General features: G+C 67.8%; 46 protein-coding genes (2 of these 46 only partly in view). 18 read left to right on the forward strand and 28 right to left on the reverse strand.

Annotation, left to right across the window (positions count from 1 at the left end; genetic code table 11):
* The 4 genes from GT347_RS05045 to GT347_RS05060 all read right to left on the reverse strand — a co-directional run.
* Positions 1 to 6,944: the 5' portion of a filamentous haemagglutinin family protein gene (locus GT347_RS05045; protein ID WP_160550923.1), read on the reverse strand. 6,700 nt of this gene lie to the left of the window's left edge; the window shows 6,944 of its 13,644 coding nt (coding positions 1-6,944); the start codon lies at positions 6,942 to 6,944; its stop codon lies beyond the left edge, outside the window.
* A 126-nt stretch (positions 6,945 to 7,070) separates the two neighbouring features.
* Positions 7,071 to 8,048 (reverse strand): FecR family protein, encoded by a 978-nt coding sequence (locus GT347_RS05050; RefSeq protein WP_160550924.1) that lies wholly within the window; start codon positions 8,046 to 8,048, stop codon positions 7,071 to 7,073.
* On the reverse strand, positions 8,041 to 8,604 hold the full coding sequence (locus GT347_RS05055) for an RNA polymerase sigma factor (RefSeq protein WP_160550925.1): 564 nt from the start codon (positions 8,602 to 8,604) through the stop codon (positions 8,041 to 8,043). Before GT347_RS05055 ends, GT347_RS05050 begins: the two co-directional genes overlap by 8 nt.
* Positions 8,605 to 8,609: 5 nt before the next feature.
* Positions 8,610 to 9,374, reverse strand: a complete 765-nt coding sequence (locus GT347_RS05060; protein WP_160550926.1) for an STN domain-containing protein — start codon at positions 9,372 to 9,374, stop codon at positions 8,610 to 8,612.
* A gap of 136 nt (positions 9,375 to 9,510) precedes the next feature.
* On the opposite strand from GT347_RS05060, the gene GT347_RS05065 reads away from it, so the two are divergent.
* A complete protein-coding gene (locus GT347_RS05065) occupies positions 9,511 to 9,852 on the forward strand; it encodes a hypothetical protein (protein WP_160550927.1) in 342 nt (113 codons plus the stop codon).
* On the opposite strand, the gene GT347_RS05070 is transcribed toward GT347_RS05065, so the two are convergent.
* Positions 9,849 to 10,091: a hypothetical protein gene (locus GT347_RS05070; RefSeq protein ID WP_160550928.1), complete on the reverse strand. Its 243-nt coding sequence runs from the start codon at positions 10,089 to 10,091 to the stop codon at positions 9,849 to 9,851. The genes GT347_RS05065 and GT347_RS05070 overlap by 4 nt on opposite strands.
* A 249-nt stretch (positions 10,092 to 10,340) precedes the next feature.
* On the opposite strand from GT347_RS05070, the gene GT347_RS05075 reads away from it, so the two are divergent.
* Complete coding sequence (locus tag GT347_RS05075; protein WP_160550929.1) at positions 10,341 to 19,985, forward strand: hypothetical protein; 9,645 nt, start codon at positions 10,341 to 10,343, stop codon at positions 19,983 to 19,985.
* A gap of 15 nt (positions 19,986 to 20,000) precedes the next feature.
* Here the strand turns inward: GT347_RS05075 and GT347_RS05080 are convergent, their stop codons facing one another.
* Both GT347_RS05080 and GT347_RS05085 read right to left on the reverse strand, forming a co-directional pair.
* Positions 20,001 to 21,938 carry a DNA/RNA non-specific endonuclease gene (locus tag GT347_RS05080; RefSeq protein ID WP_160550930.1) on the reverse strand — a complete coding sequence of 646 codons (1,938 nt, stop codon included), beginning with the start codon at positions 21,936 to 21,938 and terminating at the stop codon, positions 20,001 to 20,003.
* Positions 21,939 to 22,027: 89 nt separating this feature from the next.
* Positions 22,028 to 23,038 (reverse strand): zinc-binding alcohol dehydrogenase family protein, encoded by a 1,011-nt coding sequence (locus GT347_RS05085; protein ID WP_160550931.1) that lies wholly within the window; start codon positions 23,036 to 23,038, stop codon positions 22,028 to 22,030.
* Positions 23,039 to 23,121: 83 nt separating this feature from the next.
* On the opposite strand from GT347_RS05085, the gene GT347_RS05090 reads away from it, so the two are divergent.
* Positions 23,122 to 24,099 (forward strand): LysR family transcriptional regulator, encoded by a 978-nt coding sequence (locus tag GT347_RS05090; protein ID WP_160550932.1) that lies wholly within the window; start codon positions 23,122 to 23,124, stop codon positions 24,097 to 24,099.
* On the opposite strand, the gene GT347_RS05095 is transcribed toward GT347_RS05090, so the two are convergent.
* A complete protein-coding gene (locus tag GT347_RS05095) occupies positions 24,044 to 25,234 on the reverse strand; it encodes an MFS transporter (RefSeq protein WP_229722707.1) in 1,191 nt (396 codons plus the stop codon). The genes GT347_RS05090 and GT347_RS05095 overlap by 56 nt on opposite strands.
* Positions 25,235 to 25,341: 107 nt before the next feature.
* Between GT347_RS05095 and GT347_RS05100 the strand changes: the two genes are divergently transcribed.
* The gene (locus GT347_RS05100) at positions 25,342 to 25,998 is read left to right on the forward strand and encodes a TetR/AcrR family transcriptional regulator (RefSeq protein ID WP_160550934.1); all 657 of its coding nucleotides are present in this window, start codon (positions 25,342 to 25,344) and stop codon (positions 25,996 to 25,998) included.
* The gene (locus GT347_RS05105; protein WP_160550935.1) at positions 25,995 to 26,885 is read left to right on the forward strand and encodes an NAD(P)-dependent oxidoreductase; all 891 of its coding nucleotides are present in this window, start codon (positions 25,995 to 25,997) and stop codon (positions 26,883 to 26,885) included. Before GT347_RS05100 ends, GT347_RS05105 begins: the two co-directional genes overlap by 4 nt.
* On the opposite strand, the gene GT347_RS05110 is transcribed toward GT347_RS05105, so the two are convergent.
* From GT347_RS05110 to GT347_RS05140, 7 genes are all read right to left on the reverse strand, one after another.
* On the reverse strand, positions 26,864 to 27,841 hold the full coding sequence (locus GT347_RS05110; protein WP_160550936.1) for an NAD-dependent epimerase/dehydratase family protein: 978 nt from the start codon (positions 27,839 to 27,841) through the stop codon (positions 26,864 to 26,866). The genes GT347_RS05105 and GT347_RS05110 overlap by 22 nt on opposite strands.
* On the reverse strand, positions 27,838 to 29,040 hold the full coding sequence (gene kbl, locus GT347_RS05115) for a glycine C-acetyltransferase (RefSeq protein ID WP_160550937.1): 1,203 nt from the start codon (positions 29,038 to 29,040) through the stop codon (positions 27,838 to 27,840). Before kbl ends, GT347_RS05110 begins: the two co-directional genes overlap by 4 nt.
* Before the next feature lie 7 nt (positions 29,041 to 29,047).
* On the reverse strand, positions 29,048 to 30,028 hold the full coding sequence (locus GT347_RS05120) for a Bug family tripartite tricarboxylate transporter substrate binding protein (protein ID WP_160550938.1): 981 nt from the start codon (positions 30,026 to 30,028) through the stop codon (positions 29,048 to 29,050).
* Positions 30,029 to 30,058: 30 nt separating this feature from the next.
* Positions 30,059 to 31,180, reverse strand: a complete 1,122-nt coding sequence (locus GT347_RS05125; protein ID WP_160550939.1) for a mandelate racemase/muconate lactonizing enzyme family protein — start codon at positions 31,178 to 31,180, stop codon at positions 30,059 to 30,061.
* An 85-nt stretch (positions 31,181 to 31,265) separates the two neighbouring features.
* Positions 31,266 to 32,153: a LysR family transcriptional regulator gene (locus tag GT347_RS05130; protein ID WP_229722708.1), complete on the reverse strand. Its 888-nt coding sequence runs from the start codon at positions 32,151 to 32,153 to the stop codon at positions 31,266 to 31,268.
* A gap of 110 nt (positions 32,154 to 32,263) precedes the next feature.
* On the reverse strand, positions 32,264 to 32,968 hold the full coding sequence (locus GT347_RS05135; protein ID WP_160550941.1) for an MgtC/SapB family protein: 705 nt from the start codon (positions 32,966 to 32,968) through the stop codon (positions 32,264 to 32,266).
* Between the two features lie 105 nt (positions 32,969 to 33,073).
* Entirely contained in the window at positions 33,074 to 34,696 is a 1,623-nt protein-coding gene (locus GT347_RS05140; RefSeq protein WP_229722710.1) for a cryptochrome/photolyase family protein, read from the reverse strand.
* Positions 34,697 to 34,806: 110 nt separating this feature from the next.
* Here GT347_RS05140 and GT347_RS05145 point away from each other — a divergent pair, with 110 nt between their 5' ends.
* The 9 genes from GT347_RS05145 to GT347_RS05180 all read left to right on the forward strand — a co-directional run bounded on the left by GT347_RS05145 (position 34,807) and on the right by GT347_RS05180 (position 42,289).
* Positions 34,807 to 35,694 carry a LysR family transcriptional regulator gene (locus tag GT347_RS05145; RefSeq protein WP_229722711.1) on the forward strand — a complete coding sequence of 296 codons (888 nt, stop codon included), beginning with the start codon at positions 34,807 to 34,809 and terminating at the stop codon, positions 35,692 to 35,694.
* Positions 35,695 to 35,773: 79 nt separating this feature from the next.
* Positions 35,774 to 37,756, forward strand: coding sequence for an aconitase family protein (locus tag GT347_RS05150; RefSeq protein ID WP_160550942.1), 1,983 nt, complete (start codon positions 35,774 to 35,776; stop codon positions 37,754 to 37,756).
* 38 nt (positions 37,757 to 37,794) lie between these two features.
* Entirely contained in the window at positions 37,795 to 38,799 is a 1,005-nt protein-coding gene (locus GT347_RS05155; RefSeq protein ID WP_160550943.1) for a tripartite tricarboxylate transporter substrate binding protein, read from the forward strand.
* 3 nt (positions 38,800 to 38,802) lie between these two features.
* Positions 38,803 to 39,099 (forward strand): RraA family protein, encoded by a 297-nt coding sequence (locus GT347_RS27400; protein ID WP_229722713.1) that lies wholly within the window; start codon positions 38,803 to 38,805, stop codon positions 39,097 to 39,099.
* On the forward strand, positions 39,015 to 39,311 hold the full coding sequence (locus GT347_RS27405; RefSeq protein ID WP_229722885.1) for an RraA family protein: 297 nt from the start codon (positions 39,015 to 39,017) through the stop codon (positions 39,309 to 39,311). Before GT347_RS27400 ends, GT347_RS27405 begins: the two co-directional genes overlap by 85 nt.
* Before the next feature lie 84 nt (positions 39,312 to 39,395).
* Positions 39,396 to 39,671, forward strand: a complete 276-nt coding sequence (locus tag GT347_RS05165; RefSeq protein ID WP_160550944.1) for a DnaJ domain-containing protein — start codon at positions 39,396 to 39,398, stop codon at positions 39,669 to 39,671.
* A gap of 6 nt (positions 39,672 to 39,677) precedes the next feature.
* Positions 39,678 to 40,253: a hypothetical protein gene (locus GT347_RS05170; RefSeq protein WP_160550945.1), complete on the forward strand. Its 576-nt coding sequence runs from the start codon at positions 39,678 to 39,680 to the stop codon at positions 40,251 to 40,253.
* Between the two features lie 36 nt (positions 40,254 to 40,289).
* On the forward strand, positions 40,290 to 41,039 hold the full coding sequence (locus GT347_RS05175) for a hypothetical protein (protein ID WP_160550946.1): 750 nt from the start codon (positions 40,290 to 40,292) through the stop codon (positions 41,037 to 41,039).
* Positions 41,040 to 41,047: 8 nt separating this feature from the next.
* Positions 41,048 to 42,289, forward strand: coding sequence for a dehydroquinate synthase/iron-containing alcohol dehydrogenase family protein (locus GT347_RS05180; RefSeq protein WP_160550947.1), 1,242 nt, complete (start codon positions 41,048 to 41,050; stop codon positions 42,287 to 42,289).
* 16 nt (positions 42,290 to 42,305) lie between these two features.
* Here the strand turns inward: GT347_RS05180 and GT347_RS05185 are convergent, their stop codons facing one another.
* Together GT347_RS05185 and GT347_RS05190 are read right to left on the reverse strand one after the other, a co-directional pair.
* A complete protein-coding gene (locus GT347_RS05185; RefSeq protein WP_160550948.1) occupies positions 42,306 to 42,893 on the reverse strand; it encodes a DUF308 domain-containing protein in 588 nt (195 codons plus the stop codon).
* Positions 42,894 to 42,973: 80 nt separating this feature from the next.
* The gene (locus tag GT347_RS05190) at positions 42,974 to 43,453 is read right to left on the reverse strand and encodes a TetR/AcrR family transcriptional regulator (protein ID WP_326830384.1); all 480 of its coding nucleotides are present in this window, start codon (positions 43,451 to 43,453) and stop codon (positions 42,974 to 42,976) included.
* A gap of 519 nt (positions 43,454 to 43,972) precedes the next feature.
* Here GT347_RS05190 and GT347_RS05195 point away from each other — a divergent pair.
* Positions 43,973 to 44,365: a VOC family protein gene (locus GT347_RS05195; protein WP_160550949.1), complete on the forward strand. Its 393-nt coding sequence runs from the start codon at positions 43,973 to 43,975 to the stop codon at positions 44,363 to 44,365.
* Positions 44,366 to 44,371: 6 nt separating this feature from the next.
* On the opposite strand, the gene GT347_RS05200 is transcribed toward GT347_RS05195, so the two are convergent.
* Entirely contained in the window at positions 44,372 to 45,118 is a 747-nt protein-coding gene (locus tag GT347_RS05200) for an SDR family NAD(P)-dependent oxidoreductase (RefSeq protein WP_160550950.1), read from the reverse strand.
* Between the two features lie 131 nt (positions 45,119 to 45,249).
* Here GT347_RS05200 and GT347_RS05205 point away from each other — a divergent pair, with 131 nt between their 5' ends.
* Complete coding sequence (locus GT347_RS05205) at positions 45,250 to 45,912, forward strand: TetR/AcrR family transcriptional regulator (RefSeq protein ID WP_160550951.1); 663 nt, start codon at positions 45,250 to 45,252, stop codon at positions 45,910 to 45,912.
* Here GT347_RS05205 and GT347_RS05210 read toward each other — a convergent pair.
* Both GT347_RS05210 and GT347_RS05215 read right to left on the reverse strand, forming a co-directional pair.
* Positions 45,902 to 46,543 carry a carboxymuconolactone decarboxylase family protein gene (locus GT347_RS05210; protein ID WP_160550952.1) on the reverse strand — a complete coding sequence of 214 codons (642 nt, stop codon included), beginning with the start codon at positions 46,541 to 46,543 and terminating at the stop codon, positions 45,902 to 45,904. The two genes, GT347_RS05205 and GT347_RS05210, sit on opposite strands and share 11 nt — an antisense overlap.
* A gap of 112 nt (positions 46,544 to 46,655) precedes the next feature.
* Positions 46,656 to 47,144, reverse strand: coding sequence for a (R)-mandelonitrile lyase (locus tag GT347_RS05215; RefSeq protein WP_160550953.1), 489 nt, complete (start codon positions 47,142 to 47,144; stop codon positions 46,656 to 46,658).
* Between the two features lie 160 nt (positions 47,145 to 47,304).
* Here GT347_RS05215 and GT347_RS05220 point away from each other — a divergent pair, with 160 nt between their 5' ends.
* Complete coding sequence (locus tag GT347_RS05220; protein ID WP_160550954.1) at positions 47,305 to 48,198, forward strand: LysR family transcriptional regulator; 894 nt, start codon at positions 47,305 to 47,307, stop codon at positions 48,196 to 48,198.
* Positions 48,199 to 48,212: 14 nt separating this feature from the next.
* Here the strand turns inward: GT347_RS05220 and GT347_RS05225 are convergent, their stop codons facing one another.
* Positions 48,213 to 48,971 carry a glucose 1-dehydrogenase gene (locus GT347_RS05225; RefSeq protein WP_160550955.1) on the reverse strand — a complete coding sequence of 253 codons (759 nt, stop codon included), beginning with the start codon at positions 48,969 to 48,971 and terminating at the stop codon, positions 48,213 to 48,215.
* A 226-nt stretch (positions 48,972 to 49,197) separates the two neighbouring features.
* Between GT347_RS05225 and GT347_RS05230 the strand changes: the two genes are divergently transcribed.
* Positions 49,198 to 51,420: a 3-hydroxybutyrate oligomer hydrolase family protein gene (locus GT347_RS05230; protein ID WP_160550956.1), complete on the forward strand. Its 2,223-nt coding sequence runs from the start codon at positions 49,198 to 49,200 to the stop codon at positions 51,418 to 51,420.
* 38 nt (positions 51,421 to 51,458) lie between these two features.
* Here the strand turns inward: GT347_RS05230 and GT347_RS05235 are convergent, their stop codons facing one another.
* The 7 genes from GT347_RS05235 to GT347_RS05265 all read right to left on the reverse strand — a co-directional run.
* On the reverse strand, positions 51,459 to 53,003 hold the full coding sequence (locus GT347_RS05235; RefSeq protein ID WP_160550957.1) for a GMC family oxidoreductase: 1,545 nt from the start codon (positions 53,001 to 53,003) through the stop codon (positions 51,459 to 51,461).
* Positions 53,000 to 54,325 (reverse strand): alpha/beta hydrolase, encoded by a 1,326-nt coding sequence (locus GT347_RS05240; RefSeq protein ID WP_160550958.1) that lies wholly within the window; start codon positions 54,323 to 54,325, stop codon positions 53,000 to 53,002. Before GT347_RS05240 ends, GT347_RS05235 begins: the two co-directional genes overlap by 4 nt.
* A gap of 194 nt (positions 54,326 to 54,519) precedes the next feature.
* Positions 54,520 to 54,888: a response regulator gene (locus tag GT347_RS05245; protein ID WP_160550959.1), complete on the reverse strand. Its 369-nt coding sequence runs from the start codon at positions 54,886 to 54,888 to the stop codon at positions 54,520 to 54,522.
* 25 nt (positions 54,889 to 54,913) lie between these two features.
* A complete protein-coding gene (locus GT347_RS05250) occupies positions 54,914 to 55,894 on the reverse strand; it encodes a chemotaxis protein CheX (protein WP_160550960.1) in 981 nt (326 codons plus the stop codon).
* A 30-nt stretch (positions 55,895 to 55,924) separates the two neighbouring features.
* A complete protein-coding gene (locus GT347_RS05255; RefSeq protein ID WP_160550961.1) occupies positions 55,925 to 56,476 on the reverse strand; it encodes a hypothetical protein in 552 nt (183 codons plus the stop codon).
* Positions 56,473 to 57,207 carry a methyl-accepting chemotaxis protein gene (locus tag GT347_RS05260; protein ID WP_160550962.1) on the reverse strand — a complete coding sequence of 245 codons (735 nt, stop codon included), beginning with the start codon at positions 57,205 to 57,207 and terminating at the stop codon, positions 56,473 to 56,475. Before GT347_RS05260 ends, GT347_RS05255 begins: the two co-directional genes overlap by 4 nt.
* Positions 57,204 to 57,671: the end of an ATP-binding protein gene (locus GT347_RS05265; RefSeq protein ID WP_160550963.1), read on the reverse strand. Its footprint extends 1,884 nt past the window's final position; 468 of the gene's 2,352 nt are visible here — the last part of the coding sequence; its start codon lies beyond the right edge, outside the window; it ends in the stop codon at positions 57,204 to 57,206. Before GT347_RS05265 ends, GT347_RS05260 begins: the two co-directional genes overlap by 4 nt.

The raw sequence follows: 57,671 nt of genomic DNA on the forward strand, positions 1-57,671 counted from the left end.
CTGGTGTCGCCCAGCAGCAGGCGGTCGAGCACCTCCTGGTTAAGTGTCAGGCCCGAAGGCAGGGCGCCGCGCGCGGCGGCGTCGGCCAGCGACTGGGCGCTGCCGACGTTGATGCCGCCCACGGCCAGCACCAGGCTGCGGGTGCCGTAGCGCACCGAGTCGCCGAGCACGAAATCCTTGTCGGTGGCGGCGGTGATCGAGCCTTCGGAATACAGCCGGGTGAGCCGGGTGACGGCCGTGCAGCTGGCGGTGGCGCACTGGCCGATGCGGATGGCACCGGCGCCGCTGCCGTCGTCGTAGGTCGGCACGGTGGGCGCCAGCACGTCGAGCCGGCCGTTGGAGACGGCCAGCAGGCTGTTGTTGCCGGGCGCGTAGATGAAACCCTCGCTGCTGTCGAAGGGCGCGGCGCCGCCGCCCAGGGTGTTCAGGCTGGCGCCCTGCTCCACCACGATCTCGCCGGCCTTGCGGCCGGTGACCAGCACGATCTCGCCGGCCTTGAGCACGGCGCCGGATCGCAGGTAGATGGCGTTGGTGTTGGAGCTGACGGTGATCACCCCGGCGCCCTGGTGGCTGCCGAAGCGGTCGCTGAACGACGATGCCATGGCGCCGCCGATCAGCAGGCGCGAGGCGCCCATGGCGTCGAGTGCGCCGGCCGAGACGGAGACGCCGTCGAAGCCCGCGGTCGGCGCGGCGCCGTCGGCCAGGATCTCGTAGTTGTTGGCCGAGCCCAGCTGCACGGTGCCGGTGCGGCCGGCCTCGGCCGGCTTGTTGAGCAGGCTGGCGGCGAAGGCCAGCGCCGGGGCGCCGCTGTCGGGCCCGCCGGTATTGGGGGCGCCGCGGAACTGCAGGCTGAGGGTGCCCACGTCGCGCTCCAGCACCGGGCGCGGCACGCCGTCGAGCTGCGCCTGGGCGATGGCGAAGTCGGCATACGCCATCTCGTTGTACTGGGCGTAGTGGCGCAGGGTGTCGGCCGAGGTCAGCAGCACCTGGGTGGGTGTGGTCTGGCGCACGCCGGTGTTGGCGGTGCCGAGCCGGGCCGACGCCGACCAGCTGCCGTTGCGCATGGCGGTGGCGGCGCCGGGCGCGGCCGAGGCGGCCAGGCCATTGATCTCCACCCGGAAGGCGCCGGGCAGCAGCGCATAGGTGGACGGCAGCAGCGTGTAGGTGCCGGCGGGCAGGCCGGGCACGCCGGCGCCTATGGTGATCTGGCGGCCCAGGGCCGGGGCACCGGCGCCGTTCTCCGCCGAGATGGGTGCGTAGCCGGCCTGCACGCCGGGCACGATGGCATAGACCGGATTGCTCGCCAGCCCCGGCAGCACGAAACCGCCGCCCTGGGCCGAGCGCTGCATCAGCGGCGCGAGCCGCGCATCCACCGAGCCGCCGCGCCCGCCCAGGAAACCGGCGCCGGTCAGCGTGCCGCCGCCCGACAGGTCCACCGTGGCGCCGGCCTGCAGGTCGATGTGCTGGCCGGTGAGGACGACCGAGGGTTCGTAGCCGACGCCGTAGAGCGTCACGTCGCTGCCGTTGTAGGTGTAGCTCAGCCCGTCGGAGGTGCCGCCGTAGGGCATGACCAGCCCGGCCGCGCTGACCGAGCTGATGCTGCCGGGCAGCAGGTGGACATCGGTGGTGGTGCCGGTGTTCTGGGTGCCCAGCGAGATCGTGCCCAGGGGCGCGCGCAGCACCCCACCCTGGTTGACGGTGGCCGCGGCCAGGGTGAGTTTGCCGAAGGCGGAATACGGCACGGCCGGCAGCGCATCGCCGACGCGGCTGACGGTGATGCTGCGGGCAGGATCGAAACCGAAGGAGGCGTAGCCGTAGAGCGGGTCCGGGTAGTTGAAGAGGCCGGCATAGAGCACGGCGGTGGCGCCGGTGACCGGATAGACCTGGGCGGCGGCCAGGCTGAGGTTGCCCGACAGGTAGACGGCGGTGCCGTCGTTCATGCGCATGTCGCCGCTGCTGCGCAGCACCACCTCGTCGAAGGCGTCGCGCTGGACCACCAGCGGCGTGGCGCCGTTGCGCACCAGTTCGCCGTTGGCGCCGGACTGCCACTCGCCAGCCAGGTCGAGCAGGGCCGCGTCCACCAGCAGTGCCGAGCCGGCCGCCACCGCCGGTGCACCCAGCTTGCCCTGGCCCCTGCCGGTGTTGTAGGAGCCGAACACCGGGTTGGGCATGAAGGTGTTCTGCGCCTGCCGGCCGCTGCTGCCGGCCACACGCACATAAGGGGCCGACAGCCGCACCTGCGAATCGGCCGGCGCGCCGCTGGCCAGGCCGAAGGCGCTGGCGGTGATGCGCAGGCTCTCGGCCAGCTTCAGGTCGACGTTGCCGTCGAAGCTCAGCAGGCCGTTGACCAGCAGCGTCAGGTTGCCGAAGCCGCCGGCGGCGATGCGGTCGGTGCCGATGCGGCCGCTGCCGTAGACCAGGCCGGCATCCGCCTGGCCGGCCTTCAGCCCGGTGGCCAGGGTGCCCGCGCCCTGGGTGGCACTGACGACCAATTCGCGCGGCAGGCGCACCGCGTTGTCGACCTTGGTGCCGGTGAGCACATACAGGTCCAGCGGCTGGTAGTTGGGCGCCTCCAGCGCCAGCGCCAGCGTGCCGGCGGAAGCACCCGCGCCGCCGGCCAGGGCACGCATGCCGCCGTCGAGGAAGAGGCCGCGCTGCGAGGCCAGGGAGATCAGGCCGCCGTCGCCGGCCACCGCCACCGCGCCCTGGCCGGGCAGGTCCAGGGTGGCCGAGGCGCCGGAGGCTTCCAGGCGCGCGCCGGGCCGCAGCACGATGAAGGCGTCGATCGCCGAGGCCGCGGCGCTGGCGTCGGCGCTGTAGCGGTTGCCGATCTCGATGCGGCCGCCCTGGCCCACCGTGCCGTAGCGCTGGCCGGCCACGTCGAGCGCGCTGGCCGACTGGCCGGACACGTCGATCAGCGCCTGCCCGCCGACCCACACCGAGCGGGCATCGGGCATGCCGTCGGCCAGCACGGTGACGCTGCCGTCGCCGGCCGGGCCGGGCAGCACCGAGACGGCGCCGCCATGGGCGACGAGCGAGCCCTCGATGGTGATCTGGCGGTTGCCCTGCAGCGCGATGGTGGCGCCGTTGTCCACGCCGACCAGGGCGCCGGTGCCGATACGCAGCTCGCCCGTGGTGTAGACCGAGCCGGCGTTGAGCGCCACGCTGGCGCCCTTGCGCACCGCCATGCTGCCCTTGACGGCATCCTCCTGGAACTGCGGCGGCAGCCAGACGTCCATGGCGGCGCGGGGGTCGGCGCCGGTGGCGGTCTGGCGGGCGCGGGCGGAGTCCACCTGCAGCAGCGGCATGCTGGCCTGCACCTGGGTGCCGTCGGCGACGTAGAGGCCGTCCTGGCCGGTGACGGTGTATTGCGAGAAGCCGCTGCGGAACAGGGCCGGATCCAGCTGCAGCAGCGGCAGGGTCGCCACCGCCTTCGGCCAGACGGTGCCGGCCGGCAGCAGGTAGCCGGCGGGCACGCGGATGTCGCCGCCGGCCACCGAGCCGGCGGCGTAGCGCCAGGTCACCGCCGGGATCGGCAGGCCGTTGGCGAACAGGCCCCTGGGCAGCACATAGCCGGCCGAGAGGCTGTCGATCAGCACCAGCACCGTGCCGGCGGGTATGCGCTGGCCGGGCGAGATGTAGACATTGGCCTGGGTCACCACGGTGCTGGGCGCGATCCAGTCGATCAGGGTGGTCACCGGCGCGGCGGCGCTGAGCGCCGGCCGCACGGTGGCCGCCAGCGTCTGCCCGCCTTCCAGCACGGTGGCGGTGATGGCGATGTCGATCGGCACGGTCTGGCCGCCGGCGATGGTGTAGTCGGCCGCCAGGCGCAGGGGGATCTGGCTGGCGGTGCCGGCCGTCAGGCTGCCGAAACCGGCGGCCGCCTGGCCGATGACGACCGCGGTGCCGGCTTCCACCTTCAGGGTACCGCCGCCGGTGACGCCTTCGCCGCGCAGCTCGCCATCCAGCGTGAGTGCGCCGGCGCCGCCGATCTGGGCGGATGCCAGGCTGACATCGCCGCCCTTGCCGCCGCGCAGCCGGCCGTTGGCCAGCAACGCCGCGCCCGAGGACACGTTGATGCCGCTGCCGGCCGCCAGACTCACGCCGCCGGTGCTGGCCAGCGAGACCTTGCCGCCGTCGACGAAAGGCAGGCCGGAGATGTCGGTCGGATCCAGCGACAGGTTGCTCCACAGGCCGCGCGCATCCAGCAGCGCACCGGATGCCAGCGTGACGCCGGCGGTGTAGCCGGACGGCGTCACCGCGAGCAGCGGCGCATCCGCCCAGGACAGGCCGCTTGGCAGCGGCCGCGACACGATATTGCCCAGCGAGATGCTGCCGCCGCGTGCGCTCAGCGTGGCGTGCACATCGACCTGGGTGGCATGCAGCGAGATCTCGCCGCCGTTGGCCACCGAGACGGCGCCGTCCACCAGGATGGAACCGTTGGCATAGGCCTGCAGGCCGCCGAGCTGCTGCTCGCGCAGCCAGCCGGCATCGATGCCGATGCCGCCGGTCACCGGGCTGGGCAGGACGTCGTCGCTGCTCAGCGCGTCGGCGACAGCGGCGAAGCTGCCGATGACGATCCTGCCGACCGTGGGCAGCACGGTCTCGCGCAGGGCCAGGCTGTCCTTGTCGTAGATCGGCGTGACCCGGCCGATGACCAGCTGGCCGCGGCTGGCCACGGCGTTCTGCGACTGCTGGTAGCTGTCCAGGCCCGCGTCGCGGGCGGACTGCTGGCGCTCGCCCTGGAAGGCCACCGTCTCGATGCCGCCTTCGAGCACCGCCCGGCCGGTCGAGACGATCAGCCGGCCGGCGTCGCGGCCCACGGTATAGCCGCTCTCCAGCCGGCGCTGCGGCGCGATCAGCGGGTTGTAGAAGGATTCGGTGGCGCTGGCGCCCCAGCGGGCGTGGGCCGCCTCGTAGCCCTTGTAGATGCCGGTGTAGAGCAGGTCGCCGGGCGCACTGGAGGCTTCGTAGAGCCGGCCGTCGCTGCCCTTCAAAAAGGTCTGCTGAAGGTAGCCGGTGGCCACGTCCAGCGTGCCGCCCGAGAGGTTGATGCTGGAGCCGCGCTGGGTGAGCAGCTCGCCGCCGCCGAACTGCACCGTGCCGCCCTGCGCCGCCCATTCGCCGATGCCGTGGCCGCTGGTGCCCAGGTAGCCGCCCACCTCCAGCAGGCCGCCGGCGGTGTACCAGCGGTCGGCGTCGTAGCCGCCGGTGCCCTTGGCCACCTTCACCAGGCGGCGCCGGTCGATCCAGATGTTGCCGTTGTTGAGCAGCGCGCTGTCGCGGTTGCCCGGCGCGTCGCGCTGCTCGTTGCCCTGCACGTTGACCAGCACGTTGTTGGCCGCCATGGCCAGCTGCACGCCGACCGCGCCGGAGACGTCGATGGAGGCGCCCGCGCCCACCGTGCTGCGGCGGGCCGCGTCCACGAAGACCTGGCCGCCGGTGGCCAGGGTGAGGGAGCGGTCCTGGAAGTCGACCTCGCCGTCGCTGGCGATGCGCACCAGGGAGAGGTCGCGCCGGTCGGCGATGCCGTCGGCCAGCTTGTCGCTGAGTGCGATCAGGGCGGCGCGCTGGGCATCGAGCGCGGTGTCGGCGCTGCTGTCCAGGCCGATGGCGGTGATGCTGCCGGGCGCCAGCGTGACCGTGCCGCTGCCGTTGCCGGACTGCGCCATCAGGTGCACCGTGCCGCGGGTGGTGACCGAGCTGGTGGACTGGATCACGCCGGCCTGCAGCACTTCGCGGCCGGTGAGGGTGATGTCGCCGGTCGTCGCCTGAATAAGGCCGGTGTTGGCTACCCGGCCGGCATCGCTGCCGGCGGCCAGCAGCGGCGTGACCACGTTGCCCCGGGTGCTGCTGTTGGTGTTGCCGCTGGAATCCAGCCCGCGCGAGATGGCGAAGGCATCGCCCGCCGCCAGCACCGTCTGGCCGCCGGGGGTGGAGATCTGGCCGCCGTTGCGGGTCTCGCGGCCGGCCAGCAGCACATAGCCGCCGCCCTGGGTGACGGTGGTGGCCGGGCGCGTCTGGATGCTGGCGCCGGGCTCGACGATGACGTCGCCGCTGGCCTTGCCGTGGCTGAAGCCGGTGGCCGAGCTGACCAGCTCATTGGCGAAGCTGGGCAGCACCTTGCCGCCCACGGTGTCGCCGTAGAGGCCCTTGCGGAACTGGCTGTCGCTCATGCCGGCGGCGGCGGCCACCAGGTTGCGGCTATCGACCTGGCTGGAGCCGGAGAAGACGATGCCGTTGCGGTTGACCACCATCACCGTGCCGTCGGCCTTGATCTGCCCCTGGATCTGGCTGGGCCGCGCCTGCGGGTCGTTGACCCGGTTGAGCACCGCCCAGGCCGCGTCCTGCTGGAACTGCACGGTGGTGTTCCTGCCGACGTTGAAGGTCTCCCAGTTGAGGATGGCCTTGTCGGCGGTCTGCTGGATGGCCACGGTGGTGCGGCCGTTGGCCACCGACTGCACCGGCGCGTTGGCGTTGGCCCAGCCGGCGGTGAGGCTGTTGCCGTCGACCTTCAGGCCGCCCTCCCCCAGCCCGTCCGGCACGCCGGAAGCCGCGCCCAGCGCGGCCTGCCGGGCGGCGGCCTGCGCCGCCTGCTGGGCGGCGATGCCGCGCGCGGCCAGATTGAGGTTGTCGAGCGAGCGCTGCAGCTCGGCCTGGGCCTTCTGCTGCTGCGCGACCGGATTGCCCAGGCTGGAGGCCGGCATGCCGTTGGGCAGCCGCCCGGTGGCCGCGGCCACGCCCTGCGCCGCGCCCTTGCCGGCGAACCAGGCCCTGCTGAAGGCCTGCTGCGCCTGCGCGTTGCCCAGCACCGCGCCGGTGGCCAGCATCACGCCGATGGCCTGCACCAGCGGCCGGAGCCTGGGAACGCGGCGGTGCGGCGTGCGGTGCGGAAAACCGCGGAGGACGGGCTGCGGATGCGGGGTGCTGCTGCTGCGTGACATGGGCGCTTCTCTATCTGGATTCGATGGCATGGCCGGGTCGCTGCTTTTGCAGCGTCCGGCAGCTATGACCAGCGGAGAAGGCGGGCACCGAAGAATGTCACGAAAGATTCATACAAGCCGCCGGGCTCAGGTGCCTGCCTCGCCCAGCAAGACGATGCCGCCGGGCAGGCGGGTGACGGCCACGCCGTAGGCATCGCGCATCAGCACGATGGCGTCGTCCAGCCGGTCGATCGAGAAGCTGGCCTGCACCTGGCGCCGGCCCAGGCCGCGGCTGGTGAGGATGAGTTTGCCGGGCCGGTAGCGGTTGATCTCGGCCACCACGTCCTCCAGCGCCACGCCGTCGAAGACCAGCAGGCGCTTGCGCCAGGCGCTGACGGCGCCTTCGTCGGCCGCCGTCGCCGGGCCGAAGGGCGCCGCGCCGAATGTCAGCTGCCGGCCGGCGGCCAGGGTGACGCGGTCCGTGCCGCGGCTCAGTTCCACTTCGCCGGCCAGGCAGCTGACGCAGGCCATGCCGTCGATCAGGCGCACGTTGTAGCGGGCATCCTTCGCCGCCAGGCTGGCGCTGTTCACCCGCAGCACGGGCGCCAGAGCCGCGCCGCGCCGGATGTCCATCTCGATCTCGCCCTCGATCAGCCGGAGCCTGGCCGCGCTGTCCTGCACATCCAGCCGGGTGCGGGTGTTCATGCGCAGCACCGTGCCCTGGGCCAGTTGCAGCTCGCGCTGCTCGCCGGGGCCGGTGCGGTAGTCGGCGGCCAGCTCCAGCATGGAGGGCCACAGCGCCAACGGCGGGCGCAGCGCGAGATAGCCCGCCGATGCGGCCACCGCACCGCCCAGCACCAGACGCCGGCCAGGGCTGAAGCCCCGCGCCGGGCGGGCCGCCGCGCGGGCCTCGGCGCCGGCCACGCGGCGCGCCGCGCCCTGCATCTCGGCCCACACGGCGCGCGACTGGGCGAAGGCGCTGGCGTGGGCCGGGCCCAGGGCGCACCAGGCCCGGAAGGCGCGGGCATCGTCCTCGGTGGCCTGGCCGGAAGACAGGCGCACGACCCAGGCCTGCGCCTCGCGGCGCACGGCTTGCGGCAGGGGGGCCTCGGTCGGTTTATGCATCGTCATGTTGCTTAGACGTTTTTCCGGCCCCGGGACCGAAGCGCTGGACGAATTCCACGCCCAGGCGTTCGCAGCAATGCTCCAGCCCGGCGCGCAATTCCTTCTCCACCGTGCGCACCGAAACACCGAAACGCAGGGCGATCTCCTGGTGCGGCACCTCGTCCACCCGCGAAGCGATCACGATGGCGCGGCGGCGGCGCGGCAGCTCGGCCAGGGCGCGGTCGAGCGCGCCGATCTCGCCGCGCGCCTCGGCGGTGCGGGCCGGGTCGGCCATCTCGTCGGCCATGTCGTAGAGCTCTTCCACCTCGGAGGTGCTGAGCAGACGGGCGCGGGTCTTGCGCTGGTCCTCGGCGATGTTCAACGCGATGCGGAACAGGTAGGCCGAGGGGAAACGCGCGGCCGGCCGCTCGGCCATGGCCTCCACCCGCAGATAGGTTTCCTGCAGCGCGTCGTGGGCCAGGTCCTCCGAGCCCAGGCGCAGGCGCAAATGCCGGCGCAGCTGCGCGTAACGCGACAGGAACAGGGCTTGCAGCGCCGCCTTGAAGGATTCGGACATGGCGGCTAATGCCCTTCGGCGGACATATCCGCGCCGGGGCGCATCGCCGGCCGGCACTCGGCGCCCGGGTCGGGGCGCGGGGTGATCAGCAGGGTCAGCGGCTGCGGATAGGCCTGCTGCACCGGCCCGAGCGCGATCTTCTGCAGGGCGGCCACCACCGCCCGGTCGCGCGCGGCCTGGCCGCTGGATTCGAGCAGGCGCACCTTCTGCACCAGGCCCTGTTCGTCGATCCACAGCTGCACGCCCAGCCGGTAGCGGCCGAAGGCATCCGGCTGCGCGGCACACAGCGCGCGGGTCACGGCCGACTGCAGCGTGGCGCCGAAACCGCTCTGGCGCAGGCTGCGCGGCGCGGTTTCGGGCTCGTCGTACGGGGCGGGCGGGAACGGCGGCGCCTCGTGCTGGGGATCGTCGGGGATCAGCGTGAAGGCCCGCGGACCGGCATAACGCGGACGCAGGCCGCTGCCGGCCAGCAGCCGGCCCAGCGCCTCGCGTGCTTCGAATTCGCCGTGCACCGCCGAGGCGGCGCGCCCGGCGGAGACCTCGCTGGAGACCAGCACCGAATAGCCGCTCAAGGCGCCGAAAGCCACCAGGGCCGAGCCCAGCGGCTGCGCGGCCAGATCGAACACCAGGCGCGGCGCGGCGCTGTCGTCGTTGCCGGCCGCCGCCCCGCAGGCGCCCAGGCACACCAGCGTCAGCACGAGCTGGCGCAGCACCGCGCCGGGGCGCGTGTGGGCAAGAGGGGTGGAGACGAAATGTGGGCGGACAGGCATGGATCGGACGGCTGCGATCCATCCCCGGAAGACGGAAGTACGCCGCCGCATCCTAGGCAGGCTTGTTTACCGGGCGGTGACGCTGTCATGCATCTGCCACATGCAGGCCCTAGCGTGCAGCGATTTGCCGGCCACCATGTCCCATCGCCTGAAGACCCTGTCCGCCGCGGCACTGCTTGCCCTCTGCCACGCGGCGCATGCCCAGGCGCCCGCGCGGCAGGCGCCGTCCGGGGCGCAGGGCTGTGTCGAAGTGGAGGCCAACGGGCAGACGGTGCGCTCCCTGGGCTGCCTGTCGGAAAAACTCGCGCCCCCGGCCCAGGCCGCGCCCAGGCCAGGCGCGGCGACCGGCGCCGAGGCCCTGGTGCAGCAGCCCGGCAATGCGCTCGGTGTGTTCAACCGGGCGGCCACCGCCAACCGCATGGGGTCGAATTTCGGCGTGTCGGTGTATCCGCAGCGGCCGCCAGCCCCCGCCCGTTAGACGGGCGCCGAAAAACCCGCCCGGGGCGCCTGGCCCACGCCTTCGCCATGGGCCGCGAGTTTCAGGAGCGCGCCCAGGCCGGCCTGGAAAGCTTCCGGGTAGCTGCTGAAGGACTGATCGCCCTCCAGCAGCCGAACGTATTCGTGAGGCTCGAGCGACCCGTCCAGCAATATCCAGTGATAACCGCCAGGTTGCTGCCGTTCGACCGCGAGAGCCAGGTGCGTGGGATCAGAAGTCATGCGGGCAGTCTTGCAGAGGAATGTGACCATTGCCTGCGCATGCCCTGCCTGGCCGGCCTGCAATTCGTGCGCGGTACCACCCATCCCGGCAACTCCACCGGCGCACAAAGACAATTTCCCCAGCGGAACCTTTCCTTCTAATAGCGAGAATTTTGTGCTTCGTAATGCACGGGGGATATTCGCGTAGGCATATCGAATTTCAGCCATTGCTCGCAAAGTTAAGCCTCTTCATTCACCAGGCTTACTTCCATGACCGCGGAATTCAACCCTTCCTCGTCTGCAAACAACAGTGCGGCACATTCGAGCATTTCAGCCTTGACGCTTTTGACCCAAAGTCTGCTCAGGCGAAATCAGAAGCAGCCGCAGGACACGCTGCAAACCGATTCGATCATCAAGGAACCCAATCTGCCGCCGCGCGAAATCAGCGAGGAAATGAATAAGCTGCTGAACCTGAAATCGACCGAAGCAAGCCATGAAAGCCTGCACCCGCCGGCCGAAGTTCCCGCGAACAGCGAATCGGATAAACCCCGCCACGGCAGATCGAGACGGGAACTGCGCGCCATGCAGGATCGCAACGGCCGGCACCATTACGTCACGGCCCAGGTAGAGGCTCAGCACGGCGGGCAGTTCGTGGAGTGGGCCACAGGCCTCTACCACTATTATCACAACGGTGTCCTGCAGGGGCAGACAAGCTATATCGTGGGCCTGGACGGTAGCATTTACCAGATTTTTGAACCGCAGCATGCCGGCCCGGCACCCGCCAGTGCTTATTCGCAAGGTCAAACCGGAATTCGAACAACGCAGGCTCCACCGCAAATCACCACCAGCCGAAATCCAAAGCTGCCATATTGGGGCCCGAATCAAAGCGACTTGCCAGGCGTCAGCACTCGAAAGCCAGGCCAGGCCGGCAATAACAATTTCGATGGGAACGCCGCCACGCGCGCCGGTGTATTCCAGAAATCAAGCCTGGCCGCACGCCATTTTTCTACCAAGCGGCCTGCACCACTTTATCATTCGAAGTATGACGAAAACGGTCGACCCGTCGATGCGTCCCAGGAATACACCGGCGTCACCGACTATTACGGCAGAACCGTCAAGACGCATGTTGTCGGTTACGACATGAATGGAAAAGAAATATTCGCCCACCTCGGACGCAGAAAACTCATCGGCATGCTGCCGAATAAAACCGCCGTCTACGGCGATTACGAGCGTGTGCTGATCGGCTGGGATGAAAACAGGCGTCCGATGTACATGGGCGACAATCGTCCGCAAGGCACCATCGATCCCCAATATCTCGGCAGAACCGCCAGCACCCCGGCATATGGCAAGGGGTTTGAGTTCGCAGACACCAATTGGTGGGAACACAACTACACGACCACCACCCGCGGACCACGCATCAATATCCCCACGTCCAGACCCAGCTACCTGAACCAATACGACAAGTACGGCCACGTCACTCGAGACCCGGAAACAGAGAAAACAAGAGGGAGAGGCAGAAGCCGAGCCGGCCAGCACCAGCCAGCCGGCCCAGGCAATCCGGCCCCGATTCAAGGCCAGCAGCCGGGGCACAGACCGCCGGACAACCGCGCGCCCCACTACGGCGAAAACAGCGACCCCGGCCATAAATATCGAAATCCGGCGGGTGGACACCTGCCGCAGCGCCACGGCAGCTCGAATCAGCTGGCCCGCTGGCAAGTGGCCAGACCCAAATATCCGCAATATTTTGTCTTCGAAGACATCATCTACAAGGGTGTCGATCAGATGTTTGCATCCGTCAGGAGCAAACGGCAAATCGGCGTGCGTTTCACGGAACTCGCAGCCCCACCGATCCCGACCGGAAACCAGAGCATCGACATTCAGGCCTGGACCGATTACGCGGCGCAGAACAACATCTATCAGATGCAACAAAGGCAATTCAGCAGCACGATCGAGAGCGAAAAGCCGCTGATGGACACCATCAAGACACTGGAAAGGGAAATGTTCGAAGCCGAACAGGCGCGGATGGAAAATGCGCAGCAAAAACGCGAAAGCGTGGATGAAACCGCGGTAGCCAAATTACCCGTCGCGTATTTCACATCCGAGACCATGGATGCGCTGCTGGAGGAAGTCCTGCCGAGATACCGGGACGCATATGGCAATGCATTGACCGAGGTGCAGGCCGAAGAAAGTTTTCACAACAAGATCGCGGAAGATATAAAAACCAGGATCTTTCAATACTTCAGAAACCCCGAATCGGAACTCGAAAAGAAAATCATCCGCTTCATCAAGGCCTGCGCCGGATTCAAGACCATCTTCGGAAAAAACGCATCTTTCGTATTCACCCCGACCTTGCAGAAGGGTTTGGTCGGCGAGTACCCACGCAACATCAGCCTGGAACTGCGTTATGCGCTCGCAGACAAGCTGCTCAATATCCAGTACAACCCCATCTACATCGCCGCCGGCCCTCCCGATCATCCTTATATCCATCTCTCCAACGCGTTCGTCCAGAAAATCGAAACGGAGCTGTACGATACCCAGACGATCGTCAATATTTATTACGACCCCGCCCATGCGGACGCGCTGACACGCGCATCCGAAGGCCTGGAGAAAACTGCCAAAACACGCATTGCCGATGAAATGATCGCGCGGCGAACTCCCGGTTTTCCCCTGGTACGTACCAGCAAGGCGTTTTTCACTCCGGAATCCGGCAAATACTCCCCGGTGTCCATCAACACACTCGAAGAATATGAGCAGGTGGTGATCGCCTACGATCTGGAGCCCGGCGTATCGATTCGCGACGAAAGAGCGCCGCTGGAAGTATTGGCAAGAATGCCCTTCCAGCAGGCAGGGCAGGAATTGCGGAAAATATTCCTGCCGCTCAAATCCCGGCTGGACCGGGTATTCGTCAGGTTCGCTGGAAAGGACTCCGCCGGCAATGCCACCGGCAAAATAGTCAGATGGAAGCCCGAGAGATCGGTCGGAGAGGAAGTGGCAAACTACTATATCGACCCCTTGTACGGCTTCAATAAAATCGTCACCGCGATCATGGGGAAAGACAGAGGCGACCTTCACATGCTGATGCAATTCGCCGAACGCGAGTTCAACAGCATATCGGGCATCCATGCGCTTTGCGAGGCGTTGGAAGACTGTGAAACAAGGATGCTCGAAACCATTTACCACTCCAAAATAGCCTGGCATGTGGTGGGCGTCGCTGCGGAATCGGAAGAGGAATTCAGGCGCATGCCCGCCTACCGCATATGGGTGTTGTGCAAATATGCCATCTCGGCCCTGGACGACGGCAAAGGCGGCGTCACCCTGGCCATGGCGCGTTTCCTCACCGACATCGCCGAAGGAAACGAACGGGGCGATCTCGTCAGGATAGCCCTCAAGGAAATCAACCGCTTTTGCCTGGCCCAGGATCCCGAACAATGGCGAATCGCCGAGCAGGCCGATGAAAAGCTGGTGGAACTGCGCAACAGCGTCAGGGAAATAAAACTGCAGGATCACATCGAAACCAGGCCGCAGATCGCCGAGCTGCTGAGCCGGATCGGGCAGTTGAATTTTGAAAGCCTGGTGGAAACCGACGATATTGTGAAAGCACGCCAGATCAGCCAGGAGGTGGGGTCGGCGCTGATCGACTTGATCATCACGGTGGTCTCCAGGGGCTCGCTGTTCCAGAGTTCCGCGCAGAACGCTGTCGAAATCATCGACAACCACACCCTGGGTGTGATGAATTACGTGATTGCAGGATGCGTCGAGCATTTCGACAAGGTCCTCGGCGCGATTCCGGGCGCGGACAAATACATCACGACCGACGCCATCGAAAAAGTGATGGCGGAAATAGAAGCGAATTTCGACGCCAACGACAATCTGCTGGGGAAAACGGCCAGGATTTTCCGAGGCCATTTTGTCCAAAATATCAAGCAGATGTTCTGCATCCCCGGATCCTTCTCGCCCGCGGGGTTGATCTCGCTATTACCGCAGACCATCTTCAGCACGCTGAACGACCTGGTTTACCTGGACATGATCACCCACAACATAAAAGGCTACCGAAACATTTCCAGGGAACACGTCAACGCTCTGCAGCGCAAGTATTTCAACAGCCTCGCTGACAAAGGCCGGGAAGAATTGAAGGCCAATTTCAAGTGGGTTTATTATTCCCTGTGCAAGATCGGCGCGATCGAGGATTCTGAATTCCTGACGAAATCCCAGCCCTTGTTCTTCGGTGAAAACTTCTTTTCGCTCCTGCAGGAGTACGTGGCAAGCACGACCGGCGAGGCGCCTCTGCCGGAACATCATCCGCTGGAGGCCATCACTGCGATGGCCGAATCAGGTGCCGGTGCCGAACCGCCTGCGGCCGATGCAGACCCAAACGCCGTCGACGACAAAAAACGCACCTTGGTCGATCCGGCGGACATCGTTCCCATACAGTCCTCCAACGTCATGTTGCAGGGCCAGGAGGCGTACGAGAAGAAGCATTTTCTTGTCGCGCAAATCTATATCAGGCAAATAGCCGAGATCAAGCATCTGCGACCGACCGGCATGGAGTTTCCCGACGCCGATTACATCAACATGCTCGGCCCGCTGGATCCAGAGGTGGCGCAACTCAAAGCGACTTTCAACATGAGGGGCGGCACCGGCGGTTATCCGGCCTACGATGAATATATTCGAAAATTCACCATCACGACGACCAATGCCGCGGGTCAGCCGAGAGAAGTTAGTTTTGAAGTGACCTTGAAGTCCAACAATGTCGAATCGGCGCAGGAAGTCATTGCCGAGCAAATGCAGAAAAACCAGGAATTCATGGATTTTCTCGCCGACAAGAATAGAAAGGCGGCGGAATTCTGTGTGATTGCGGACGTCCGCAAATCCGGCGGCGGGCGCACACAGACCGTCGCAAGACAAACGGTGAACCATGGAATCAGGTTCTTCGACGTTCAGGTGGATTACCAGGCTGTGCACAAGGTCAAGCAAGACGGATACCGTGCCGTGATCGGCGTCCTGCCTCGCTACAGCCCGGTCAACCCGACCAACCCGGAAGCGCTGGATTATTGCCGCCTGATGAACGATGGCCAGGTATTGCAGGAAGACAGATTCAAGGTGATAACTGAAGTACCGGACCGGGTGGTTTACATCAAGGGCAGAATGAAAGGCAGGCAGCGGGAATTATTCTATGACGAAAAGAACAATCTCATCACCACCCGCGAGGGGGGCACCCAACAATTCTCGAGCGTTGACAGCGATTTCACCCGGGAAGCCAGAATAGACCACGCAAGGAAACGCGGGTTCTTCACCGTCGACACCGAGACTCACGTCGTACCCGTGGCCACCGAATTCGGCAAATTCAAGGTTTTTTCCAAGACACCTTTTATTTTCCGGGCGCTTGCGCCGATCGTGTCTCCCTTGATGACGCATACAGACGTGGAAACACTGAAAAGGGCTATTTGGGCCGGTCAATGGGTCGCCGATCGCGCAAGGACGGCACCTTTCATGGGCTTGGGAGTCGTCCATGTGGATATGACCAAGACCGCCTCCATGGGGCTTGGGTGGCCCTATGTTGAAGCGGGGGTGGTTGGCAGCGCGGTGGGCCAGACGACGCTGTACGTCGATTTCGAAACCATATCCCTCATGCGGACCTCCATGGACGAGGCGGCCGCGGCCAGCGCGGCGTCGCGCGCCTTGCGAAACCGGGTGGCCGCCAACCCTTTTTCGGAAAGGCCCACGGCGATCATGCAGTTTTTCTGGGATCACCTGCATGCACAGTTCAATATCCTGGCGACCTCGCTGACCGACGCCGTCAGATTCGCCACTCCGGACATACGCTTCAACGAAATCATCAAGGCGGTATTTGCACCGCTGACGCCCTATGCAGACGTAGGTCAGTTGAAATCCCTGCTGCTGCCGTCCACTCAACAGCAGCTCCGGGCTGCAGCACAAGCTGCTTCAGCGCAGCCCAACAACGCCGCGGCTCAGGCTGCCGCCGTCAGCGCAACGCGTACCGTGCTGCGGCAAAATCTTTATGCAGCAGCCCTCAACAGTCCCGTCGCCGTGATGGATGCCATCGCGCGATTCGACGAAATGGTGTCGGGAATTTCCGCTGCCTTCGCACACGACACGCTTGATTTGGCGGTCAAACATGAAGCGGATCACGCGTCGAATAATCATGCCTTTACCATGAGCGCCTCAGACAAGGAATCGTTCTACCAGGAGAAAATATTCTATTCGTTCGTCAAGAGTTTGCAGATCGCTGCCTATGGCATTGAAATGAGTACGGCCGTGGGGCTGAATCAGCAGGACGCCGTCGCCACGTTTTACGGCCACTTCGACAGCGCGCAGCACACAGCCCAGCGGTGGGGCTACGACGAATTCAACGAGGTGACAGCAGAACAGACGTCCATGGTTGGCGAAGTATGGGACAAGCTGAAGGTTCTGAGCCGGGCGAATCCGCAAGACTATGAAAGAAGGATCGACCAGATCACCAGGTCATTGATTAAAAATCCAACACCACAGACCTTGAAGGAGTTGGGCGGTATTTTTGCCGTGGCCAATCGCCATCTGACCACCGGGGATCGGCATCAGCTCGCGGACACGGCATATGATTTTCTTTCGCAGAAAACACAGCGCGCCCTGCAGAATCTTCAGGACTTTACCCATGCCGTATATACACAAATCAAGATGTATGGCCAGGATCAAAATCGATACATCCAGCTATTAAGAAGCAACAACATCATCAAACAAGATTACGATGTGGAATGGCGCAGCGTCACCACATTCATCAAGGAGTTCGATTCGAGCCTGACCGCCATCAGAAACCTCGACCTGACAAGATGCTTCAGGGATATCAGGATGGTTTTCGACCCCGAGGATCTGCAGGTGAAAAAGCAACTGACCCGGATCGGAGGCAGGGCTTTTGCCACCATTTACAGCCGCGAGACCCAACAGCCTCTCTATACCGTTGCGCACCAGCTCGCCATCAGCATGGACAGGCAGTCGGGCAAGAAGACGCTGCTGTTTGTATCGCCACTTCCGATCGCCCCGGCAGACCTGCTGCAAATGGTTGAAAGCACGCAGAGGGCGATGGCAAATCCGGGCTTTCCCGCATTGATAGGATCGACCAAGGACTTCATGAAGAACGCGGATATATTGGTGAACCATGAGCCGAAGGTGTCCGGCAAGATACTTGACGCGAAGGCTTTCAAGCGCCTGTTCGAGACCAGCGCGACGGAAGTCGAATTGCGGCGATCCTTGAGTCACCACGATATTTCCTCCGCGCTGACGCCTCGCACCAGCGCCAGGATGTTCTGGGATTTCACCTTGGTAGAGCCGGCACGGAGCGCCGGCGGCACGGCGACGGCCGTGAAATATCAGTATTCCTCATATAAAGGCCGCACTTACAAGATACACGCGAAACGCCAGCTCGTGAACAGCGCGAGCGCCCAAAACACGGCTTTACCGACAAGCAGGCCCGTGGAGCTTCCCATCACCCCGGTGCTGGTGAAGGTTGAATATCTGAAACCCAACTCCACCGAAATCGGCAGATTCACTGTCGTTGGTGCCGATGCCAATGGCGAACCCGCCTTCTACGGCAAAAATCTCAGCACCGACAAGACAAAAATACGGGTGCTGCAACTGCTCTCAACAGTCAGCCGCGGGAAAGTCGACGATATCGTCAGCATGAAAAAACTGAACGCGGGCGAAAGCGACTACCAGGATTTCATGAATAAATGGAACGCACGCAATGCACAATTCAAACTGAAACTGTCCAAAATCACAAGACTTGGCATGTTCGCGACTTTCATAGAACGCCTGATGGAGGATTGCGACGTCTATTTTTCGCTCGGCGATGTCTCGTGGCGCCAGTTCATGAGCAGGACCGATCACAATATCGACAAGGTCATCGCGATCATGCGGGCACTGGAGTTCAGGAAAGGGGCGGTCGAACGGCCGGATGGCCTGCCCTATATTCCACTCACCGACATCTACAATGTCATCGACGTGAATTTTCATCGATTCCAGACCCGCGCTTCCGCGCTCGACATGCTTTACGAACTCAGCATGCTGGAACTCGGCAATAACAAATGCGCCACCATTGCCGCGCCGACCGAGGAGGATTTGCTCAATAAGATAGCGAATTATTGCCGCTCAGTGCAGTGCGAAGATGTCGACGATGAGACTTACCAACAATCAGCCGACGCCGGGAAAACCTACAATAAAAACGCAGTGCGCATGCTGCGCCGATCCTACGGCCACTTCATCGGCCACGCCGCCCGGTTCAGCAGCAAATTGAATCCGGCATTCCATACGGCCGTGGTGAAGCAGACCATGCAAAAAATGGAGGCCCAGGAGGCTCGTGCTGTTTCGCAGAACGACGAAATTCTGGAAAACCTGCTCGAGGTCTTGTTTCCCATTTACAACAGCGATGCGGACGAACGCAAGGCATACCTCTACGCCGGCATCAAGCTGTATTTGGAAAATCAGCGTTTGCCCTTGCTGGCAAGGTTCTTGAATGAAAAAGTGTTTTACGCGCTGGACCTGATGAGCCTGGCAGCCGACGAGTGGAAAGTGACCATTTCCTGGAGCGACGAGAAGATTCGCTTTGAACATGGCCCCCAGGGGTCGGTCGCGAGAACCATCTCTTTCATAGGGCTGATGACGACGTTTTCGCCAACTGACAGAAGGCAGTTCATGCGTGCATTCGAAGAGTGCCATGCATTACGCGGCCAGAAATTATTCCCGGAAGACAAAGGCGACAGTGAGGTGACCTATACACTCATTCCGGCCGTTTCCGGGCAGTTCAACGAGCGTTTCAAAATCAGTTCGACCTTGAAGACGACGCTCGACAGCCTCGCACTGAAGGATAGCGGCCTGGGGTATGTGCTGCCGGAGCTGGATGGCAGCGAGTCGACGGCGAGGAATGATCTCGATTACAAGGACCTGCGCAGAAAGTTCAACCTGGATAAATTGAGCACCTATGGGATAAATCGGCACCTGCAGACCAGGAAATTCAATGCGAAAGATACGCAGGCCATGGCGAAAACGTTCAGCCTGTGGCTGCCCAGCAGCGAGATCGCACGACATTTCTATCACACGGGCTCTGAACAGGCGCCGTCGCAGGCGGCCCCCTTCACCTATCTGCCTGCCGATATGCAAAGGGATATCGGCCGGATGCAGGCAGCAGTGCGCAGTTTGCCGCAGGCTCTGCAAGGGGCGGAGCATGCCGCGCGCGCCGGCATGCGCTACCTCATGGAGACATATTTCACGGCGAACACGGATGCGCAACGGTTCAGCATCATCAAGCACCTGGTGCAGGAAAGGCAGAAAAACCCGCTGCGTTATATGCTGGAGCGGACGGTGGCAGCCAGATTCAATGTGGCGGAAGCGGTTGCGGCGCGTGTGGGCAGCGCCAGATTTCCTTTCGACACGTCCGCCGCCGGTCTGGCGGATGGCTGGAGCTATATATTCCTATACCTGCGCGCTTTGGGGCATTTGCCTGAAGAGCGTGCCTTTCTGTGGAATACCTTGCAGGAGGCATTCAGGCTCCATCATATGGAGCTGAAAACCGAGATCGATTATCAGCAAGGCTCGGTCAGCGTGACGTACGACAATAAAGCCTATCCCGATTTTGCCGATTTCAAGATCGCCGATCTCGAGGAGTTCGTCGATGGCCTGCCACCGGGCACGAATTTCGGCATCGAATATGCGCTGCAGCCGGTCGACCCCGATGAGTTGCCGCGCAGTGTATTCATCGTGCACGGATCGCGCGGCCCCGGAGATCCGCACCGCAAGGCGAACGACATCCTGCTGTACCTGAATCACATATTGCCCGGCCCGCACATCGAAATCCTCGCGCACGCCTTGATCCGTCAGCTGGATCAGAAAAAAGGCCGGCAAGCTCCTGCGCGGGCCGCGACATGAGTCGCGGCAGGTCCGTCAGAGCCGGATGGCCTCGAAGCCGGTGATCAGCAGCCGTGCCTCGCCCACATGGGGCTGCGCCGCATCGCGGATGGTGTCCGCCGAGCGCACGGTTTCACCGAAATCCAGGCCGGTCTGCGCTTCGATTTTCTCGATCGGCACGCGCCAGTGGTTGACCTGGACCGAGGCCAGTGGCTGCGGCGCTCCGAGCGAGTGCCGGGCCTCGGCCAGCAATTTGAGCTGATCCACCACCAGCCCGACGGCGCGCGCGCCCGCCGGGCCCTTCCACACCACGATCTTGAAGAAGGAGGAAGGGATCTGCACGTCGTCGGCCCAGAGGTCGATCCTGTCGTCGAAGACCGGTCCCTGGAAGACGCAGAGCCGGCCCTTGGAGGCCGTGTCCAGCACGCCGTTCTCCAGCACATAACGCTCCAGCCCCTGCCAGTACACGGCGCTTTCGTTGAAGCGGAAGTGCTGGGGCGAGCAGTTGCTGAAGTGGAAGGTGTCGGCGTTGGCGCGGGCCGCCTCCTCGGCCGTGCCCCAGGTGGGGTCGCTGCGGCGCGTGAGGTGGCCGCGGTCGAAGTAGGTGGACCAGGCGGAGTAGAAGGTCTGGTCCAGGAAGAAGCTCGCGCTGACGCGCGGGTCCTTGAACCAGACCTCGCCTTCGGATGCATTCGCCTGGCCGGTCTGCCGGTCGACTTCCAGGTAGGTGCGGCCGTCGATGTTGGTGGCGGTGAACATCGCGATGCGGTGGCCCTTGTCCAGCTTCAGGCTGAAGTGCTCGTACTTCAGCTCGCCCGAAGCGGCGTCGGCCTCGCCGGCGCGCAGCGGTGCGATCCTGCGCGCCAGGGCCTCGCCCGCCTGGGGCAGCGGCAGCGGCAAGCCGTCGATGAATGCCGTGTCGAAGCCCTGGCGGTTGGCATAGTCCTGGTCGACCTGCACCGCCTCGGCGCCCCGCCTGAGGGTGCGGGCGGGCGACAGCACCGGCCGGGGCGGCGACAGGGTCGGCGGGCCGTCCTGCGCCGCCGCCGCGCCGGCTGCCTGCAAGGCCTGCTGCAGCAGCGTCCGGGCCGGTTCCGGCAAGGAATCGAGCCGCGCTGCGAGGTCGCGGTAGATGGCGCTGATGCGTATGCCTTCGTTGACGTTGCGCGGCACCTGGTCGCCGAAGGTGCTGCGGTCGGTGAAAGGCTCGCCCCAGTGGTGCAGCGCCACCAGCTGCCAGTCGTCGTTGAAGACCGGCGAACCGGAGGAGCCCTGCTCGGTGTCGGTTTCGTAGAGCAGGGTGCGGTCGGTGCGCGCCGTCAGGATGTTGTTGCGCACCGAGATCATCTTGGGCCAGCCCGAGGGGTGCTGGACGATGTTGGTGCTCATGCCGATGACGTGTTTGTCGGGCTGGTCGGACAGGGCGCAGAAGCCCAGGTCGGCCGGCTCCGCCAGGCCCGACTGCCGCTGGCCGAGGGCGACCAGGGCGTAGTCGAGCTGGTCCTCGGGCGAGAACAGGGCGAAGGCGTCCGGGTCCAGCAGGTAGGTGGTGGACGGCCGCGGCACGCCGCGCTCATCCAGCTCGCGAAAGAAGGTCAGCTGGGTGCCGCGCGCGGCGGCGGCATCGGCGATCACATGCCGGTTGGTGATGAAGAGGCGCGGACTGACCATGAAGCCGGTGCCGATCTCCGACTTCTGCCCGTCGCTCACCTCCACATAGGCCACGGCACGGCCGACCGTGGCGCCGCGCGAGAGGAAGGCCACACGCAGGAAGTCCTCGGTGTTGCCGGTGATGGACTCCGCTCCGGCGGCGGCCATCAGCGAGCGGTGGCGCACGGCGTAGGAGCGGGCCCGGCCGGTGTCGGGCTCGGCGTCGCGCCAGCGTCCGGCGGCGACCAGCTGGCGGGTCTTGCGGCGCTCGTCCGCGGTTCTCGCGACATCGGCCTGGAAGGCTTTCAAAGCGTCCGCATCCATCAGGTCTCCTTGGTGCGCTGCCCGTGTCCGGCAAGCCGGGCCATTCAACGCACTTTGGGCGACAGATCCGTGACATCCGCCCTGCGGCTTCAGAAACCTTCCAGCACCACCTTGCCGCGCGCCTTGCCGCTTTCGATGAAGGCATGCGCCCGGCTCAGGTTGGCGGCGTCGATGACACCGAAGGACTCGGCCAGCGTGCTGCGCAGCACACCCGCATCGACCAGCCGGGCCACCTCGGCCAGCAGCTCGCCCTGGCGGTGCATGTCGGCGGTCTGGTGCATGGAGCGGGCGAACATGAACTCCCAGTGCAGGGAGAGGCTCTTGCGCTTGAGCGGCATGGCGTCCAGCACCTTCATGTCGTCGATGAGAGCCAGCTTGCCTTGCGGCAGCAGGGCCTCGATCAGCTCCGCATAGTGCTGCTCGGTCTGGGTGAGGCTGGCCACCATGTCCACATGCTGCAGGCCCTGGGCGCGCAGCTCGGCGGACAGCGGCTTGGCGTGGTCTATCACCAGATGGGCGCCCAGGTCCAGGCACCACTGGCGGGTCTCGGGGCGGGAGGCGGTCGCCACGATCTTCAGTTGGGTGAGCCGGCGCGCGAGCTGGATCAGGATGGAGCCGACACCGCCCGCGCCGCCCACGACCAGCAGGCTCTGGCCTTCGCCGCCGCCGTGCGGCACGCCCAGGCGGTCGAACAGCAGCTCGTAGGCGGTGATCGCGGTGAGCGGCAGCGCGGCCGCCTGGGCGTCGGTGAGCGAAGCGGGGGCGCGCGCCACGATGCGTTCATCGACCGCATGCAGTTCGCTGTTGGTGCCGGGCCGGGTGATGTCGCCCGAGTAGTAGACCCGGTCGCCGGGCTGGAAGGCGCTCACCTCGGCGCCCACGGCCTCGACCGTGCCACAGGCGTCCCAGCCGAGCACCCGGTATCGCCCGGCCGGCGGCGTGGCGCTGGCGCGCACCTTCACATCCACCGGGTTGACCGAGACGGCCGCGACCCGCACCAGCAGGTCGCGCGGGCCGATGCCGGGCGTGGGCAGGTCGATGTCCTGCAGCGCGCCGGTTTCGGTGATGGGCAGGGGGCGGTTGAATCCGATGGCTTTCATGCAATGTCCTCGAAGGTCGAAGAGGCGAGTCTAAAAACTCTGTGCGCGTTTGATAATCCCGTCCGCAACCGAATCACCTTCAAATGAAGATTGAAAATCCAGCCGATCTGCGGGTGCTGCTGCAGACCGCGCGCGGCGGCAGCCTGAGTGCGGCGGCCAGGACCCTGGGCATGACGCCGGCCGCCGCCAGCGCCACGCTCAAGCGCCTGGAGGGTCAGCTGGGCGCCCGCCTCTTCGAGCGCTCCACCCGTGCCATGCGGCTGACACCCCAGGGCCAGACCCTGCTGGCATATGCCGAGCGGGCCTTCGAACTGCTGGCCGAAGGCGAGGCTCTGGTGGCGGACGACCGCGCGGCGCTGCAGGGCACGCTGCGGGTGGCCGCGCCCTCGGACCTGGCCCGCACCGTGCTGCTGCCCTGGTTCGACGATTTCCAGCGAACGCATCCCGGCCTGCGCCTGGAGCTGGTGGTGGGCGACCGGCTGCACGACGTGCTGCGCGACGAGGTCGATCTGGCCATCCGCTACGGCCTGCTCGCCGACTCGCGGCTGGTCGCACGCCGGCTGGCGCCGGCGCAGCCGGTGCTCAGCGCGGCGCCGGCCTATCTGGCACGGCACGGCAGGCCGAACACGCCGCAGGATCTGCTGCGCCACAACTGCATCACCTTCCAGCGCGGCGGGCGCCGCCACAAGCTGTGGCGCTTCGCGCAGCACGGCGTCTGGCAGGAGGTGCGGGTGGACGGGGACCGCAGCGTGGACGATGCCTCGCTCGCCCGCGAATGGGCGGTGGCCGGCGCCGGCATCATCCTGAAATCGTCGATCGACGTGGGGCCGGACCTCGCCAGCGGCGCCCTGGTGCGCCTGCTGGCGGACTGGGAGACCGAGGCCTACCCGCTGCACGCCCTGCTGCCCAGCAGGCGTTTCGTGCCCAGGCGGGTGAGCGCGCTGGTCGACTATCTGGCGCTGAGGTTTTCGACCATGCCGGCGGCTGCTCCCGCGGACCGGCCCTTCAGTGCGCCAGCCGTGGACGCGGAGGAAAACCATGGCCACGCGCCGAAAGCGTGATGGCCAGCGCCAGCAGCAGCAGTGCGATCAGTGCCCCGGGAAAGGACTGCGGCCCCCAGTTGTCCAGCAGCAGGCCGCCCAGCACGCCGCCGCCGGCGATGGCGCTGTTCCATGCCACCACGTTCATCGACAGCGCCACGTCGGCGCCATCGCCCGCCGCATCGGCCAGGGCGGTCTGCAGCAAGGTGGCGGCGCCGCCGAAACTCAGGCCCCAGACGGCGACACCCGCATAGAGGGCGGCCGGAACCCGGGCCCACAGCGCGAACCACAGGGCGACCGCCGCGAAGGCGAAAAGGCTGGCCAGCACCGCCGCGCGCAGGTGGCGGTCCACCAGCCGGCCGGTGATGGCGATGCCGCCCAGCGCGGCCACGCCGAACACCAGCAGGACCAGGTCCACCCGGTCCCGCAGCCCCGCCTGGGCGACGAAGGGCGCCACATAGGTGTAGAGAACGTTGTGGGCCAGCATCCAGGCGATGACCACGCCCAGCACCGGCCGCACGCCCGGCGTGCCCAGCACCTTGCGCAGCGCTGGCCGGCTGGAAGCGGCCTGGCCCGGGTAGTCCGGCACCTGGGCCAGCACCCAGACGATGAGCAGCAGCGTCAGCCCCGACATGATCCAGAAGGCCGAGCGCCAGCCCACCAGGCCGCCCATCAGCGTGCCTAGCGGCACCCCCAGCGACAGGGCGATCGGCGTGCCGATCATGGCCAGCGCCAGCGCCCTGCCCTGCTGGTGCGGCAGCACCATGCGGCGCGCATAGGAAGCCAGCAGGCTCCAGGCCAGGCCCGCCGAGGCACCCGCCAGGAAACGCGCCGCCAGGGTCAGGATGAAGTTCGACGAGACGGCGGTGACGGAGTTGAAGACCAGGAAACCCACGATGGTCAGCAGCAGGGCATTACGGCGCCGCCAGCCCTGGGTCGCCATGGTCAGCGGGATGGCCGCGATCACCGAGCCCAGCGCATAGGCGGTCACCATCTGGCCCGCCATCGCCTGCGACACCCCGAGCCCGGCGCCGACCTGCGGCAACAGGCCGGCCGGAAGTGTCTCGGTGACGATGCAGATGAAGCCCGTCATGGCGAGCGCCAGCAGTGCGGAGACGGGCAGGCGTTCGGCCTGTGCCGTGGTTCTGGTGGTCATGTTCGAATCCATTTATATATCGATCGGTATGAATGTAATGAGCCGACCAAACGCTTGTCAACGACTTTTGTACCGATTAGTATTTATCTCCACGAAAGGAGACCGCCATGGCCACCATGGGACGCCCCCGCAGCTTCGACCGAGACGCCGCCCTCACCCAAGCCCTGCATCTGTTCTGGGAGCATGGCTTCGATGCCACATCGCTGGCGCAGCTCAAGGAGAGCCTGGGCGGCGGCATCTCCGCGCCCAGCTTCTATGCGGCCTTCGGCTCCAAGGAGGCGCTGTTCCAGGAGGCCGTGGCCCTGTACCTGGCCACCCACGGCCAGGTCACGGCCAGCCTGCATGACCCGGCGCTGGCACCGCGCCAGGCCATCGAGACCGCCTTGCGCCGTTCCGCCGCCATGCAGTGCGAGCCGGACCATCCACGCGGCTGCATGGTGGCGCTGGGCACCATGAGTGCGCCGTCTCCCGCCAACGCCTCGGTCGCCCGGCCCCTGCAGGTTTCCCGCGCCGAGACCAGCGCCGGCCTGCTGGCCTGCGTGCGGCGCGGCGTGGGTTTGGGAGAACTCAAACCCGAGACCGACATCCAGGCCCTGGCCACCGTGTTCGACAGCTTCCTCAACGGCCTGTCCACCCTGGCGCGCGACGGTGCGGATGCCGCCCGGCTGGACGCCGCCGTCACCCAGCTGATGCGGCTGTGGGATGCCGCTCGGATCAAGACAGCAAGAGCGGGCCGCTCGCCCGCGCAAAGGACCGCTTCATGAAGATCGCATTCATCGGTGTCGGCAGCATGGGCTCGGCCATCGTTCCCCATCTCGTCGCGCACGGCCACCGGGTGAGCGCCTGGGCCCGCCGGCCCGAGGCCGTGGCGGCGCTGGAAGGCGTCGCGCGGCTGGCCGCGCCATCGGAAGCCTTCACCGGCCACGAGGTGGTCATCACCATGCTGGCCGACGACGCCGCCGTGCGGGCCGTGCTGCTGGACAGCGGCGCGCTGGCGTCGGCCGAAGGCGGGCCGGTCCACCTGGTGATGTCGACCATCTCCCCCGCGCTGGTCGCCGAGATGCAGCCGCTGCACACGCAGGCCGGGGTCGGCTACGTGGCGGCGCCCGTCTTCGGCGTGCCCGCGGTGGCGGCCCGGGCGGAACTCAACATCCTGGCCGCCGGCGCGGACGAGGCGGTGCAGCGGGTGTTGCCCCTCCTCGACGCCATCGGCAAGAAGACCTGGCGCCTGGGCGCCGATCCGGTGCACGCCAACATCGCCAAGATCGCCGGCAACATGATGATCACCATGGCCATCGAGTCGATGGCCGAGGCGAGCGCGCTGACCGAGGCCCACGGCCTGCCGGCGGCGGATTTCCTGGAAGTCGTCACGCAGACCCTGTTCGCCTGCCCCAGCTACCAGCGCTACGGCAAAAACATCGCCGAGCGGCGTTATGAAGCGGGTTTCCGCCTGGCGCTGGGCCTGAAGGATGCGCTGCTGGCCAGGGATGCGGCCGCGCACCGGAATGTCAGCCTTCCGGGTGCCGCGGTGGTGCGCCGGCGCCTGGAGCAAGCCGTCCGCACCGGCCGGGGCGGCCAGGACTGGTCGGCGCTCGCCGAGGTGGCGCACCCGGATGCGGGCGATGCCGCTCAGGCGGTCCGCGCACGCTGACCGGCACCTGCTTGCATGGCGGACAGGTTGGCCAGCATGTCGGCGACGATGCCTGACAGGTCGAACCGCGGCGCCCATGACCAGTCCCGCCGTGCCCGCGTGTCGTCGATCGAGTCGGGCCAGCCATGGGCGATGGCCTGCCGGAAGTCGGGCCGATAGTCCACATCCAGCCCCGGCAGGTGCTTGCGGATCTCGGCCACGATCTCGGCGGGCGTGAAGCTGACGCCCGCCAGGTTGTAGCTGCCGCGTTCGCTGATCGCCGCGGCGGGCGCCTCCATCAATTCGATGGTGGCGCGTACCGCATCGTCCATGTAGAGCATGGGCAGGGCCTCGTCCGGGCAGAGGAAGCAGCCGTAGCGCTCGCCCCTCAGCGCCGAATGGAAGACGTCGATCGCATAGTCGGTGGTGCCGCCGCCGGGCTGGGTCTTGTAGGAGATCAGTCCCGGGTAGCGCAGGCTGCGCACATCCACGCCGTGGTTCGCGAAGTACCAGCGGCACCAGCCCTCGCCGGCCAGCTTCGAGATGCCGTAGACGGTGGCAGGCTCCATCACGGTGGATTGCGGTGTCGCGTCGGCCGGCGTGGTGGGACCGAAGGCGGCAATGGAGCTGGGCCAGAACACCTTGTCCAGCTGGAACTGCCGCGCCGCTTCCAGCACGTTGAGCAGGCCGCCCATGTTGAGGTCCCAAGCCCGCCTGGGCGCGATCTCCGCCGTGGCCGACAAGGCGGCGGCCAGGTGGTAGATCTGCGTGATGCCGCGGCGCCGGACGATGTCATGGAGCTGGCCCACGTCGGTGATGTCGAGCATCTCGTGGTCGATGTGCAGATGGCGCCCCACCGGGACCATGTCGCTGGTGACGACGTTGCGCGCGCCGAAGCGTCCGGCCAGTGCGGCCGACAGTTCGGTGCCGAGTTGCCCGTTGGCGCCGGTCAGCAGGATGCGGGGCTGCGCGCTCATGCGATCACCTTCAGTTCTTGCCCCGCCTGGGCAAAGGCTTCCAGGGCGGTGTCCAGCTGCGCACGGGTGTGGAGCGCGCTGACCCGGACCCGGATGCGGGCCTGGCCCCGGGGCACCACCGGGTAGAAGAAGCCGGTGACATAGACGCCGAGCTCCAGCAGGCGCTGCGCCAGGCGCTGGGCGGTGTCGGCCTCGTGGACCATCACCGGAATGATCGGATGGCTGCCCGGCTTCAGGTCGAAACCCAGCGCGCCCAGGCCCGCCCGGAAGTAGCTGCTGTTGTCTTCCAGCCGGTCGCGCAAGCCGGTGTCGGCCTCCAGCAGGTCGAGCGCCTTCAGGCCCGCGCCGACGATGGCCGGCGCCACGGTATTGGAGAACAGGTAGGGCCGCGACCGCTGGCGCAGCATGGCCACCACCTCCGCCCGCGCGCTGGTGAAACCGCCCGATGCGCCGCCCAGCGCCTTGCCCAGCGTGCCGGTGATGATGTCGACCCTGCCGAACACGCCCTTCAATTCATGGGTTCCGCGCCCGGTCTTGCCGAGAAAGCCGGTGGCATGGCATTCGTCGATGCCCAGCAGGGCGCCGGACTCGTCGCAGATGGCGCGGATCTCGTCGAGCCTGGCGATGGTGCCGTCCATCGAGAACACGCCGTCGGTGAAGACCAGCTTGTGGCGCGCGCCGGCCGCGTCGGCCTCGCGCAACTGATGGCGCAGGTCTTCCATGTCGTCGTGCCGGAACCGCAGGCGCTTGGCCTTGCACAGGCGGATGCCATCGATGATGGACGCATGGTTGAGCTCGTCGCTGATGACCGCGTCCTCGGCGCCCAGCAGGGTTTCGAACAGACCGCCGTTGGCGTCGAAGGCCGAGCCGTAGAGGATGGTGTCCTCGGTGCCCAGGAAGCGCGAGAGCCGCGATTCCAGCTCCTTGTGGATGTCCTGTGTGCCGCAGATGAAACGCACCGAGCCCAGGCCGAAGCCCCGCCGGTCCAGAGTCTCGCGCGCGGCCGCCACCACCTGCGGGTGGGCCGACAGGCCCAGGTAGTTGTTGGCGCACAGGTTGATGAGTTCGCTGTTTTCCCGGGTCGATACCTGGCTGCCCTGGGCGGAGGTCATCACGCGTTCGACCTTCAGCAGGCCGGCGGCCTCGATCTGGCCGAGCTCATGGCGCAGCGCGGAATAGAAATCGTCTGTGGTGGGCATGGGCGGTTCAATCGGAAGTGATGTGCGCGTTCTTGATCACCGCGCCCCATTTCGTGCTGTCGGACTGGATCAGCTCGGCGAACTGCGCCGGGCTTTGCGGCGTGGGGTCCGAGCCCAGCTCCCCGTAGCGCTTGACCACCCTGGGGTCGGACAGCACCGCATCGATCGCGGCATTGAGTTTTCGCACGACCTCGGCCGGCAGGCCCTTCGGGCCGACCACGCCGCCCCAGGTCACCATCTCGGCTTGTGGCACGCCGGCCTCGGCCATGGTCGGCACGTCGGGCAGCAGCGGGGAGCGCTGGGGTCCGGTGACCGCGAGAGCCCGGACCCGGCCGGCCTTGATCTGCGGCTCCAGCGAGGTGAGATTGCTGATCATCATCTGGATCTGGCCACCCATCAGGTCGGTCTCGCCCAGGGGTGCGCTTCGGTAGGGCACATGGTTGATCTGGATGCCGGTGCTGGCGCGGAACAGTTCGGTGACCACATGCAGCGAAGTGCCGGTGCCGCTGGAGCCGTAGAACACCTCGCCGGGATGCGCCTTGGCATAGGCCACCAGGTCCTTGACCGAGTGCACCGGCAGCGCCGGGTAGACCGCCAGCACATTGGGCTGGGTGAACATCTTGGCGATGGGCGTGAAGTCGCGGTCGATCCGGAAGGACTGCTGGCGGGCACTCAGGGTCGCCACCAGGATGGCCAGGTTGTTCATGCCGATGGTGTAGCCGTCGGGCGGCGCCTTGGCCACCGCGTCCAGTCCGATGGCACCGGAAGCACCCGGCTTGTTGTCCACGATGAAGGGCTGGCCGAGCCGCTGCGCGAGTTCGCTGCACAGCACCCGCGTCAGCACGTCGGCCGCCCCCCCGGCCACCGCCGGCACGATGAAGCGCACGGGCCTGTCGGGGTACTCGGCATGCGCCGCCTGGAGCGCCGCCAGGCCACAGAGAAAAAGTGCCGCACCCGCCTTGCGCAGGTATGAAATCCTGTTGCTCATTTTCGATCCCTGTATTTTTTATCGTCGATTTCAGGCGGCCAGCCGGCCGGTTTCGCTGCAGAGCGGTTTGAGCCGCTCCTCGTCAATCTCAATGCCCAGCCCGGGCATATTCGAAACTTCGTAGTGATCGCCCTGAATCAGCGGGCCGGCTTTCACGAACTGCCGCCGTGTCGGCGGATTATCGTTTTCGTACGATTCCTGGATCACGAAATTGGTGAGGACAGAGGCCAGGGTGACCGTCGCTGCGATCGCGACCGGCCCGTGCGGATTATGCGGAACCACACCCATCGAATAGGTTTCCGCCGCATGGCCGATTTTCACGGCCTCGGTCAGCCCGCCGACCCGGATGATGGAAGGCTGCACCAGGCCTACCGCCTGTTTCTCGATGATCTCGGCGAACTGCTTGCGCGAATGAAAGCGTTCGCCGAAGGCGATGCGTGCCTGGCTGGCGGCGCCCAGCCGGGCGAACGCGTCGGCGCTCTGGTATTCGGTCGGCTCTTCCACGAAAAGCAGGTTGCAGTCGGCGATGCCCGTGCAGAAGCGCGCGGCGGAAGCCCAGTCGAGGCGGCGCCAGACATCGACCATCAGGCCGATATCGGGGCCGACGGCCGCCCGCATCGCCTTGACTTCGGCGATGGCGCGCGGCACGTCGTGGAGGGTGATGTGGTACTGGTGGTCGTCCGGCGTGCCGAATGGATACCACTTCAAGGCGGTCGCGCCGTTGGCGATGCGCGCCCGGGCCTTGGCGATGAGATCCTGCGTGTCGGTATAACCGGCCCACCACTGGTTGAGATAAACCTTGATCTTGTCCCGCACCGCGCCGCCCAGGAGTTTGTGCACCGGCAGCCGCCAGGCCTTTCCGGTGATATCCCACAAGGCCATGTCGATCGCCGCCAGCGCCGCCCGGCTGCTGGCGCCATCGCCCCAGAAAACCTTGTCCTTCAGCATCGCCCAGTGCTTTGCGACCGTCGTCGGATCCTTTCCGGCAATCGCACGAAACCCCTCCTGGACGCCTGCAATCACCGAGGGATAACGGTGATCCAGCGTTGCCTCGCCCATGCCGATAATCCCGTCATCGGTTTCGAGGGCGATCATCACATAATGCTTGTTGGCATTCGGATGGACATAGGTTCTCAATTCGGCGATCTTCACGGCGGGATTAACCTTCAAGTCAGGATGATTTGCCTGAATATTAGGAAGCACCCGCCGGCGCGTCCATGACCCTGCGGGCATGGATTCATTCACCCCCGGCATGCGTCCTGGCCTTCCCGATCGCTTTTGTCAGCTGGCCGAGCAGGGCCCGGGCCGGCTCGCCCAGCCGCGTATCCGCCATCGCGGTGGCGTACACCGAATACCGGAACGACGGGCGCAAGGGGAGCGTGACACCGCCAAGCTCCCGATGCCGCCTCCCGGTGAGCGGATCGACGACGGAGATACCCATGCCGCGCAACACCAGCTCACTCGCCGAATGGGAGGCCGACACCTCCACCACCGGATCGAGTTGAAGCCCGTGCGCCGACATCAGTCCATCCATCTGGCGCTGGAAGGTATCGGTCAATCCGATGAAGGGCCTGGTGGCCAGTTCCTCCAGCTCCACGTGCGAAGCACCCGCATCCAGCCACCGCGAGGTGCCGATGCACACGCACTCGCCCGAGAACTCGGCCACCGTTTCGAGCTCGCCCGCCGAAAGAATATCGGCGGTGATGCCGATGTCGGCCTGCCGGTTTCGGACGTTGCGCCAGACCTCCATGTAGGAAGCGATGCGCATGCTGACCATCACGTCGGGGTACTCGGCGCGCAGTTGCTCGATGATCTCCGGCATCACCGAATGGCCGACCGACGGGATGGTGCAGATGGAGAGCCGGCCCATGCGCTGCTTGCGCAGCTGCTCGGAAAAGCGCGATATCTCCTCCAGTCCCATGAAGGACTGCTGCACCTTGGCCATGAGGGCCAGCGCCTCGGCCGTGGGCTTGATGGTGCGCCCGTGCTTGAGGAACAGGGCGAAGCCGACCGCCTTCTGCAGCTCCGCGATGACGCGGCTCATGGACGGCTGGGGAATGCCCAGCGCATCGGCGCCGGCGCTGATGCCACCGTGCAGGATCGCGGCGCGGAAGGCTTCGATCATGCGATGGGTGACCACTTCTGCTGGCATGCGTGAACTCCGTTCGGCTTGGTTGGCGCGCAGTTTGCGCCAGGATCGGCGCTTGCGTTGCTCCCCGCCCCGGTCAACCGGTCTCAGCTGGCTTCGGCGTTGCGTCCCCCGTCGCGCGACACCACATCGACCGCCTGCACGCCCTCGATCTTCGACAGCTGGCCGCTGATGCGGGCGATTTCGCCGGAGGACACCCGGGCGAGCACCACCGTGATGTCGTCGAGCCCGCCGCCCTTCTGCACCGAGACGAGGAAACGGCGCAGCTGCGCGGGCCGCACCTGGAGCGTGGCCTCGATGAGTTCGGGGTTCAACATGCCATGCCGGGCCGTGATGTGCAGCCGGCAGCTCTGGCTGCGGGCGCGGTACATCTCCTCCAGCGGTTTGACCCCGGCGAGGATGCCCAGGATCACCACCGTGGCCGCCGTGGCCGGGAAGTACAGGCCGCCGCCGACGGCCAGGCCGATGGCGGCCACCGTCCAGATGCTGGCCGCGGTGGTGAGGCCGCGCACCACCTCGCCTCGCGCCAGGATGGCGCCGGCGCCCAGGAAACCGATGCCGGAGACCACCTGGGCCGCCGCGCGGGACGGGTCCAGCATCACGTGCTCGCCCTTCAACACATCCGCGAAGCCGAAGGCCGACACCACCATGAACAGGCAGGAGCCCACGCAGACCAGCATGTGGGTGCGGATGCCCGCCGCCCACAGCAATCGCTCGCGCTCGAATCCCACCAGGCTGCCGAGGGCGGCGGCGACCAGAAGACGCAGGAGCATTTCCGAGTGGGCGAGCATGTTGTCCTTGTTCTTGTTGCGTTGGAAAGGGGAAAAATTCTCGGCGCCGGCCGCGCAGCCGCTGTATCGCGATGAAAGCGGCGCGGGCGGCGGCACGCCGCCTGCCTACCAGGGCAGCTCGGGCTCGGCAGGCGGCTGGTCCGCGCCCTGCCCCAGCTCGCCGCGGCGGATGGCCGCGGACCGTTGCTTGATGGCGGCGCGCTGCTGCGCATCCAGGCGGTCGGCGCTGCGCAGCTGGTGTTCCAGCCGCGGGTGGCCGGCCAGCAGCGCGCGGTGGCGCAGCAGGAAATCCCAGTACAGGGTGGTGAAGGGGCAGGCGTCGTCGCCCACGCTTTCGGCGGGCCGGTAGCGGCAGCTCTTGCAGGCGGGGCTCATGCGCTCGATGTAGCGGCCGCTGGCCACATAGGGCTTGCTGCCCATCAGCCCGCCGTCGGCGTACTGGCTCATGCCCAGGGTGTTGGGCATCTCCACCCACTCCACCGCATCCACGTACACCGACAGGTACCAGGCATGCACCTGCACCGGCTCCACGCCCAGCAGCTGGGCGAACAGGCCGGTGACCATCAGGCGCTGGATGTGGTGGGCGTAGCCGTGGCGCAGGGTCTGGCCTATGGCGTCGCGCAGGCAGGCCATGTCGGTGTCGCCGGTCCAGTACCAGGCGGGCAGGGGCTCGTGGGCATCCAGGACGTTGAGGTCCTGGTAGCCGGGCATCTGCGTCCAGTAGACGCCACGCACGTATTCGCGCCAGCCGAGGATCTGGCGCACGAAGCCTTCCACCGAGGGCAGCGGCGCGCGGCCGTCGGCATGCGCCTTCACCGCCGCGGCCACCACCTCGCGCGGATCGAGCAGCTTGAGGTTGAGCGCCGCCGACAGCTGGGCATGCCAGAGCCAGGGCCGGCCCGGCCACATGGCGTCCTGGTGCGGGCCGAAGTTGGGCAGGCGGTGGGCGATGAAGTCGTCCAGCGCCTGCAGGGCCTGCGCGCGGTTCACCGGCCAGTCGAAGGCGGCGGTCTCGCCGGGGTGGTCGGCGAAGCGGGTCTCGACCAGGGCAATGACCTCGCGGGTGATGGCGTCGGGCGAAAAGCGCAGCGGCGAGGGCAAGGCGACCGGGCCGGATGCGGGAAACGGCCGGCGGTTCTCGGTATCGAAGTTCCAGCGTCCGCCCAGGGCTTGGGCCGGATCGTCCGGCTCCATCAGGATGCCGTGGCGCTGCCGCTGCTCGCGATAGAAGACCTCCAGACGCAGGGCGCCGCCATGGGCGCGCGCATGGGCGGCGAAGTGGCGCACGGTGCCGAAGAAATGCCGGTCCTCGCGCAGGTCCAGCGGCAGGCCCGCCGCCGCCGCGACCGCCTTGATCGCCTGCAGCACCCGCCAGTCGCCGGGCGCGGTCAGCACCAGGCCGGCGGGGCGCAGGTCCTCGATGTCCGCCTGCAGCTGGGCCGCCAGGGTGCCGCGATTGCCGGGTGCGTCCAGCCTCGTGTAGCGCAGCGGCCGGCCGGCGTTTCGCAAGGCCTCGGCGAAATGCCGCATGGCCGCCAGGAACAGCACGATGCGCGGCTTGGCCGACCAGACATGGGTGCTTTCCTCGGCCACCTCGGCCATCCAGACGGTGTCACGCCCCGCGTCGAAGCCGTCGAAGGCGGCGGCCTGCGCATCGAGCTGGTCGCCCAGCACGATGAGCAGCCGGCCGACACGGTGCGGCGCATCGGCGCTCATATCGGCGCCCATGGCGGCCTTCGGCGCTGTCTGCCTTGAATCCATGGACCGAGCATGCCATGGCAGGCGCGCAGCAGCGAGAATGGCGGCCCGCGTCGGCACGCTCCCCACCAGGAATCCGCTTGAACCACCGCCTGGATCCTTACAGCATTCGCCTTTTCGTGAGCACGGCGCAGGCCGGCTCCATCGTGCGCGCGGCGGAGCAGGAGCACATCGCGGCATCGGCCCTGAGCCGCCGCATCTCCGACCTGGAACATGCCTTCGGCACGCCCCTGCTGGTGCGTTCGCCGCGCGGCATCGCGCTGACCGACGCGGGCCGCCTGGTGCTGTCGCGCGGCATGCGTTTCGATGCCGAACTGCAGAGCCTCTTTCATGAAGTCAAGCGCCTCGGCGACGAGCTGAGCGGCCGGGTCCGCCTGCACGCCAACATGTCGGCGGTGATCGGTTTCCTGCCCGAGCGGCTGGGCAACTTCATGGCGGCGCATCCCGGCATCAGCGTGTCGCTGCAGGAGGAGGACACACGCGATGTGATCCGCGCCTGCCTGGACGACCGGGCCGATCTGGGGATCGGTGTCGAGACCTCGGTGGCGGCCGGGCTGGACGTGCGGCATTTCGCGGACGACCCGCTGCACATCGTGATGCCCGCCCGGCATGTGCTGTCCGGCAAGCCGGCGGTGAAATTCCTCGATGCGCTGCAGCATCCGCTGATCGGCGTGCACGAGGGCGGCGCGCTGGACCGCTCGCTGCGCGCGCAGGCACAGGCGCTGGACGCGCGCTTCGAACCGACGGTTTCGCTCACCAGCTTCGATGCGGTCTGCCGCATGGTCGAGGCCGGCCTGGGCATCGCCGTCATCCCGCAGAGCGCGGCCACCGCCTACGCCGGCTCGGCGCAGTTCGTGCGGCGCCCGCTGGACGAGCCCTGGGCGGCCCGCCGGCTCATGCTCTACACCCTGCGGCGCAATCCGCAGCCGCGCGCCATCCAGGCGCTGATGGACAGCCTGCTTGGGTAAACACCGATCCCGTCTTTCGCGAGACCCCCTCTGCCGTACAGGCACTGGGCATTGAGGCGCAGCCGGTGAAACATCCGGCATGCCAGCCACCCAGCCCGCCGATCCCGGCATTCTTTTTTCGCCCCGCATCCTGTTCCTGGCCACGTCGGCCGAGGTCGTCCTGTCCTGCCTGGCCGGCCACCCGCCGCCGCTGGCCGGCGCCCGGCCGCTGCGCGACGACGTGTCCACCGACGAGATCACGCCGCTGCCCATCCTCACCCACTACGACGAACAGCTGGGCCGCTACCCCTACACCGGCTTTCGTGCCGGCGATGCCACGCCGGTGGCCACCGACGCGATCCGCGCGGCCGGCATCGAAGTCGTGGTGGCGGGCAAACGCTACGGCAAGGGCTCGTCGCGCGAGCACAGCCCGGCGGCCGAGAAATACGCCGGCGTGCGCCTGGTGATCGCCGAGAGCTTCGAGCGCATCTACCGGCAGAACGCCGACAACATCGGCCTGTTCACCAGCACCGATCTGGCGCTGGCGGACCGCATCGCCGCGGGCGAGTCCATCCCCATCGACGAGCTGGTGGCCGGGCGCGACGCGCTGGCGGCGGCCATCCTGCGCCACGGCGGCCTGCTGCGTTTCGGCCAGGCCTGCATGCGCGACATCGTGGCAGCGCCCGACGCCGCCGACCACGGGCCGCGCACGCTGTTCGAGAAGATCGTGGCCCGCCACGCCCTGTCGACCGGGCTGACCCCGGCGCATCCGGCGCCGGGCGACGGCGCCTTCGTGCGGGCCGACTGGCGTTTCATCCACGAGTACTACACCGGCATGGCCTCGCACATGCTCCACGCCACCTTCGGCCGGCCGCTGGCGCTGTACGACACCGCCAGCATCGTGGTGTTCGAGGACCACACCTCCTACGTGCAGGAAAGCCCGGCCCATGTGCGGGCCGGACTCGTGCCCAATGTGCGCCGCATGGTCGATGCCCAGCGGGCCTTCGCCGCCGACTACGCGCTGCGCACCCACCGCACCCTCACCGAGCAGGAAGCCGCGCTCGACGACGGCCGCAACGTCGCCGGCATCTCCCATGCGATGGTGGCCGAGCACTACGCGTTGCCGGGCCAGCTGGTGGTGGGCACCGACTCGCACACGCCGCACAGCGGCGCCCTGGGCTGCGTGGCCTTCGGCGTGGGCACCACCGACATGGCCAATGCCTTCGTCACCGGCGCGGTCCGGCTGACGGTGCCCCGGTCGCTGAAGGTCGTGCTGAACGGCGGCCTTCAGGAAGGCGTCACCGCCAAGGACCTGGTGCTGCACCTGCTCGCCCTGCCCGGCATCCGGGCCGGAGGCGGCGTCGGCAAGGTGTTCGAGTTCACCGGGCCGGGCATCGCCGGCCTGTGCACCGACGAACGCGCCACGCTCACCAATATGTGCGCCGAACTCGGCGGCTTCACCGGCATCGTGGCGCCCGACGAGGAGACGGTGCGTTTCCTGCGCGAGCGCAGGGGCATCGAATTCCGGCTCGAAGACTGGATGCGCAGCGACCCCGGCGCGGTGTATGCGGACCTCATCGAGGTCGACTGCGCCGCCATCACGCCCATGGTGGCCACGCCGGGCGATCCCGGCAACGGCCTGCCGCTGGCCGGGCTGGCCGAGCGGGTGCGCATCGACATCGCCTACGGCGGCTCCTGCACCGCCGGCAAACGGGAAGACTTCGACCACTACCACGCCGTGCTGCGCTGGGCCGCCGACCGCGGCCTGCGTGTGGCGCCCGGCGTGTCGCTGTTCCTGCAGTTCGGCACCACCGCGGTCCGCGACCACTGCGTGGCGGCCGGCTACCTCGATGCCTTCGAGAGGGTCGGCGCCCGCATGCTGCAGCCGTCCTGCGGCGCCTGCGGGAACTGCGGGCCGGGCGGCTCTTCCACCCGCGAGCAGATCACCGTCAGCGCCATCAACCGGAATTTCCCCGGACGCGGCGGCCCGGGCAGCGTCTGGCTGGCCAGTCCGCCCACGGTCGCGGCCAGCGCCATCGCCGGGGAACTGCTGACTTTCGAGGAGCTGCGCAACCGATATTGAGCCGGCAGGCAGCACGCACAAAACAAGGAGACAAGACGATGAGACAAGAACTGAGCCGAAGGGCATTCACCCGCCTGAGCGCCTGCGCCGCGGCCGCCGCGCTGGGCCCGCACACCGGCGCATGGGCCCAGCCCGCCGGCCTGCCCGGCGCCTCGGACAAGCCGATCCGCCTGGTGGTGCCGCTGGCCGCGGGCTCGACCGTGGATGCGGTCGCCCGCGCCATCGCGCCGGCGTTCGGCCGCTCCACCGGCCATCCGCTGGTGGTGGAGAACCTGGTCGGCGCCGGCGGCATCCCCGGCACCTCGCAGATCGTCAAGGCGCCGCGGGACGGGCTGACGCTGGGCATGGTCTCCTCCAACCACGTGATCAACCCCAGCATCTACAAGTCGGTGCCCTACGACAGCCTGAAGGACATCACCCCCATCGCCGTGATCGCCACCGTGCCCCTGGTGCTGGTGGTGCATCCGGGCCTGCCGGTGAAAAGCGTCAAGGAGCTGATCGCCTACGCCCACGAAAAACCCGGCGTGCTGAATTACGGCTCCGCCGGCAACGGCAGCACCCTGCAGCTGGCGGCGGAACTGCTGGTCAGCGAGACCGGCATATCGCTCAAGCATGTGCCCTACCGGGGCACCGGGCCGCTGATCACCGACCTCATCGGCGGCCAGGTGCAGCTGGCCTTCGTCTCCATCTCGCAGGTCGCGCCGCAGGTGAAGGCCGGCACCCTGCGGGCGCTGGCGATCAGCACGCCCCGGCGCTCCGCCGCCCTGCCGGAGCTGCCGACGCTGGCCGAAGCGGGCGTGCCCAACTACAGCTTCGACGCCTGGATCGCGCTGATCGGCCCCGCCGACCTGCCCAAGGCCGTGGTGGATGCCGATGCCCGGGCGATCCGCGCCGCCATGGCTTCGCCGGAGGCTAACGCGGCCATCGCCGGCCAGGGCTTGAACATTCTCGACATCGGGCCGGACGCCGCCGCGGCCTTCTTCAGCGCCGAACTGCTGAAGCACCAGAAGCTGGTGAAGCAGTCCGGCGCGGTGCTGGACTGAGCCATGCATTCGATCGATCCCGACGAGCCGCCCTTCATCGGCACGGCCGACCTGTGCGACCGGCTCGGCACCGCCGCCCGGGTCTGCCGGGCGCCCCTGCGGCCCTACGGCGGGCGCAGACGCCTGGCCGGCCCGGTGGCCTGCCTCAGGACCCATGAGGACGTGGCCCTGCTCAAGGGCCTGCTGGCGCAAGCGGGCCGGGGCGGGTTCTGGTGGTGGACGGCGGCGGATCCCTGGAGGCGGCGCTGCTGGGCGCCCACATGGCCCGGCTCGCCATGGCGCAGGGCTGGGCCGGGCTGATCATCCACGGCGCGGTGCGGGACGCCGAAGAACTCGAGACGCTGGACATCGCCATCTGGGCCCTGGGCACATGCCCGGCGCGGGGTGGCTCAGCGGGCACCGGCGAGGTCGACGGCGTGCTGGACTTCGGGCGAACCGGCTTCGCTCCCGGAGGCTGGGTGACGGCCGATGCGGACGGCGTCGTGGTCCTGGAGACCCCGCCAAGGCCTTGAAATCCCGGCCGGCATGCCGGGCCTCCTACAATCGTCGCCTTTTGCGGTTCGCCCGTGACACGGCCAACGCAAGGAAGGCGCCGCATGCAAGACCACTATCTCGCCCTGGGTGTCGGCAGCAGCGCGAGCCTGGCCGACATCAAGAAGGCTTACCGCCAGCAGGCCGCCCTGCACCATCCGGACCGCAACCCGGCGCCGGATGCGGCCAGGCGCTTTCGCGCGGTGCAGGAGGCCTACGACATCCTCGGCGACGCGGACAAACGCGAGGCCTACGACAACAACCGCAAACGCAATCTGCTCGACGATCCGCTGGAAACGGCACGCACGATCTGGGCAGACTATTTCCAACGGCTCATCTAGGCCTCGATGCACGTCTCTCCCTTCTTCCACAACCTGCGCTCCGCCTACCTGGCCGAACTCGACGACATGCGCCACGACTCCGACGGCCAGCTGGTGCTGGACCGCCGGCTGGCCGAGCGGCGCCGCGAGGTTTCCTTCCTGGTCAGCATGCTGGAGCTGGCGCCCGAGATGGTGGCCGTCGTGCTGCACAAGGCCTTCAGCTTCGGATCGGCCTCGGCCATGGACCGCCTGCTGGCCTGCGAGCCCGAAGACCTGACCGCCTGGGACAGCCTGCAGCCAACCATCGAGATCGCCCCCTGGGCCCGGGCCACCGTGCAGCTGCTGCGCGAGCAGGCGGCAGGCGACCGTTTCCTGAGCATCGCCGCCGCGCTGGAATACATGGCGGGCAGCGCCCGGCATGCGCCCGTCCATGCCGAAGACGAGGACGACAGCGAGGAAGACGGCGACCATGACGACGCCGATCACGACTCCGACGAGGGCCAGCCCCTGTCGGCCGACGACCTGGACGACGCCGACGGCCGCACCCGCGAGGAAGCCCGCGCCGACTGGATGGCCGAGCAGGGCTTCGACCGCAAAGACTGACACAGCGCCCCTCCGCACGCAAAGCACCGACACGCCATGAACCACCTCGCCCTGATCACCAAGACCCGCAGCCTGATCGCCGCGGGCGACATCGCCGGCGCCGAGTCCGCCCTCACCGAGCTGGCCGACACCGAGGGCGACCAGGCGCTGATGGTGGTGCTGGACCAGCTGGAGCCCAAGGACATCCTGGCGGTGATGCGCGAGTACGACCCGTCGCGCGAGTCGGTGGTGAGCCTGCTGGTCACGCCCGAGCAGTTCGCCCACGCCATCGTCATCGAGAAGCGCTACAAGGACCTCACCCACACGCATCTGCGCGGCATGGTGAACTCCATCGTCTTCCGCGAGGACGCCGACCCGGTGGCCTTCCTCACCGCCGTGGGCGACCTGGAAGGCGGCAGCGAGGCCATGGCCAACTACTTCGCCGAGAAGTGGGCGCGCATCGAATCCTTCGCCCGCACCGGCAACTTCGACACGGTCGAGGAAGACGGCGAGATGCTGTCCGAAGCCGCGCTGCTGGCTTCGGCCTACGCCAGCCCCAAGCTCTCCCTGGAAGAAGTGGCCGACCAGGACTGGATGGAGCTGGCCTGGCGCATGCGCTACGAATGCCCCGACCTGTTCACCGAGACCCTGCTGGTGCTGCGCGCCAAGGCCCGCGCCCATGACCTGGGCCTGGAGGAAGAGGACGAGGACGGCGAGGAAGTGGACAACCGTGTCGAGACCGGCGACACCGACCGCGGCGGCAGCACGCCGGCCGCGCGCGACGACGAGGAAGAGTCGGCGATCTGAACTCCACCATGTCCGCGCCCTTCCCCACCGCTTCCCAGTCCGTCGCACTCTTCGACGACCGGCCTTTCTTCGAGAAGGCCCTGCAGCACGGCGTGCGCCACGGCATCCTGCTGCCCGAGCGGCTGGCCGCCATGCGCCAGGAAGCCCCCAAGGGCATGGTGCAGATCGCGCGCTATTTCGGCACCGAATACCTGCGCCCCGACCTGGAGAAGGCGCGCGACCGGCTGGTCAACCTGATGAGCCTGTACCTGGAGCATTCCACCGGCGGCGACCTGGACCGGGCCGCCGAGGCCCTGCGCGACCACAGCCTGCTGTCGCGCTCCAAGGGCGGCTCGGACATGCTGAAGGCGCTGATCGCCATGCCGCAAAGCAGCCATTTCGGCATGCAGGAGCACGGCGCCTTCCTGGACAAACACATCCCGCTGTTGGCCAAGTGGTCCCTGCGCAGCCTGCCCGAATACCTGGCCGAGCACGCCGAACGCAGCCATGCCACCACCCTGGTGGAGGCCGCCATCTGGATGGCGGCCAGGCTGGGCCTGGATGCCGACGACCTGGAGGAAGCCGGCAAGGACGCGGAAGCCGTGGTGCGCACCGCCCTGCTGGTGCGCGCGGCCCGGCGCAGCGCCATGCCGGACTGGGCCGCCTTCGAGAAGATGGTGCTGGCCCTGCGCAGGAAATACGCGCCCAGGGCCGACGGCCAGGCGGTACCGGTCCCCATCGACCTGCCGCGCGACCTGCCGGCGCAGTACCTGGAAGCGGTGCGCTCGGTGTTGGCCTCGGTCGAACAGGACATGCCGCGCATCCTCGATGCCGCCCTCGGCGTACGCAAGCTCTTCGACCAGACGCCAGCCTTCATCGGCCGCTATTTCTGGTCCGAGGACGCCATGGCCGACCTGGAGCATTTCGAGCGCGGCAACAGCGCCGTGTGGGACAAGGCCACCGAAGGCCACAACGACGACAGCTCCCTGCTGACCCTGTTCCTGCGCCTGGCCACGCAGGCCAGACCCGCCACGCTGCTGAGCAGGAAAACGGCCGCCAGCCTGGTCAAGAAGGTCCGTACCTCCGGGCTGGATGCCGAACTGCCCCGGCAATTCGTGCTGCAACATGCGCCGGTGCAGCTGCAGAACGACTACCTGCAGCTGTGGAACGCCTTCATCGAGGAGGCCGAACCGGTGCTGCGCAGCGACCGGGTGCAGGCCACCGAGGACGCGATGGCGCTGTTGCGCCGGGAATGCAATATCGGCGAGTAGGCCGGGTGTCTTTGCGTCAGGCAGCCGGCTTGCGACGGCCTCGCAGTTCACCGACCACGATGGAAATGCCGGACACCAGAAAGTAGAAGGCCCCCACCGCGGCATAGGGCGCGATGTCGGTGATGGCCGGCATGTTCTGCCCGGTGGCCTGGTGGATGAAGAGCCCCCCGGCCAGCGTCGATTGCGCGCCGCTGAGGATCATCGGCCACTGCGCGCCGGCGGTCTTCCAGCGCCGCAGGCCGGTCGCCAGCTGCAGGATGCCGGCCACGCCCGCCCACAGGCCGAAGACATCCAGCACCGCATGCATGCCGAAGGCCGACGCGACCGCGATGGCCAGGGCCACGACGCCGCTGGCCAGCAGATTGAGCTTCTGCGTGGGATTGCGCGCCAGCCCGCCGCTCTGCCGGGCATCGAGCCAGTTGGCCAGCGCATCCCAGGCCGGGTAGACCACCAGCAGCACCGTGCCGACCGCCGGCATCTGTTTGCCGACGGTGAAGGCCGCCAGCACCCAGGCGATGGAGAAGGCGGCGCGCAGGAAGTAGTAGGTCTTGAGCCATGGGCTGCCCTGTGGGGCGGCATCGGCGGATCGGGTCTGGCTGTTCATGGTGGGCTCTCGAAGTTGTCAATCGACTAGTTGGTAGATTGAAGGGGCAAAAAAAGGGGACCTCGGGTGTGGCGCCTGCCTCAGGCCGCGCGGGACAGCTGGGCCAGCGACGGTCCGATGATGGTCTTGAAGATGGCCGGATCGCCGTACGCCCGCGCGGCCAGCATGGCCCCGTGCACGGTGGCCATCAGCGCCATGGCTTCGGCCTCGGGCGTGCCGCGCAGCTGGAACACACCGGCCGACGCGCCCTGCTCCAGCACGGTCGCCAGCCAGGCCGTCAGGTCCAGGAAATGGCCGCGCACCTCGTCGGCGACCACGGACGGGATGGCCGGCATCTCGGCGGCCAGCATGGCGCACACGCACAGCGAGGCGGTGCCGTCGCGGATGCAGGCCTCCCAATAGCCGGTGTAGGCCTGCAGCCGTTCGCCAGGGCCGGCGATGACACGCTCCATCGCCGCCATGCCGTCGCGCGCCTGCTGGCGATAGCGCCGCACCACGGTCTGGACCAGGTCGGCCTTGCTGGGGAAATGGTGGTGGATCGTGGGTTTGCTGATCTGCACCGACGCCGCGATGTCGGCATAACTGAAGCCGTTGTAGCCCCCGAGACCAGCAGCGCCTGGGCGCAGCTGACGATTTCGGCGGCTCGCGGTGAGAGGTCAAGATCCATGGCCGCAAGTCTACCAACTAGTCGGTTTACGTCAAGAAAAATCCAGACGGGGTGTGCCGGTCCGGACTCGCCTGGGTTTTTGCCCGCTAGAATCGCGCCCGCAGCCGCCGCAAGGTGCATTGCCGTAAGCGTTACCGTCATCCAACGCGTCCGTTTTCGAGAGGAGCCCAGCGGGGCAGTTCTCGATGATCCACGACGCCGTTTCGATGATCGCAAGTTATGCTGTTCCGGGCTCACGCCTGCCTGGAACTCCGGCCCTGCCGGGCCACCCACCTTCCGCTTTTGCTCAGCCGCCACACGGCGGCTGCCGCATGCCCGCCAGGGCGCGGAAAGTCGGGCAGCGCATGCCTCTGGTCTGGTTCGCGGCGTCACGGCACTCCCGCCATTTCGCACCCTCAACCTGATCCGAATCATGAAAACCCAATGCACCGGCACACTCAACCACCTGAGCCTGCCCACCACCAACCCTGCGGCCACCGCCGCCTTCTTCCAGCAGCACTTCGGCTGCGAGATCGTCGCCGTCGGCCAGAGCATCCTGCTCCAGCGCGACGGCTTCGACATCGTGCTCGACCATGTGCAAGAGCCTGCGTCCTGGCCATCGAATTTTCATTTCGGCTTCGAAATGGCCACCCTGCTCGAAGTCCAGGATCTGTACGAGACATTCCGGCAGGCAGGCGTGAAGATGGAGACGGAGGTCTTCAACAACACGCGGGGCTCGCGTTTCTTCTGCCGCACGCCAGAAGGCGTGCTGATCGAGGTGAACACGCGCGAAGACAAGGAAGGCGGCTGGCGCCAGCTGTTCTAGCCCGCCTCAGCGCGCGAGGAATGCCCCGTCCACGGGGTAATAGGTCCCGGTCATGAAGGAGGCGCGGTCCGACAGCAGGAAGCTGGTCAGCGCCGCGACCTCCTCCGGCCGGGCTAGGCGCTTGAAGGCATGCATGTCCGCCAGCACCGAGCGCTCCTGCTCGGTCATGGTCTTGCCAAGCGCCGGCGTATCGACGAAGGCCGGGCCGACCGCGTTGACCCGGATGGCCTGGCCCGCATAGTCGAGCGCCGCCGTCTTGGTCATGCCGAGCACCGCATGCTTGGAGGTGACATAGGCGGCCGACCCCGCCCAGCCCACCGCGCCCAGGATGGACGCCATGTTGACGATGGCCCCGCCGCCGGACGCCAGCATGGCCGGGATCTGGTACTTCATGCCGTAGAAGACGCCGTGCAGGTCGACACCGAGCACGCGGTGCCAGTCCTCCACCGCGATATCGGCCAGCGGCGTGGAAGGCGCGCCGATGCCGGCGTTGTTCACCGCCAGGTGCAGGCCGCCGAACTTCGCCACCGCGAAATCCACGCAGGCCTTCACCGCCGCCGCATCGCTCACATCGGCCTTGAAGGCCAGGGCCCGGTCGGCGCCGTAGCCGTCCGCCAGGCGTTTGGCGCCCGCCTCGTCGAAGTCGGCGATCACGACCTTGGCCCCCTCGGCCAGCAGGTCCTTCACCACGGCTTCGCCGATACCCGATGCCCCACCCGTGACCATGGCCACGCGGTTTTCAAATAACGCCATTTCGACTGCTCCTTGATTGACACTCGGCTGCGCCACGATGCCGGATCCACGCAAGCCCGATCGACGATAAGTATCCGGTACCGTATATTTTAAATTTCAATCGCGGATCGACTTGTAAGAAAGGTCATGGCATGGCGGACGAGACGCTGCAGGATCAGAAAGGCCGGCCCACCGGCCGCCCCTCGGTGGAGGCGGCGGGCCAGCTGGAGGAGCAGTTGATGGACGCGGCCCTGGCCGTCTTCATCCGCTGCGGCTATGCCGGCACCAGCATGGAGGCCATCGCACGCGAGGCGGGCGTCACCAAACGCACGCTGTATCGGCGGGCGGTGAGCAAGCCGGCGCTGTTCGTGGAGGTGGTCGAACGCCTGGCGCTGAAGACCGGCGTGCCGCGGCTCAACCGGATCGCGGGCGCGACCCTGGAGCAAAAGCTCCGCAAGGCGAGCGACATCATGCTGGACTGGGTGCTGGACCCGAACGCGCTGGCGCTCTACCGCATGGTCGTCGCCGATGCGGCCCACCATCCCGGCCTGGCCGCCACGGTCGATGGTCCCTTCCAGCGGGCCACCGACGCCATCGCGGCCCTGCTGGCGCAGGACGGCGACCGGCCGGCCGAGACGGTGCGGCTGGGCGCGGGCATGTTCCTGCGCCTGGTGATTTCCGAACCGCTGGACCGCGCGGCCCAGGGCATCGAGGCCGCCGGCAGCACGCGCCAAAAACGCGCCCGGGCGCACACGGCCGTCGACTTCTTCCTGGCCGGCTGGCGGGCCTGGCGCGAGACCGCTGCTAGGTCGTAGCAAGGCGCGCCAGCGCCGCATCCAGGCGCCCGGCCGCATCCGGATAACCGTTCGAGCCCAGCCCCTGGCCGAACTGCTGGAGCTGGCCGGTGGTGAGCCCCACGTTGAGGCAGATGCGCACATGGGACAGCAGCTGCGACTCCACCCCCTGCAGGGCGGCCAGGGCCGCCACCGTCACCAGCTCGCGGGTGCGCCAGTCCAGGTTGTCGCGCGCGAAGATGTCGCCGAAGAGATGGATCTTCAGGAACTGGTCGATGGCCGGCGCGAACTCGAAGAGCGGCCCGCGCACCGGCGCGCCCGCCAGCTTCGTCTGGTTGGCCGTGCCCACCGCCAGCAGCTGCGCGCCGGTCGGCACCGGCCCGGCCAGCGCGCCGGGCGCGTCCGTGATGCCGCGCTGGCGCCGCGCCTCCACCACCTTCATCAGCTCGCCCAGGGCGTTGAGGCTGCGGGGGAAACCGGCGTACGCATACAGCTGCACGATGGCCTCCTTGAGAGGCTCGACGCCCAGGCCGGCATCGAGCCCCGCTTCGAGCGCGCCGGGCAGGCGGGCGACATCGCCGATGGCGGTGGCGGCGGCGACCGGCCCCATCGCCAGCTGCAGGGGGGTCAGGGCTTCGGAAGCATTCGGCATCGGTGGGTTCCTCGTGGCTGGTTCAGGGGCGGGCTGCGCAGGCGCTTGCGCTGCCTGCAGGCCGGACGCGGCCAGCAGGCCGATCACGCCCCGGCGGGCGATGGGCCGGGCTTCAGCGGGCGTGGTACTGCTCATCGCTCACCTTCTCCATCCACTCGACGTTCTTGCCGTCCGGCGCCATGCCGGTCACGGCCAGATGGGTCATGGCGGTGGCCGGCGCGGCGCCGTGCCAGTGCTTGACGCCGGGCGGGCACCAGACCACATCGCCGGGGCGGATCTCCTGGATGGGCTTGCCCCATTCCTGCGTCAGCCCGACGCCGGCGGTCACCGCCAGGTACTGGCCGCGCGGATGGGTGTGCCAGGCCGAGCGCGCACCCGGCTCGAAGGTGACCAGGCCGCCGGAAGCGTTGATGTCGCTGTTGGCCGCGTAGACCGGGTCGACACGCACGCGCCCGGTGAAGTTGGCTTCGGGCCCGGCCAGCGAGGCCGTGCTGCCGGCGCGGGAGATCTTCTGGCCCGGCAGCGCCGAGCCGGATTCGCCGATGGCCGAATGCGCGGCGACGGCGCAGGTCAGGCCACCGAGCAGGCGGGTGAAAAGCATGGGGTTTCCTGTGAGGTGGAAGGCAACAGTCCACTCTAGGCAGGAAGGCGATTCAGCACTAGCCCGCTACAGTGGCATGAACCTATGGCCCTGGCTCATCAATCCATCCGCCCTGCCCGCCCCAGAATGGCCGGCCCCGCCCACCCTGCCCGCCCCTTGCATGAACCGTGAATCCATCGCCGACCTGCTGGCCTTCATCGCCGTGGCGCGCGAGCGCAGCTTCACCCGGGCCGCCGCCCGCATGGGCGTGTCGCAGTCGGCCTTGAGCCACACCATCCGCGCGCTGGAAACCCGCATGGGCGTGCGCCTGCTCACCCGCACCACCCGCAGCGTGCTGCCGACCGAGGCCGGCGAACGCCTGCTGGAAACAGTGGCCCCGCGCCTGGAGGAAATCGACGCCGAACTCGCCGCCGTCAGCGAGATGGGCTCGCGCATCGGCGGCACCATCCGCATCACCGCCATCGACCTGGCGGTGGACGGCCTGATCTGGCCGCGACTGGCGCCGCTGCTGGCGGCCCATCCCGAGCTGCGGGTGGAGATCAGCACTGACTACCGCATGGTCGACATCGTCGCCGAGCGTTTCGACATCGGCATCCGCTGGGGCGACCAGGTCGCCAAGGACATGATCGCGGTGCGCATCGCACCCGACATGCGCCAGACCATCGTCGCCACGCCCGCCTACCTGCAGGCCAACGGCGTGCCGCAGTCGCCGCAGGACCTGGCACGGCACAGCTGCATCACCCTGCGCCTGGCCAGCAGCGGCGGCCTCTACGCCTGGGAACTGAAGCAGGGCGAGCGCGAGATGCAGGTGCGCGTGGAGGGCCAGGCCGTCTTCAACGGCGCCTACCAGATGCTCCACGCCGCCCTGTCGGGCACCGGCCTGGCCTTTCTGCCGCAGGACCTGACCGAACCCCATCTGCAGGCCGGGCGCCTGCAGTCGGTGCTGGCCGACTGGTGCCCGGTGTTCCCCGGCCTGCATGCCTACTACCCCAGCCGGCGGCAGTCCTCCAAGGCGCTGGCGCTGGTGATCGACGCCATCCGCCTGCGCGGCTGAGGCCGCGGCCGCGCTCACTGGGCGACGAAACCGCCGTCCACCGGCAGCGCCACGCCCAGCACCATGCTGGCGGCCGGGCTGCACAGCCACAGCACGGCGGCGGCCACTTCCTCCGGGCGGCCCAGGCGGCCTATGGGCTGGAGCTTGAGGAATTCCCGCATCGCCGCCGGGTCGATCTCCTCGCCCATCGGCGTGTCGATGCAGCCCGGGCAGACCGCGTTGACGCGGATGCCGGTGGCCGCCACGTCCAGCGCCGCGGCCTTGGTCAGGCCGATCACGCCGTGCTTGCTGGCATGGTAGGCGGCGCGGCCGGCCAGGCCCACCAACCCGCCCAGGGAAGAGCAGTTGACGATGGCGCCGCTGCCCTGGCGCTTCATCTGCAGCAGCTCGTGTTTCATGAAGGTCCAGACGCCGCGCAGGTTCACCGCCTGGGTGGCGTCGTAGCCCTCGGCCGTCTCCTGCGACATCTCGCACATCGGGCCGAGGATGCCGGCGTTGTTGTAGGCCATGTCGAGCCGGCCGAACTCGGCCACGGTGCGTGCCACCGTCGCCTGGGCCGCGGCCTCGTCGGAGACATCGCAGGCGATGCCGATCGCGCGATGGCCTTCGCCGCGCAAGGCGGCCGCTGCCGCTTCGATCCGGGCCGCGTCGCGGTCGACGAGGGTGACGGCTGCGCCGGAACGCGCGAAGGCCTGCGCGGCGGCCAGGCCCAGGCCGCCGGCGGCGCCGGTGACCAGCGCAACCTGGCCGGTGAAGTCATAGGAGGGGTTCATGGATCGGTACTCGGGACACAAGCCGCCATGCTAGGAAGTAGCCCGCCCCGGATAAAGACGCCTCCGCGGCATGCGCCCATGAGCCGGGCTCATGGGTGAACGATGTCGCGTGCTTTCAGCAGACAGCGCATCGAAGCCGCACACGTGGCGTTAACGCTAGTGCGCCAACCCGCGTTTGCGGCTTTGATAGGGCGCCCCCGGCCCCCTGTCAAAAACGGAGACAACGATGCGGACACTTCCTGCGGCCCCTGCCCTGTTCCCACCACCACCGGGTTCGACCCGCGCGGCCACCGGGGCGCTCGCCGCCCTGCTGCTGTCGGCCTGCGGAGGCGGCGGCCACTCGGCCGCCGCGCCCAACACCATTCCCGCCAACACCACGCAGATCGGCGTCACCGTCTATTCGGCCAGCGCGCGGGCCGCCGGCACCAGCGCCGACACCCAGGACCTGCTGACCGGCGGCCTGGGCCGCACCGGCCTGGCGGCCGCCACCCCGCCCGCCTACGCCAGTGCCACCGCGCCCACCGCCTTCGAGCTGCGGCGCAACGCCATCTACAGCAATTACCGCGGCCTGGTCGACGTGACCGCGGCCGGCGGCTTCGGCACCTTCTACGGCCCCAACGTGGATACCGGCGGCACCGCCACCGCCAGCGAGGGCCTGATTCCGGGCCGCGAATACCTGGCCGTGCTGGACGACGGCACCGGCCGCAAGCGGGTGCCGGTGGCCGTGCAGATCCCGGACAGCTTCAACACCGCCGCGCCCTGCCTGGTGCTCGGGCCGTCTTCGGGCTCGCGCGGGCTCTACGGCGCCATCGGCACCTCGGCGGAATGGGGCCTGAAGCACGGCTGCGCCGTCGCCCTGACCGATGCCGGCAAGGGCATCGGCCTGTACGACCTGACGGACGACAGCGTGAACCGCATCGACGGCACACGCGCCAGCCGCGCCGCCGCCGGCAGCCTGTCGCATTTCGCCGCCGACATCACCGATGCCGCGCGCGCCGCCTACAACGCGCTGCTGCCCAACCGCCTGGCCCTGAAACAGGTGCATTCGCAGCTCAACCCCGAGAAGGACTGGGGCAGCGACACCCTGGCCGCCGCCCGCTACGCCTTCTATGCACTCAACGACCGTTTCGGCAACGGCAGCAACACGCTGATCTTCGACCCCAGCAACACCCTGGTGATCGCCGGCTCGGTCTCCAACGGCGGCGCCGCCGTGCTGCGCGCGGCCGAGCTGGACACGGCCGGCCTGATCGACGGCGTGGTGGCCGGCGAGCCGGTCACCGAGATGCCCACCTCCAGCGGCTACGGCATCAGCGTCGGCGGCGTGCCGGTGGCCAATGTCGGCAAGACGCTCGCCGACTTCACCACCTTCGGCAACCTCTACCAGCCCTGCGCCGCCCTGGCCGCGCCGGCCGCCATGAGCGAGACATCGGTCTTCAACTACCTGGCCTTCTCCTCGCAGACCGCCCGCGCCACGGCACGCTGCGCCGGCCTGGCGGCCAAGGGCCTGGTCGCCGGGGCCGACACCGCCGCGCAGGCGCTGGACGCCCTCAACAAGCTGCGCAACTACGGCTGGACGCCCGACAGCGACCAGCTGCACAACGCCCACTACGGCCTGGGCAACGGGCCCATCCTGTCGGCGATGTACCCGCTGAGCTACGGCCGCTTCTCGGTGCTGGACCAGGTGTGCAACACCAGCTTCGCCCAGGTCGACACCACCGGCAGCCCGGTGCGCGCCAACGCCGCCACGCTGGCCCAGAGCTTCGCCCTGGCCAACGGCACGGCCAACGGCACGCCGGCCTCGGTGGTCTACAACGACTCGGTGGGCGGTGCCCGGGTGTGGAACCTGGCGACATCGGTCTCGACCGGTACGCAGGATTTCGGGCTGGACAACGCGCTCTGCCAGCGCGCCCTGGTCACCGGCGTGGACGAGACCGGCGCGCCGCTGACGGCCACCGCCACTTCGACCCGGCCCACCCTGGCCCAGAGCGCCGCCGTGCGCGCCGGCATGGCCGAGGTGACGGTCACCGGCCGGCTGCGCGCCACGCCCACCCTCATCGTGGCGGGCCGGAACGACACGCTGGTCCCGCTCAACAACAACGCCCGCGCCTACACCGCCTTCAACAAGACCCTGGAGACCACGGCCAGCCAACTCGGCTACATCGAGGTGACCAACGCCCAGCACTTCGACGGCTTCCTGTCGCTGAGCGGCTTCGACACCCGCTTCGTGCCGCTGCACGTGTATTTCCTGCGGGCCATGGACGCGATGTACGCCAGGCTGCGCAGCGGCACCGCCCTGCCGCCCAGCCAGGTGGTGCGCGCCACGCCACGCGGCGGCTCGCCCGGCGCGGCGCCCGCGCTGACGGCGGCCAACCTGCCGCCGATCAGCGCCGCGCCCTTGGCGGCCGACCAGATCGGGTTCAGCGGCACATCGCTGGCCGTGCCGCAGTAGCGCGCAGGACCCGCGGCTGGCGGGCAGCTGACAAGGCCTCAGCCGGCCAGGAAACGATCCGCCGTGCGCAGCGACAGCGCCATGATGGTCAGCGCCGGGTTGGCGGCCATGGCGCTCGGAAACACCGAGTTGTCGCAGAGCCAGAGATTGCCGATGTCGAAGCTGCGGCCATCCGCATCGACCACGGCGCTGCCGCCGTCGGTCCCCATGCGGCAGGTGCCGATGGTGTGGGCGGTGCGCGGCAGCACCAGGGTCTGGCTGGCGCCGGCGGCCTCGACGATCTGCCGCATCACCCTCGTCGCATGCCGGTCGATAGCCTGTTCGTTGGCGCCGGCAGTGAAGCTGACGACCGCCTTGGGCATGCCGAAGTCATCGCATTCGGCGGACAGCTCCAGCCGGTTGCCGTCCGATGGCAGGCATTCGGCGTTGATGCCCACGCCGGACATGAAACGATAGCCCTCGATGGCCTCCACCAGCGGCCGGCCCCACAGCCCGGCGCCGCGGGCGATCGTGGTCGCCAGGGTGACGGGCATCACCCCCAGGCTCTGGATCAGGTAGCCGCCCGCGAAGTCGGCATCCCGGGGCCGCAGCTGGTCCTCGGTCAGCAGCGAGGACGGATAGCCCCGGTGCGAGCGCATCTCGGCATCGAAGCGGCCCCAGACCTGGGTGGCGCCATGGGCCATGAAGTTGCGGCCGACCTGGCCACTGCTGTTGGCCAGGCCCGTGTGCAGCAAGAGGCGTGGTGTCTCGATGCCGCCCGCGCAGAGAAACAGCGCGGCGCAGCGCTGCCGGTGCTCCACGCCGCGATGGCGGTAGACGACGGCATTGACCCGGCCGGCGGCGTCGCGTTCGATGGCGTGGACCCGGCATTCGGCGCGGATCTCGGCGCCGTGCGACACCGCCAGCGGCAGGTAGGTCGTGTCCATGCTGGCCTTGGCGGCATTGCGGCAGCCCTGGTGGCAGGAGCCGCAGTTGGCGCAGGCCTGGCGCAGGCCGCCACCTTCCTGCTGCCAGTCCTGGGAGACCAGCGCCGCCGGTGCGTCCGCGGTGGTGATGCCGAGTGCTGCGCAGCCGCGCGCCATCATGTCCGCCGAGGCATTGCGGCGAGCAGGGGGCAAGGGGTATCGGCGTGCGGGGTCCCAGGGGTAAAGGGCCGGCCCGGAGACACCGAGGAAACGCTCCACCTGTTCGATGTAGCCGGTGAGTTCGGCATGGGCGATCGGCCAGTCCTGCCCCAGCCCGCTCAAGGAGCGCAGCGTCAGGTCGCGTGGATCGGGCCGTGGTGTGAAGGCGCCCCAGTGCAGGGTCGATCCGCCCACGCCGATGCCGCTGTTGTTCGGGCCGAAGGCGGTGGGGGTGTCGCCGCCGCTCAGGCGTTCTTCCATCCAGTTGATGTCGGTGCCCTCGGTCTCGTCGGGCGTGTGCTGGTCCGGCTCCCAATGACGCCCGGCTTCCAGGGCCACCACCCGCAGGCCGCGCGCGGCCAGCCGGGCGAGCAGCGGCGCGCCGCCGGCACCGGTGCCGATCACGACCGCATCGACGATCTCGCTTTCGCCATAACGGCGCATGGCGTCGAGCTTCATCGCGGCATCTCCGCCAGCGCTTCCCAGGGCTCACGTTCGCCCGCGGCGAGCAGCTCGAACCCCTGTTTTCGGACACCGTCACCGCCGTTGGCGAAGCCGTCGAAACCCATGCGGGCCATGGTCGCCGGGTGCGCCACCCAGATGCGCACCAGGTCGGCGCGCAGGTCCTCGAACCAGTGCTGCATCTGCTGCGCGGACAGGGTCGCGAGGCCGAACCCGCCGCTTTCCAGCTGGCTCAGCCTGGCTTGCCGCTCGGGTTCGGGCAGATCGCCAAAGCCGTCCAGGCCGTCCAGGGCCAGGGCATAGGCCGTTCGATCCGGCGGCATGTCCGCGAAACGCCATCCGTCGCCCTGGCCGGTGGCGAGTTGGGCATCGATGCGGGCCGCCAGGTCGATCGCGGGAGCGGTCTGCGGAAGCACGCGGTCGGCCAGCGCCCGCAAGGTCTTCAGCTGCGCTGGCGACAGCACGCCGGGCAGGTAGTCGGGATCGTCGGCGATGGCGCGGGTCGCCAGCGCGGCACGCATGCGCCGGCTGACACGGGCGGAGCCGACGAGGCGCACGAACTCCTCCGGCATGGCCGGCGAGATCCCCGCGCGCTGGTGCCAGAAGCGTCCGATGTGCCGGGCCACCTCGCGCGGCCGCTCCAGGTGCAGCAGGTGAGCGGCATTGTTTTCCACCACGATGCTGGCGCGCGGATAGACAAGCGCATTGGTCGCGTGTTGCCCCGCTTCGCCCAGTTCGCCGTCGGCGCTGCCGACGATGATCAGCGCCGGCAGCTTCAGCGTGCCGACGTCGATCGACCAGTCCTCCCGGCTGCCGCGCTCCAGCCAGGCCAGCCAGGCCTGCCGCGAGCTGCGTTCGAGGTCGTCGATGGTCAGGCGCTGTGCCACCGGGTCGAGCGGGGCGGCGACATTCGCAGCCACGAAGGCCTGGGCGGCGGCGGCGTCCAGCGGTCCACCGGCCGCCCAGCCGATCATCTCGCGGCGCTTGTCCTCGTCCATCGGCTCCGGCGAGGGCGGCGAGCCAGCCAGCAGCACCACGCCCGCCAGCCCGAACAGGCCGGGCTCGCCGGCCAGGGCCCGGGCGGCGACGATGGAGGCGATCTTGCCGCCCATGCTGTGGCCCACGAGGAGCCAGCGTGCCGCGGCGCGTTGCCTGACGATGGCCGCCACCTGGTCGGCCATGTCGGCCACGCCCAGGTCGGTGGCGTCCCGGGCCTCGCCGAAACCCGGCAGGTCGATGGGCGCGGCTTCGAATTCGGCGTCGAGGGCGGCGATCACGCCGTCCCAGGCGCGTGCGCTGCCGCCCAGGCCGTGGAGCATGAACAGGACGGGCCTGTCGCCCGTGTTCGATCGAGGAAGCTGGCGCGGGGATAAAAAGGTGTCAGGGCAATTCGTCATCGTGGCTGCGGTCCTTGGGCAGCCCCGATGATCGGAGCCGCGAACGACCTTCAGCCATGGGCATACCTGCCATCAGGCAGTAGGCCAAGCGCCTGCCCGATGCCGGACGCGCCCTCTCAGGCCCCGACCAGCTTCTTGAACGAGCCCAGCACCGCCGCGCCGTTGAAGGGCTTGACGATCCAGCCCTTGATGCCGGCCGCCTTGCCGCGCTCCTTCATGGCGGGCGAGTTCTCGGTGGTCAGCATCACGATGTTGACCGCGGCATTGCCCAGCTCGCCGCGCACCTTCTCGGCCATGGTCAGGCCGTCCATATTGGGCATGTTCACGTCGCAGACCACCAGCTTCACGGCGGGATCGGCCTTGAGCTTGGCCAGGCCGTCGCGGCCGTCCACCGCGTAGGAAACGCTCAGGCCGTTGTTCTGCAGGAAAGTGCCGACTTCGTTACGGACGGTGCTGGAGTCGTCGACGACAAGGATCTGGGCCATTTTTTTGAAAAAGACAGTGAGGGGTTCAGAAGAGTTCGAGATCGCCGCAAGCCACCAGGCTCTCGGCGGTGAGGTCGTTTTCGCGGAAGGCGTCGGGCGACCAGTTCAGGCTGAAGACGAAACGCAGGTAGACCACCACCGGCGCGAAGGCCGCGTCGTCCGGCGCATGCAGGGTGCAGCGCAGGCACAGCTGCGGATCGGTCGAGCCGAAGGAGATGTAGCGGTGCAGGTGGTTGATGACGATGGGCACCTGCGAGCGCGCGGCCTGCAGCGCCTGCTGCTGTTCGTAGCGGTTCTTGAAGGCGCCCCAGATCAGGTTGGTCAGCTCGCCGAGCAGGCCGTTGAGGCCGCGGAAATCGTCGGCGTCGGCGGCGGCGAGGTAGGTGCGGTCGGTGCGCACCAGGCGCTCCAGGGCGGCCTCCTCGGTCTGCAGGGTCATGAAGCCGCGGCACCAGTCGCTCTCGATCGGGATCAGCGAAAACACCTCGCCGAAGATCAGGCGGTCGCGCACGATGTAGGGCGGGTCGATCTCCAGCCGCATGCCCTTGAACTGGCTGGCGAAGGCATTACGCGCGATCTCGGCGATGCCGCGCACCAGCGCGCCGGGATAGGCCAGCGTGAAGATGGACTGCTGCACCGCCGGCACCAGGGTGTGCAGGGTTTCCAGGGTGTAGAGGGCGGCGAAGCAGGCGCGCTCGCCGGCCGGCATTTCGTCGGCCGAAGCCTGGCTTTCGGTGCGCAGGAAGAGGGGCAGCTCGGGGCGCAGCGCGTGGATGCGCTGGCCCAAAGTGCGGCCGGCGTGGGCGTCCTCGCCCATCTTCTCGGGCAGGAAGATGGCGCCCAGGTCGATGTTGGAGGCCAGCACCGACAGGATGTTCTCGGCCAGCACCTTGTGGGCCTGCAGCTGGTTGAGCTGGCAGAAGGCGCCGATGGCCTCGCGGTGGGCGGGGCTGGGTTCCAGCACCAGCACCTTGCTGGTGAGGGTGTTCGGGGTGTCGCTCGACATGCTTGGAATGAAGGGAAGGAAAGCGGGGGTTCAGAAGAATTCGAGTTCGCCGGCGACTTCCGGCTGCGCCTCGGGCCACCAGTCGAAATCCATCTCGCGGCGGGCATCGGCGCAGAGCGTGGCCAGCACCCGGGTGCCGCCCAGCTCCACCCGGAAATGCCGCAGGTGCTGGTGCGCCAGCCCCTGCACATAGCCAGCGCTGCGGCTGTCGATGATGTGCGGGGTGGACATGCCGGTCTGCTGGTAGAAGCGGCCGATCTCGCGGTTGACGGTGCCGCAGCACATATTGGCGCTCTCGCAGACCGAGTCGCGCAGGGCCTGCTCGGACTCGTCGCCCGGCGTCAGGCGGCCGACCTGCTCCAGGTAGTCGCGGGTGGCGCGGTCGCGCGGCAGGTACATGGCGATCACCAGGCGGAAGGTGTGCGAGGCCAGCATCAGCACCACCATGTAGGCGCCGGCCGGCGGCACCAGGCTGTCGACCGGCTCGACCTGCACCGTGGCGCCGGGCGGCGCGGGCAAGGCGTTCTGCAGGCCCAGGGACACCATGCGGTCCAGGCTGTCGCGGGCTGAGGTGCTGATCATGCGGTCTCGGCCGGTGCCGCCAGCAATTCCATGCTCTTGCGGTTGGTCAGCTCCAGGCCGCGCACCGCGCCGATGATCATGCGGCCGCTGGCCTGCATGTCCTGGAAGGTGGCGGTGGTGATCAGGTCGTTCTGGTAGAGGGCGCTGCGGTAGTCGGCCGACAGCGCCTCGGCGCGCGCCGACAGCTCGCGCATCTCGGTGGCCACCACGCCGAAGCCGCGGCCCAGCGGGCCGGCATGCGCCGCCTCGATCGAGGCGTTGAGGCCCACGATCACCATCTGCCGCACGATCTGCGCGAAATCGTCGTTCTTGGAATGCATCTGGCGGTTGTGGTCCAGCAGCTGCTTCATGTCGGCATGCCAGCGGTCGAAGGTCATCTCCACGCCTTGCAGCTCTTCCAGCGAGGACGACAGCGTGCCGGCCTGGCGCAGGGCATTGCCGCGGCTGTTGCCCAGCTGGTCGAGCAGGGACTGGAGTTCCTCGAACTCGCTGCGCATGCGGGTCCAGCCGGCCTGCAGGTCCAGGCTGCGCTGCTGGGACAGCTCCAGTTCTGCCTGCATCCGGGTGTCCACCACCTCGGTCTCGGCGCGGACCTGCATCCGCGCCTGGTCGTCGGCCAGCGTCTGGGCGGCCTGCAGGGCCCGCGCCTGGCGCCGCTGGCGCAGCAGCAGGGGCAGCAGGATCAGCGCGCCGAGCAGCAGCCCGGCGCAGAACGGCAGGGCGGCCATCATGCCGCGACCGCCTTCAGCACACGGCTGCGGATGGCCGCCCGGGCGGGCAGCGTCACCAGCAAGGCGAAAGGCCGGCTGGCATCGCCCGGGCGGCCGTGCAGCGCAATGGCGATGCTGCCGCCGTCGGACTCCACGAAGCCGCGCACGGCATCCATGCCGACCCCGCGGCCGGAGACATCGGTGACCGAGGCGGCCGTGGAGAAACCGGCGGCGAAGATCAGCTCGGCGGCTTCCTCGTCGTTCACCGAAGCGGCGTCGGCGATCAGGCCGCGCTGCACCGCGCGTTCGCGGATGGCGGCCAGGTTCAGGCCCTTGCCGTCGTCCGACAGCGTCAGCAGCAGGCGTTCCGCGTCCAGTTCGGCATGCAGGCGGATGCTGCCGGCGGCAGGCTTGCCATGGGCGATGCGTTCCAGCGCGGCTTCGATGCCATGGTCCATCGAGTTGCGGAACATGTGCATGAAGGC

Origin of the sequence: Xylophilus rhododendri (assembly GCF_009906855.1) — a bacterium.
Classification (GTDB): domain Bacteria; phylum Pseudomonadota; class Gammaproteobacteria; order Burkholderiales; family Burkholderiaceae_C; genus Xylophilus; species Xylophilus rhododendri.

Excerpts from the sequence above, each read along its gene's own strand:
- GT347_RS05210 (WP_160550952.1), bottom strand. The coding sequence starts at position 46,543 with ATGCCGAATGCTTCCGAAGCCCTGACCCCCCTGCAGCTGGCGATGGGG.
- GT347_RS05085 (WP_160550931.1), bottom strand. The coding sequence starts at position 23,038 with ATGAAAGCCATCGGATTCAACCGCCCCCTGCCCATCACCGAAACCGGC.
- GT347_RS05220 (WP_160550954.1), top strand. The coding sequence starts at position 47,305 with ATGAACCGTGAATCCATCGCCGACCTGCTGGCCTTCATCGCCGTGGCG.
- GT347_RS05050 (WP_160550924.1), bottom strand. The coding sequence starts at position 8,048 with ATGCATAAACCGACCGAGGCCCCCCTGCCGCAAGCCGTGCGCCGCGAG.
- GT347_RS05055 (WP_160550925.1), bottom strand. The coding sequence starts at position 8,604 with ATGTCCGAATCCTTCAAGGCGGCGCTGCAAGCCCTGTTCCTGTCGCGT.
- GT347_RS05165 (WP_160550944.1), top strand. The coding sequence starts at position 39,396 with ATGCAAGACCACTATCTCGCCCTGGGTGTCGGCAGCAGCGCGAGCCTG.
- GT347_RS05215 (WP_160550953.1), bottom strand. The coding sequence starts at position 47,144 with ATGCTTTTCACCCGCCTGCTCGGTGGCCTGACCTGCGCCGTCGCCGCG.
- GT347_RS05140 (WP_229722710.1), bottom strand. The coding sequence starts at position 34,696 with ATGGGCGCCGATATGAGCGCCGATGCGCCGCACCGTGTCGGCCGGCTG.
- GT347_RS05075 (WP_160550929.1), top strand. The coding sequence starts at position 10,341 with ATGACCGCGGAATTCAACCCTTCCTCGTCTGCAAACAACAGTGCGGCA.
- GT347_RS05245 (WP_160550959.1), bottom strand. The coding sequence starts at position 54,888 with ATGGCCCAGATCCTTGTCGTCGACGACTCCAGCACCGTCCGTAACGAA.
- GT347_RS05130 (WP_229722708.1), bottom strand. The coding sequence starts at position 32,153 with ATGATCGAAGCCTTCCGCGCCGCGATCCTGCACGGTGGCATCAGCGCC.
- GT347_RS05255 (WP_160550961.1), bottom strand. The coding sequence starts at position 56,476 with ATGATCAGCACCTCAGCCCGCGACAGCCTGGACCGCATGGTGTCCCTG.
- GT347_RS05205 (WP_160550951.1), top strand. The coding sequence starts at position 45,250 with ATGGCGGACGAGACGCTGCAGGATCAGAAAGGCCGGCCCACCGGCCGC.
- GT347_RS05170 (WP_160550945.1), top strand. The coding sequence starts at position 39,678 with ATGCACGTCTCTCCCTTCTTCCACAACCTGCGCTCCGCCTACCTGGCC.
- GT347_RS05150 (WP_160550942.1), top strand. The coding sequence starts at position 35,774 with ATGCCAGCCACCCAGCCCGCCGATCCCGGCATTCTTTTTTCGCCCCGC.
- GT347_RS05175 (WP_160550946.1), top strand. The coding sequence starts at position 40,290 with ATGAACCACCTCGCCCTGATCACCAAGACCCGCAGCCTGATCGCCGCG.
- GT347_RS27400 (WP_229722713.1), top strand. The coding sequence starts at position 38,803 with ATGCATTCGATCGATCCCGACGAGCCGCCCTTCATCGGCACGGCCGAC.
- GT347_RS05065 (WP_160550927.1), top strand. The coding sequence starts at position 9,511 with ATGTCCCATCGCCTGAAGACCCTGTCCGCCGCGGCACTGCTTGCCCTC.
- GT347_RS05105 (WP_160550935.1), top strand. The coding sequence starts at position 25,995 with ATGAAGATCGCATTCATCGGTGTCGGCAGCATGGGCTCGGCCATCGTT.
- GT347_RS05095 (WP_229722707.1), bottom strand. The coding sequence starts at position 25,234 with ATGACCACCAGAACCACGGCACAGGCCGAACGCCTGCCCGTCTCCGCA.
- GT347_RS05155 (WP_160550943.1), top strand. The coding sequence starts at position 37,795 with ATGAGACAAGAACTGAGCCGAAGGGCATTCACCCGCCTGAGCGCCTGC.
- GT347_RS05135 (WP_160550941.1), bottom strand. The coding sequence starts at position 32,968 with ATGCTCGCCCACTCGGAAATGCTCCTGCGTCTTCTGGTCGCCGCCGCC.
- GT347_RS05110 (WP_160550936.1), bottom strand. The coding sequence starts at position 27,841 with ATGAGCGCGCAGCCCCGCATCCTGCTGACCGGCGCCAACGGGCAACTC.
- GT347_RS05225 (WP_160550955.1), bottom strand. The coding sequence starts at position 48,971 with ATGAACCCCTCCTATGACTTCACCGGCCAGGTTGCGCTGGTCACCGGC.
- GT347_RS05070 (WP_160550928.1), bottom strand. The coding sequence starts at position 10,091 with ATGACTTCTGATCCCACGCACCTGGCTCTCGCGGTCGAACGGCAGCAA.
- GT347_RS05185 (WP_160550948.1), bottom strand. The coding sequence starts at position 42,893 with ATGAACAGCCAGACCCGATCCGCCGATGCCGCCCCACAGGGCAGCCCA.
- GT347_RS05080 (WP_160550930.1), bottom strand. The coding sequence starts at position 21,938 with ATGGATGCGGACGCTTTGAAAGCCTTCCAGGCCGATGTCGCGAGAACC.
- GT347_RS05250 (WP_160550960.1), bottom strand. The coding sequence starts at position 55,894 with ATGTCGAGCGACACCCCGAACACCCTCACCAGCAAGGTGCTGGTGCTG.
- kbl (WP_160550937.1), bottom strand. The coding sequence starts at position 29,040 with ATGCCCACCACAGACGATTTCTATTCCGCGCTGCGCCATGAGCTCGGC.
- GT347_RS05235 (WP_160550957.1), bottom strand. The coding sequence starts at position 53,003 with ATGAAGCTCGACGCCATGCGCCGTTATGGCGAAAGCGAGATCGTCGAT.
- GT347_RS05090 (WP_160550932.1), top strand. The coding sequence starts at position 23,122 with ATGAAGATTGAAAATCCAGCCGATCTGCGGGTGCTGCTGCAGACCGCG.
- GT347_RS05120 (WP_160550938.1), bottom strand. The coding sequence starts at position 30,028 with ATGAGCAACAGGATTTCATACCTGCGCAAGGCGGGTGCGGCACTTTTT.
- GT347_RS05230 (WP_160550956.1), top strand. The coding sequence starts at position 49,198 with ATGCGGACACTTCCTGCGGCCCCTGCCCTGTTCCCACCACCACCGGGT.
- GT347_RS05200 (WP_160550950.1), bottom strand. The coding sequence starts at position 45,118 with ATGGCGTTATTTGAAAACCGCGTGGCCATGGTCACGGGTGGGGCATCG.
- GT347_RS05240 (WP_160550958.1), bottom strand. The coding sequence starts at position 54,325 with ATGCTCCACGGCCTGGGCGGCAGCGCACGCGCCTGGGACGGCGTGATC.
- GT347_RS05260 (WP_160550962.1), bottom strand. The coding sequence starts at position 57,207 with ATGATGGCCGCCCTGCCGTTCTGCGCCGGGCTGCTGCTCGGCGCGCTG.
- GT347_RS05100 (WP_160550934.1), top strand. The coding sequence starts at position 25,342 with ATGGCCACCATGGGACGCCCCCGCAGCTTCGACCGAGACGCCGCCCTC.
- GT347_RS05195 (WP_160550949.1), top strand. The coding sequence starts at position 43,973 with ATGAAAACCCAATGCACCGGCACACTCAACCACCTGAGCCTGCCCACC.
- GT347_RS05060 (WP_160550926.1), bottom strand. The coding sequence starts at position 9,374 with ATGCCTGTCCGCCCACATTTCGTCTCCACCCCTCTTGCCCACACGCGC.
- GT347_RS05180 (WP_160550947.1), top strand. The coding sequence starts at position 41,048 with ATGTCCGCGCCCTTCCCCACCGCTTCCCAGTCCGTCGCACTCTTCGAC.